This is a genomic window from Nocardiopsis oceani, from assembly GCF_054777395.1.
This window is the reverse complement of record NZ_BAAHAR010000048.1, coordinates 1-56,941: the sequence shown is the minus strand read 5'-3', so window position 1 is coordinate 56,941 and position 56,941 is coordinate 1. Positions and strand designations below refer to the sequence as shown.

General features: G+C 68.6%; 53 protein-coding genes and 2 pseudogenes. 19 read left to right on the top strand and 36 right to left on the bottom strand.

What is annotated here, in order from left to right; genetic code table 11:
- Positions 1-16: 16 nt before the first annotated feature.
- The 8 genes and pseudogenes from ACYVDG_RS26075 to ACYVDG_RS26040 form a co-directional block, all read right to left on the bottom strand.
- Positions 17-292: pseudogene (locus ACYVDG_RS26075) on the bottom strand (helix-turn-helix domain-containing protein); the annotation flags it as partial.
- A gap of 119 nt (positions 293-411) precedes the next feature.
- On the bottom strand, positions 412-1,317 hold the full coding sequence (locus ACYVDG_RS26070) for a thiopeptide-type bacteriocin biosynthesis protein (protein WP_460759045.1): 906 nt from the start codon (positions 1,315-1,317) through the stop codon (positions 412-414).
- Positions 1,318-1,385: 68 nt separating this feature from the next.
- A complete protein-coding gene (locus ACYVDG_RS26065) occupies positions 1,386-2,621 on the bottom strand; it encodes a lanthionine synthetase C family protein (protein ID WP_460759041.1) in 1,236 nt (411 codons plus the stop codon).
- Positions 2,618-5,647 (bottom strand): lantibiotic dehydratase, encoded by a 3,030-nt coding sequence (locus tag ACYVDG_RS26060; protein ID WP_460759036.1) that lies wholly within the window; start codon positions 5,645-5,647, stop codon positions 2,618-2,620. Before ACYVDG_RS26060 ends, ACYVDG_RS26065 begins: the two co-directional genes overlap by 4 nt.
- Positions 5,648-5,739: 92 nt before the next feature.
- Positions 5,740-5,940, bottom strand: coding sequence for an FxLD family lanthipeptide (locus ACYVDG_RS26055; protein WP_460759033.1), 201 nt, complete (start codon positions 5,938-5,940; stop codon positions 5,740-5,742).
- Positions 5,941-5,945: 5 nt separating this feature from the next.
- Positions 5,946-7,235, bottom strand: a complete 1,290-nt coding sequence (gene fxlM, locus ACYVDG_RS26050; protein ID WP_460759029.1) for a methyltransferase, FxLD system — start codon at positions 7,233-7,235, stop codon at positions 5,946-5,948.
- A 265-nt stretch (positions 7,236-7,500) separates the two neighbouring features.
- On the bottom strand, positions 7,501-8,055 hold the full coding sequence (locus ACYVDG_RS26045) for a flavoprotein (RefSeq protein ID WP_460759119.1): 555 nt from the start codon (positions 8,053-8,055) through the stop codon (positions 7,501-7,503).
- Entirely contained in the window at positions 8,049-8,636 is a 588-nt protein-coding gene (locus tag ACYVDG_RS26040) for a hypothetical protein (protein WP_460759026.1), read from the bottom strand. The genes ACYVDG_RS26045 and ACYVDG_RS26040 overlap by 7 nt, the downstream gene beginning before the upstream one ends.
- A gap of 177 nt (positions 8,637-8,813) precedes the next feature.
- Between ACYVDG_RS26040 and ACYVDG_RS26035 the strand changes: the two genes are divergently transcribed.
- Positions 8,814-9,167: a transposase gene (locus ACYVDG_RS26035; protein ID WP_460759022.1), complete on the top strand. Its 354-nt coding sequence runs from the start codon at positions 8,814-8,816 to the stop codon at positions 9,165-9,167.
- A gap of 165 nt (positions 9,168-9,332) precedes the next feature.
- Here ACYVDG_RS26035 and ACYVDG_RS26030 read toward each other — a convergent pair whose 3' ends face one another.
- Genes ACYVDG_RS26030 through ACYVDG_RS26000 form a run of 7 tightly spaced genes read right to left on the bottom strand, consistent with a single transcriptional unit; the run spans position 9,333 to position 15,791 of the window.
- Positions 9,333-10,097: a pyrimidine reductase family protein gene (locus ACYVDG_RS26030; protein ID WP_460759019.1), complete on the bottom strand. Its 765-nt coding sequence runs from the start codon at positions 10,095-10,097 to the stop codon at positions 9,333-9,335.
- Positions 10,082-10,777, bottom strand: a complete 696-nt coding sequence (locus ACYVDG_RS26025) for a class III extradiol ring-cleavage dioxygenase family protein (RefSeq protein ID WP_460759015.1) — start codon at positions 10,775-10,777, stop codon at positions 10,082-10,084. The genes ACYVDG_RS26030 and ACYVDG_RS26025 overlap by 16 nt, the downstream gene beginning before the upstream one ends.
- A gap of 10 nt (positions 10,778-10,787) precedes the next feature.
- Positions 10,788-11,648 carry a dihydropteroate synthase gene (gene folP, locus ACYVDG_RS26020; protein ID WP_460759012.1) on the bottom strand — a complete coding sequence of 287 codons (861 nt, stop codon included), beginning with the start codon at positions 11,646-11,648 and terminating at the stop codon, positions 10,788-10,790.
- Positions 11,642-12,610: a glucosyl-3-phosphoglycerate synthase gene (locus ACYVDG_RS26015; protein WP_460759007.1), complete on the bottom strand. Its 969-nt coding sequence runs from the start codon at positions 12,608-12,610 to the stop codon at positions 11,642-11,644. The genes folP and ACYVDG_RS26015 overlap by 7 nt, the downstream gene beginning before the upstream one ends.
- A 54-nt stretch (positions 12,611-12,664) precedes the next feature.
- Positions 12,665-13,501, bottom strand: coding sequence for an enoyl-CoA hydratase/isomerase family protein (locus ACYVDG_RS26010; RefSeq protein WP_460759003.1), 837 nt, complete (start codon positions 13,499-13,501; stop codon positions 12,665-12,667).
- 28 nt (positions 13,502-13,529) lie between these two features.
- A complete protein-coding gene (locus ACYVDG_RS26005) occupies positions 13,530-14,648 on the bottom strand; it encodes an acyl-CoA dehydrogenase family protein (protein WP_460758999.1) in 1,119 nt (372 codons plus the stop codon).
- Positions 14,649-14,675: 27 nt separating this feature from the next.
- Complete coding sequence (locus tag ACYVDG_RS26000) at positions 14,676-15,791, bottom strand: acyl-CoA dehydrogenase family protein (RefSeq protein WP_460758995.1); 1,116 nt, start codon at positions 15,789-15,791, stop codon at positions 14,676-14,678.
- A 105-nt stretch (positions 15,792-15,896) separates the two neighbouring features.
- Here ACYVDG_RS26000 and ACYVDG_RS25995 point away from each other — a divergent pair, with 105 nt between their 5' ends.
- Genes ACYVDG_RS25995 through ACYVDG_RS25980 form a run of 4 tightly spaced genes read left to right on the top strand, consistent with a single transcriptional unit; the run spans position 15,897 to position 20,760 of the window.
- Entirely contained in the window at positions 15,897-16,790 is an 894-nt protein-coding gene (locus ACYVDG_RS25995; protein ID WP_460758991.1) for an alpha/beta fold hydrolase, read from the top strand.
- A 34-nt stretch (positions 16,791-16,824) separates the two neighbouring features.
- Positions 16,825-17,880: an enoyl-CoA hydratase/isomerase family protein gene (locus ACYVDG_RS25990; protein ID WP_460758986.1), complete on the top strand. Its 1,056-nt coding sequence runs from the start codon at positions 16,825-16,827 to the stop codon at positions 17,878-17,880.
- Positions 17,867-19,330, top strand: a complete 1,464-nt coding sequence (locus tag ACYVDG_RS25985) for a CoA transferase (protein WP_460758982.1) — start codon at positions 17,867-17,869, stop codon at positions 19,328-19,330. The genes ACYVDG_RS25990 and ACYVDG_RS25985 overlap by 14 nt, the downstream gene beginning before the upstream one ends.
- Complete coding sequence (locus ACYVDG_RS25980) at positions 19,327-20,760, top strand: amidohydrolase family protein (RefSeq protein WP_460758978.1); 1,434 nt, start codon at positions 19,327-19,329, stop codon at positions 20,758-20,760. The genes ACYVDG_RS25985 and ACYVDG_RS25980 overlap by 4 nt, the downstream gene beginning before the upstream one ends.
- A 5-nt stretch (positions 20,761-20,765) precedes the next feature.
- Here the strand turns inward: ACYVDG_RS25980 and ACYVDG_RS25975 are convergent, their stop codons facing one another.
- The 6 genes from ACYVDG_RS25975 to ACYVDG_RS25950 all read right to left on the bottom strand — a co-directional run bounded on the left by ACYVDG_RS25975 (position 20,766) and on the right by ACYVDG_RS25950 (position 26,340).
- Entirely contained in the window at positions 20,766-22,259 is a 1,494-nt protein-coding gene (locus ACYVDG_RS25975) for a class I adenylate-forming enzyme family protein (protein WP_460758973.1), read from the bottom strand.
- A 28-nt stretch (positions 22,260-22,287) separates the two neighbouring features.
- Positions 22,288-22,599, bottom strand: coding sequence for a hypothetical protein (locus ACYVDG_RS25970; RefSeq protein WP_460758969.1), 312 nt, complete (start codon positions 22,597-22,599; stop codon positions 22,288-22,290).
- A 105-nt stretch (positions 22,600-22,704) separates the two neighbouring features.
- Positions 22,705-23,469 carry a crotonase/enoyl-CoA hydratase family protein gene (locus ACYVDG_RS25965; protein WP_460758965.1) on the bottom strand — a complete coding sequence of 255 codons (765 nt, stop codon included), beginning with the start codon at positions 23,467-23,469 and terminating at the stop codon, positions 22,705-22,707.
- Positions 23,470-23,668: 199 nt separating this feature from the next.
- The gene (locus ACYVDG_RS25960; protein ID WP_460758961.1) at positions 23,669-24,430 is read right to left on the bottom strand and encodes a FadR/GntR family transcriptional regulator; all 762 of its coding nucleotides are present in this window, start codon (positions 24,428-24,430) and stop codon (positions 23,669-23,671) included.
- A gap of 111 nt (positions 24,431-24,541) precedes the next feature.
- The gene (locus ACYVDG_RS25955) at positions 24,542-24,874 is read right to left on the bottom strand and encodes a hypothetical protein (protein WP_460758957.1); all 333 of its coding nucleotides are present in this window, start codon (positions 24,872-24,874) and stop codon (positions 24,542-24,544) included.
- A 17-nt stretch (positions 24,875-24,891) separates the two neighbouring features.
- Complete coding sequence (locus tag ACYVDG_RS25950; protein ID WP_460758952.1) at positions 24,892-26,340, bottom strand: carboxyl transferase domain-containing protein; 1,449 nt, start codon at positions 26,338-26,340, stop codon at positions 24,892-24,894.
- A 297-nt stretch (positions 26,341-26,637) separates the two neighbouring features.
- Here ACYVDG_RS25950 and ACYVDG_RS25945 point away from each other — a divergent pair, with 297 nt between their 5' ends.
- The 8 genes from ACYVDG_RS25945 (at position 26,638) to ACYVDG_RS25910 (ending at position 34,589) form a co-directional block, all read left to right on the top strand.
- A complete protein-coding gene (locus ACYVDG_RS25945; protein ID WP_460758945.1) occupies positions 26,638-27,792 on the top strand; it encodes an amidohydrolase family protein in 1,155 nt (384 codons plus the stop codon).
- A gap of 37 nt (positions 27,793-27,829) precedes the next feature.
- Positions 27,830-28,057: a hypothetical protein gene (locus tag ACYVDG_RS25940; protein WP_460758942.1), complete on the top strand. Its 228-nt coding sequence runs from the start codon at positions 27,830-27,832 to the stop codon at positions 28,055-28,057.
- Between the two features lie 93 nt (positions 28,058-28,150).
- Positions 28,151-29,197 (top strand): phosphotransferase family protein, encoded by a 1,047-nt coding sequence (locus tag ACYVDG_RS25935; RefSeq protein ID WP_460758937.1) that lies wholly within the window; start codon positions 28,151-28,153, stop codon positions 29,195-29,197.
- A gap of 1 nt (position 29,198) precedes the next feature.
- Complete coding sequence (locus ACYVDG_RS25930; protein ID WP_460758934.1) at positions 29,199-29,960, top strand: SDR family NAD(P)-dependent oxidoreductase; 762 nt, start codon at positions 29,199-29,201, stop codon at positions 29,958-29,960.
- A 43-nt stretch (positions 29,961-30,003) separates the two neighbouring features.
- A complete protein-coding gene (locus ACYVDG_RS25925) occupies positions 30,004-31,290 on the top strand; it encodes an acyl-CoA dehydrogenase family protein (RefSeq protein WP_460758931.1) in 1,287 nt (428 codons plus the stop codon).
- Positions 31,291-31,316: 26 nt separating this feature from the next.
- Complete coding sequence (locus tag ACYVDG_RS25920) at positions 31,317-32,129, top strand: alpha/beta fold hydrolase (protein ID WP_460758927.1); 813 nt, start codon at positions 31,317-31,319, stop codon at positions 32,127-32,129.
- An 82-nt stretch (positions 32,130-32,211) separates the two neighbouring features.
- Positions 32,212-33,645 (top strand): NAD-dependent succinate-semialdehyde dehydrogenase, encoded by a 1,434-nt coding sequence (locus tag ACYVDG_RS25915; protein ID WP_460758922.1) that lies wholly within the window; start codon positions 32,212-32,214, stop codon positions 33,643-33,645.
- Positions 33,646-33,659: 14 nt separating this feature from the next.
- Positions 33,660-34,589, top strand: coding sequence for an AAA family ATPase (locus ACYVDG_RS25910; protein WP_460758919.1), 930 nt, complete (start codon positions 33,660-33,662; stop codon positions 34,587-34,589).
- A 19-nt stretch (positions 34,590-34,608) separates the two neighbouring features.
- Here the strand turns inward: ACYVDG_RS25910 and ACYVDG_RS25905 are convergent, their stop codons facing one another.
- Positions 34,609-35,292 (bottom strand): alpha/beta fold hydrolase, encoded by a 684-nt coding sequence (locus ACYVDG_RS25905; protein WP_460758917.1) that lies wholly within the window; start codon positions 35,290-35,292, stop codon positions 34,609-34,611.
- 31 nt (positions 35,293-35,323) lie between these two features.
- Between ACYVDG_RS25905 and ACYVDG_RS25900 the strand changes: the two genes are divergently transcribed.
- The gene (locus ACYVDG_RS25900) at positions 35,324-36,691 is read left to right on the top strand and encodes a VWA domain-containing protein (protein WP_460758915.1); all 1,368 of its coding nucleotides are present in this window, start codon (positions 35,324-35,326) and stop codon (positions 36,689-36,691) included.
- A 23-nt stretch (positions 36,692-36,714) separates the two neighbouring features.
- Here the strand turns inward: ACYVDG_RS25900 and ACYVDG_RS25895 are convergent, their stop codons facing one another.
- On the bottom strand, positions 36,715-37,473 hold the full coding sequence (locus ACYVDG_RS25895) for a FadR/GntR family transcriptional regulator (protein ID WP_460758913.1): 759 nt from the start codon (positions 37,471-37,473) through the stop codon (positions 36,715-36,717).
- Positions 37,474-37,637: 164 nt separating this feature from the next.
- On the opposite strand from ACYVDG_RS25895, the pseudogene ACYVDG_RS25890 reads away from it, so the two are divergent.
- Positions 37,638-37,850 (top strand): annotated as a pseudogene (locus ACYVDG_RS25890) (zinc ribbon domain-containing protein); the annotation flags it as partial.
- A gap of 9 nt (positions 37,851-37,859) precedes the next feature.
- The gene (locus ACYVDG_RS25885; RefSeq protein WP_460759115.1) at positions 37,860-39,371 is read left to right on the top strand and encodes a thiolase C-terminal domain-containing protein; all 1,512 of its coding nucleotides are present in this window, start codon (positions 37,860-37,862) and stop codon (positions 39,369-39,371) included.
- A gap of 55 nt (positions 39,372-39,426) precedes the next feature.
- On the opposite strand, the gene ACYVDG_RS25880 is transcribed toward ACYVDG_RS25885, so the two are convergent.
- The 9 genes from ACYVDG_RS25880 to ACYVDG_RS25840 form a co-directional block, all read right to left on the bottom strand.
- Positions 39,427-39,924, bottom strand: coding sequence for a DoxX family protein (locus ACYVDG_RS25880; RefSeq protein ID WP_460758911.1), 498 nt, complete (start codon positions 39,922-39,924; stop codon positions 39,427-39,429).
- On the bottom strand, positions 39,911-41,089 hold the full coding sequence (locus ACYVDG_RS25875) for an acyl-CoA dehydrogenase family protein (protein ID WP_460758908.1): 1,179 nt from the start codon (positions 41,087-41,089) through the stop codon (positions 39,911-39,913). The genes ACYVDG_RS25880 and ACYVDG_RS25875 overlap by 14 nt, the downstream gene beginning before the upstream one ends.
- Before the next feature lie 12 nt (positions 41,090-41,101).
- On the bottom strand, positions 41,102-42,211 hold the full coding sequence (locus tag ACYVDG_RS25870) for an acyl-CoA dehydrogenase family protein (RefSeq protein WP_460758906.1): 1,110 nt from the start codon (positions 42,209-42,211) through the stop codon (positions 41,102-41,104).
- 35 nt (positions 42,212-42,246) lie between these two features.
- Positions 42,247-43,512: an acyl-CoA dehydrogenase family protein gene (locus tag ACYVDG_RS25865; protein WP_460758904.1), complete on the bottom strand. Its 1,266-nt coding sequence runs from the start codon at positions 43,510-43,512 to the stop codon at positions 42,247-42,249.
- 10 nt (positions 43,513-43,522) lie between these two features.
- Positions 43,523-44,644, bottom strand: coding sequence for an acyl-CoA dehydrogenase family protein (locus ACYVDG_RS25860; protein WP_460759112.1), 1,122 nt, complete (start codon positions 44,642-44,644; stop codon positions 43,523-43,525).
- A gap of 39 nt (positions 44,645-44,683) precedes the next feature.
- Positions 44,684-45,109 (bottom strand): hotdog family protein, encoded by a 426-nt coding sequence (locus ACYVDG_RS25855; RefSeq protein ID WP_460758900.1) that lies wholly within the window; start codon positions 45,107-45,109, stop codon positions 44,684-44,686.
- A 16-nt stretch (positions 45,110-45,125) separates the two neighbouring features.
- Entirely contained in the window at positions 45,126-45,647 is a 522-nt protein-coding gene (locus ACYVDG_RS25850; RefSeq protein ID WP_460758897.1) for an FAS1-like dehydratase domain-containing protein, read from the bottom strand.
- A gap of 172 nt (positions 45,648-45,819) precedes the next feature.
- Positions 45,820-47,037, bottom strand: a complete 1,218-nt coding sequence (locus ACYVDG_RS25845) for a CaiB/BaiF CoA transferase family protein (protein ID WP_460758894.1) — start codon at positions 47,035-47,037, stop codon at positions 45,820-45,822.
- Positions 47,038-47,213: 176 nt separating this feature from the next.
- Positions 47,214-48,395 carry a thiolase family protein gene (locus ACYVDG_RS25840; protein ID WP_460758892.1) on the bottom strand — a complete coding sequence of 394 codons (1,182 nt, stop codon included), beginning with the start codon at positions 48,393-48,395 and terminating at the stop codon, positions 47,214-47,216.
- 181 nt (positions 48,396-48,576) lie between these two features.
- Here ACYVDG_RS25840 and ACYVDG_RS25835 point away from each other — a divergent pair, with 181 nt between their 5' ends.
- Entirely contained in the window at positions 48,577-49,347 is a 771-nt protein-coding gene (locus ACYVDG_RS25835) for an SDR family NAD(P)-dependent oxidoreductase (protein ID WP_460758890.1), read from the top strand.
- Positions 49,348-49,419: 72 nt separating this feature from the next.
- Here the strand turns inward: ACYVDG_RS25835 and ACYVDG_RS25830 are convergent, their stop codons facing one another.
- The 4 genes from ACYVDG_RS25830 to ACYVDG_RS25815 form a co-directional block, all read right to left on the bottom strand.
- Positions 49,420-50,784: a TRAP transporter large permease gene (locus ACYVDG_RS25830; RefSeq protein WP_460758888.1), complete on the bottom strand. Its 1,365-nt coding sequence runs from the start codon at positions 50,782-50,784 to the stop codon at positions 49,420-49,422.
- Between the two features lie 131 nt (positions 50,785-50,915).
- Complete coding sequence (locus ACYVDG_RS25825) at positions 50,916-51,449, bottom strand: TRAP transporter small permease (RefSeq protein ID WP_460758886.1); 534 nt, start codon at positions 51,447-51,449, stop codon at positions 50,916-50,918.
- Positions 51,450-51,502: 53 nt separating this feature from the next.
- A complete protein-coding gene (dctP, locus tag ACYVDG_RS25820) occupies positions 51,503-52,651 on the bottom strand; it encodes a TRAP transporter substrate-binding protein DctP (RefSeq protein ID WP_460758884.1) in 1,149 nt (382 codons plus the stop codon).
- 487 nt (positions 52,652-53,138) lie between these two features.
- The gene (locus ACYVDG_RS25815; protein WP_460758881.1) at positions 53,139-54,623 is read right to left on the bottom strand and encodes an MFS transporter; all 1,485 of its coding nucleotides are present in this window, start codon (positions 54,621-54,623) and stop codon (positions 53,139-53,141) included.
- Positions 54,624-54,844: 221 nt separating this feature from the next.
- Here ACYVDG_RS25815 and ACYVDG_RS25810 point away from each other — a divergent pair, with 221 nt between their 5' ends.
- Together ACYVDG_RS25810 and ACYVDG_RS25805 are read left to right on the top strand one after the other, a co-directional pair.
- Positions 54,845-55,753 (top strand): VOC family protein, encoded by a 909-nt coding sequence (locus tag ACYVDG_RS25810; protein ID WP_460758879.1) that lies wholly within the window; start codon positions 54,845-54,847, stop codon positions 55,751-55,753.
- Between the two features lie 50 nt (positions 55,754-55,803).
- Positions 55,804-56,637 carry an SDR family NAD(P)-dependent oxidoreductase gene (locus tag ACYVDG_RS25805; RefSeq protein ID WP_460758875.1) on the top strand — a complete coding sequence of 278 codons (834 nt, stop codon included), beginning with the start codon at positions 55,804-55,806 and terminating at the stop codon, positions 56,635-56,637.
- Positions 56,638-56,941 lie beyond the last annotated feature (304 nt).

Sequence of the window (56,941 nt, the reverse complement as noted above, 5' to 3'; positions counted from 1 at the left end):
CTCGGTCCAGGGGTGCGCCGAGTCCGCGGAGGGCCTCGACCGCCTTTCGGCGATCCGTCAGCCCACGACCGGCCTCCGCGCGGTTGATCGTGCTCTGAGCCACCCCGCACATGCGGGCCAGGGCTTCCTGCGACAGGGGTTCCGCTAGGTGCCTCAGAAACCGGATCACCGCTTGAGCGTCCCGTTCGCGCACCGCGGCGACCACCTCCGGGGCAAGCCACACCCAGGCTGGTACGCACTCGCAGGCGGCGCGGGTCCCGTCACGTGAGCGTCCGCAGTTGCCGCAGCGCATCGGGAGCCCTTTCGTCACCTGGGGGTGCAACGAGAAGTCTCCAGAGTAGCCGCGTATCCGCTTCACGCCGTGGGCTTTTCGTAAGCCCACGGACCCGAGCAACTCCTGGGCTGGCATGTTCAGTCCGTCTCCAGAACGGCCTCCTTGGCCGCATGGGCCAGCACACTCTGTGTAGCGGAGGTCAGGCCCATCCGGTTCCAGTGGAAGATCACGTGGTAGCAGACCAGGGCGCGCAGCCCTCGTTCAAGATTCCCTGAACGCCAGGACGTCCACAGGTCCTCGCCCGCAGAACGGAATTCCTGCGCCCATGCGCTGACGTGTTCCGCGGGGCCGCCGGACCCGAACATGCTCCCCTCGCGAACCGTGTCGGCGAGGAGGAGCACCCGAACGGTTCCGGCCAGTTCGCGCAGCCGCTCGGTGGACACACCCTCCGGCAGCGGGCGTTCTCGACAGACCCGGTCCCAGACATCGGCCTGTTCGAACCATTCCAGCCCGGCAGCGCGCATGAGCGTGACGCACAGGAGGATGGAGAGCTCCCGGCGCCCCAAGGCCCCGCGTTCACGGGAGACGTGCTCGAGAACGGACCGGCTGTCAGCGGGGAAGAGCCGGTGGGCGATTTCCATGCCCACCGGCCCTCCGAAGGCGGGCACCTCGGGTTCGTAGATCCCGGTCGTCCACGTGCGCAGGTGACCGCCTCGGGTGAGTTCCTCCAAGGTGCGGCCCACGGCTGCTCTCGTAGCCGTGGAGTCGGCCCGCAGGCGAATGCGCCAGCAGGGGTACTTGCGGATGAACCACCACTCGGCACCGCTGTCGTCCAGCGACGGGACAAGGCGCTGAGCGGCGGTCTGGTCTGCGTCCTCCCAGGCGGTGAACTCGACGTTGGCCTGCCACCAGCCGGACTGTTCGGCCAGGGCCTGCTGTCCTGCCCGGTGGTACACCTCCACTGCCGCTTCCAAGTCCGCCGGGGTCATCCCGGACCGCTCGGCCGCCCGCCTGAGGTCGGCGCCACGCAGTGCCTCGAGCACGGCTCGGTGTACGGCGGCGTGACCACGGGGTGCTTGCTGTTGGGCGGCAGGCCGGGGCGGAGAGGGTTTCAGTCGATCAGCAGGCATGAGTCCCACCTCGATCGCGGGCGTCGGTCGGTCTGCACGGTCATCAGGGCCAGGGCGGTGCCCGCGCCCCCTTCCAGGAACCCGGCGTCGTCGACGGCAGCATGTGCGTGCCGCCTCAACTGCCGGGCCAGGTTCGGCAGGTGGGAGACCAGCGCTGGAGTAACCGCGTCCTGGGCGGCGCGCCAGGTGGTCTGGTACAGGCCAGCCCAGCCGTGGCACAGGCTGGTGTCAGTGATTCGGCCCAGCTGGACGGAGTCGGACAGGCAGCGGCTCAAGGCATCCTCGAAAGCGCTCTGACGTGCCGGATCCCCGGTGGCGATGGCGGCGAGTTGTCCGGCTCGGGCGATGCCGGGGGTTCCGTAGCACCAGGAAGGGCGGCCCGGGCCCTGCTGGTGCGGGATCCCTGAGTCGAGGGTGTCCGCGGTGAGGTGTTCGGGCCACCAGGGTCCGTACTCGGTGTCCTGACGCCAGGTGTCCAGGTGGGTACCGATGGTGGCGATGGCTTCGTGGTGACCGTCCACGGTGGCGCCGCGTCGGGCGGCCTGGCTCAGGAGTGCCAGGACTCCGGTGATGCCGTGTGCGGTACCGAGGTTGGCGTGCCCACCGGGGAAGTGGGCGGAGTGGCCTCGGTGGGGGTCATGTGAGACCCACCAGCCCGGAAGGGCACGTCCGTCCACGGTCTGAGGCCGTGTGAGCGCGACCAGGTAGGTCAGGACCCGTTCCAGGGCGTCACTGCGTGCGTCGTAGGCCAGCAGGTGGGCGCCGAGTCCGGTGAGACCGTAGAAGGTGTCGTACTCGGCGAAGGTCGCCAGGTCGCCGCGGTGGATGCGTTCCATGGCCGATTCCGCTCGCCGGTGGGCGAGCTCGCGCACGTGTGTGCGTAGGGCCTCGCGAGGTTCTCGGTAGCGGCCGTCTCCCCGCGCGGCCGCTTCCAGGGTGAACGCGATCGCGGGTGCTCCGAGGTAGAGGCCGGCGGTGTCGGCGGCGCTGACGGGGTGGGCCGTAGCGGTACGGATCCACCGATGGGCCTGCTGCCAGCTCCCCAACCCCGTGTGAGCGCGCTCCACGTGCAGCAGGGCGGTCCCGGCGGCTCCCTGGGCAAGGGACTGTCCCTGCCAGGGTTCCTCCGCAGGTACGGGGGTGGCCAGGTTCGCGGCGAAGTGGTCTGCGAGGGCGCCCGGGGAGTCGTGGGGCGCTGCTGTAACCAGGGGGGTCATCGCGGGCTCCGTGCCCGCTGGGCCAGGGCCAGGCTGCGCGCGGTGCGGATCGTGGCGGCTTCCTGGTCGGGGCTGACTCCGAGGGTGCGCACGTGGTGGAGGTGGAGTAGGGAGCGGAGCACGGCTTCCGGGGCTCGCTGGGTTGCGAGGTGCTCGCGGTAACGGGCCAGGGCCAGTGCACGCTCGTCCCAGGCCCGGGCGAGGATCCGGCCGCCCGGGTCCGAGCCGGGGATATGTGTCTGATCAACCAGTTCCATGGCTTGGCGGCGGTGGGTTCGATCGACGGGCCCGGGGGTGTGCTGCAGAGCGATCAGCCAATTGCGTCCTTCCCGCGGGGTGGAGGCGAAGTCGCTGGCCAGTCGGAGCATGCTGGCTGCGGCCAGGGCCGCGGAGGGGAGGCCGAACGTGCGAGTCGACCGGATCTGTGCCAGGGCGGCGGTGGTGTCCGCGGCGAAGACGGTCTGTGCCGCGTCCATGGCGGGTCCGTGTCCGTAGCGGCCGGTCTGGGATGTGGCGGTGGTCAGCGAAAGGTGCCCGAGCAGTCGCTGCTCTCGGAGCCCTTGGGCCCAGGTGTGCAGCCTGTTCACGGTCCCGGTGCCGGTGTCGGTCGGGGTGAGCAGGTGGATCCGCAGGTAGGGGTCGGAGTCGGGGTGCAGCAGGTCGCGGTGGCGGGTGAACCACCACCGGGACTCCTCAGGCAGGGCTTCGACCAGCTCCGGAAGGTGGTCGGTGAGGATCTCGTCGAACCGGTCCGGGTGAGCGAACAGGTCGACGGTGAGGACTCCGCTACCGGGGAGCTGGGGTACGGGGCGGGCAGCCGGCTTCGCGATGAACGGAGGCGTTGGGGTCTCCTCGCGGCGGTGCAGGGCGAAGACGAGTTCGTGTGGCCGTCCGGGCCACGAAGCTCCCTGTGGTGTCAGGTCTTCGCGCAGCTCTAGGTGGCCGTGGTGGGTGCGGCGCTGTTGCAGGAATTGCCGGTGGACCCGGTCGTCCAAATCCAGCGGGAGGCGTCGGTCCTGCTCGACCAGGACCACCCGCTCCGGGACCCGCCAGCGTTTGCACCAAGCGAGGAGTGCCCTGTCCCATTCCCCCTTGTCGACGGTTCGAAGGTCGGGGAGGCGCCACCGGGCCGGCGCCAGGACGGTGTTCCGGTAGCGGACACGAGGCAGGTAGGTGAGCCGGCTGGCGGCTCCGAAGTCGAAGGCACCGTAGAGGGCGTGGCGGGCGGTGGTGATCTCGGACAGGAACCGGGCCAGCGGAGGGGTCTGCGTTCCGGTCTCCAGGGCATGCGCGGTCTGGAGGTGCAGGCGTTGGCCTGTGGAGATGCGCAGCAGATAGAGGTGCTCGGCATCGGCGGTGACGCCCAGGTCGGCCGGATCGATCACGCCAGCATCGGAGCCCGGGTGCTGGGCCAAAGGCACCACGTGGGGCAGGAAGCGGGGAGTCCGGGTGATGTTGTCGTTGCGCCGTTTGCGGGGTGGGAAGGTCAGCTGTGCAGTGAGCACGTCCGGATCCGGATGGGTGTAGCTGTCAGCGACGAGCTGCTGTTCGTGCTCGGGCAACAGGTGGGCGAAGCGCCCCAGCAGGCTGCTGCCCGGGCGCGGGAGGCCGCCGACTTCGAGGGTGAAGTCGCCCTCGGCCAGGGCTCGTGCGGTGGGGGTGTGCAGGCGTACGCACATCTCGACCTGCGGAGGAAGGGTGGTCCTCTCCCCTACTGCTGGTCCCAGGCGGGCGATGAGGTCCTCGTCCAGAATGATCTCCCCGCTGCCCTGCACCGTGGCGTGCTGGACCAGGTCCAGGAGGAGGGCGTCGCGATCGGTGCTCAAGCGGGGTGAGCGTTTGCGGGCGGCACCGAGGTATCCAGCAGGCCAGCCCAGTCCGCTGTCTGCGACCAGCTCCAGCACCGGGACCACCGCACCTGGGCCGTAACTGCTGCGGAAGCGGTGGTGGTAGTCGCGCCAGTGCGGAGCTCCGAAGGGGTTGGGGGTGGCTCGGATAAGCGCATCGGCTGCTTTTTCGACGGCTCTCGGCACAGCCGGAGGAACCTGGAGGTGAGCATCCAGTCCCGTGTCAGCGATCACGGGAGTCGGGGTGACGTCGGTGAAGGAGCGCATCTGTACGGCCACTGGGGCGAGAGTCGGCCAGGAAGTGCTGGGCAGGGGGCCGGTCAGTTCCTTGTGTGCCGTGCGCAGGAAGTCGACCAGGTGGGCGATCTCTTCGATGTCGTGGGCGCCGACTCGGTCGAGTTCCCGACAGAGCTGGCTTAGAGCATCGGTGTGGGTCATGGGCGCCCACAGGCTGGTGTGCAGCAGGTGGCGGTCGATGAGTTGGTCCAGCAGTCCGGTGATGCGTTCGGGCCCTGCGGTGGGGAAGCCCGTGTTCAGGTGTTCGTGCAGACAGCTGTGGCGGATGGGGGTCCGTGCGGTGTCCAGTGCGTGGGCCACCGGTGCGCTGTAGCGGACGGAGACCTCGATGGGTGCGGCGAGGGGGGTGTGTCCGTCCGCGGACTGGCCCGGCACCACCAGTCGACCGCCGCGCACGTGGCCGGTGTTGTTGGCAACGACGTCCAGCCGTTCCACGAGAGCGGGGAACCGGTGGAGGTGGCCGATGATGTCGGCGACCCATTCGGCGTCGGCTCGCGCGACCATCCGGTGGTCGTCGCCCCACCGAACCGCAGGGACCTCGCCGACCGTGGCCGGTGCGACGCCGGCGAACAGACCGAACGGGGTGGGTCGCCGCCAGCGCAGGACGTAGGCCACCACGGAAAGGACCGTCGACCGAACTCGTTTGGGCCCAGTGACATCACCGGCCAGGACCTTGTCGATCTGAGTGCGCAGACCGGGGTTGGCCTGGTCTACAGCGTTGCGCACCTCAGTCCGCTCCCAGACGCGGGCAAGCCAACCTGTGGCCGAGGTGGAGTCCGGACCGTCGAACAGGTCCGTGGGGATGTCCAAGCCAGCGGGTGAAGTGCTCGCCCGCAGCAGGACCGGGCCCCGCCATCGGTAGGCGGGTGGCCTACCGGCCATCGTGTCCTCCCTCCGTGTCGTTGATGAGCCCAGAGTGCAGACGGCGGGTGCGCGGGCAGGGTCCCGTCACACCCGCCGTCTCCGGGCACGGGTCAGAGCGGGTCGCCGACGTAGCTGTTGCAGGCCGAGGCGGTGCCCTGGCAGGTGTTGCCGCACCCGTCGTTGGTGTTGCAGGTCAGCTTGCCGTTGGGGTGGGACGTCACCACGACCCGCACGTCCAGCGAGAACTCATCGTCCAGCACCGGGGACGGTGGCTCGGCCAGAGCCGTACCGCCGCTGGGGGAAGTCATCATGTGGATCACTCTCCTTCGTTTTCAGGGGGTGGAACCTGCCCCGAAGCGCCGTTGGACGGCTCGGGCCAGGAGAACGTCAGGCGGGTGTGCCGCTTGGTGACCACCAGCTCGTCGGGAAGTTCGCCGACAGGCGTCGAAGCCGGGTAGACGTCGATGCGGGGCCCCGGGCCGTGACGCTGACCGTGCGCCCATTCACGGATCCGCGCCGCGGCCTGCTCAGCGAGGGCCTGTGCAGTTGGCCCGAAGGCGTGCACCCCGTACTCCACGGATGCGTTGTCGCAGGTACGGCGTGTGACCAGGTAGGCGAAGTCGCCGCCGTCGACCGCGGCCATCGAGAAGCGGTGGTTGTCGGGCGCGACCAGGCCGGTGTCCAGGTCCGGGTCGAGGGCCATGGTGCAAAAGCCCGGCAATGTGGTCGCCAGATACAGCTGCAGACCGCCGATCAGCTCCCGAAGCGCGACCGTGGCCCCGGTCCACAGCTCGACCCTCGGCGTGCGCACCGCGTTGTCCAACAGGTGCGGGTCAGCGGGCACCTCGTCGTCGAAGCGCAGGGCGATCTCCTCGGTGCCGTTGACCAGTACCAAGGTCTCCCGGTGCTCCTCCTCGCCCTGTATGGGCACGAACCCGCACATCAGGACCGAGGTGGACGTCAGGTAGTCACCAGCCCTGACGAAGCCGATGGAGCGAGTCAGATTGCGCATCCGCAGCGGTACCACCAGCCGGCCGCCCTCGACCAACTGCTCGACCCACGCGCGCGGAATGTCCCAGGCCCCGGCCGTGACGATGACGGCGTCGAAGGGCGCGTGCTCGGCCAGCCCGTGCGCGGCGTCAGCGGTCACCACCCCCACCTGCGGGTAACCGTTGTCCTGGAGCAGCGCCCGGGCGCGGCCGCTGATCTGCGGGTCGATGTCGACGGTGGTGACCTCGCCGGAGGGGCCGACCAGTTCGGCGATCAGGGCGGCGTTGTAGCCTCCGCTGCCGATCTCCAGTACCCGGTGCCCGGGCTCGAGCTGGGCCTGTTGGAGCATCATCGCCTGAACCTGCGGGGCCGAGACCGAGCTGGTGGCCACGCCGTGCTCGTCGTGTTTGGTGACCACCGCGGTGAAGGGGTCGTAGGCCTCCTCCAGGCTGGCCTCGGGCGCGAAGCGGTGGCGCTGGACCGACCTCAACGCCAATTCCACCCCGGGTGCAAGGCTCTCGCCGCCCAGGGCCCCGGGTTCGCTGAGGGCGTCCACCATGGCGGTGCGTAGCTCGTCCGGAGACTTGACCGTCTCTCCGGTCGCGTCTGTTGTCACTGGGCCTCTCCCCGTTGGTTACTCGGCGAGAGCAGTTTCCCGTGGCAGCGTCCGCAGACCTATGCGCACGCGCATAATCTCCGTGTTCGATGTATGCGCAGTGTTCGATTCAGTGGGTTTCAACTGCGAATATCGATACATCCCGCGGTGGAGAACAAGTGCGGTGACGCGAGGGACAGCGGGAGTGGAACCCCCACATGCGACGAGGCGACGGGCGCGAGGTCTCGCAAGAAGGCGCACGTCACGCGCCAGCGCCGCACAGCCGTTAGTCCGTGCCTCCGGTGACCTGCTCCGCCACCGCGCTGAGTGCCTGCTGCCAAGGGAAGCTGTCGAAGACATCCCCGCCCTGCCCCGGGGGATGAGGCACGAACTCCCCCTCCCCCAACAGCACCCGGACCCCCTCCTCACGCAGGGAAGCAATACTGCGCCGGAACGGGAGTCGTTGAGCGTAGGCCGAGTTCACGAACGGCAGGACGACCAACGGGAGCCCGAGCCCGATCCCCTCGTTGAGGACGTCCAGGGCGTAGTTGTCAGCGGTGCCGTTGGCGAGCTTGTTGATCGTGTTGAAGCTCGCGGGGGCGACGATGACCGCGTCCGCCTTCGGGGAGCGCGGCATGCCCGGAGCCCGGTACTGGCTGCGTACCGGTCGGCCCGTGAGTTCCTTGACGGAACGAGGATCGAAGAAGTCCAGGGCAGTGGGGGTGGCGATCGCCTGGACTTTCCATCCCTGTTCCAGAGCTGGAGTGATGAGCCTGTCCACCTGCTCAGCCGGTCCAGCCGCGCAGACGACGACATAGAGGGTCTTGGGCTCGCTCACCAGGCAACACCCACGCGATCAGCCATGCTGGTGAGATCCCGCTTGAGGTGACCGGTGGAGCGTGCGCGCAGCTCTCGGATGAGTGAGTGGACCATCGGGCGTTCAGCCACTTCCTCCGGTGCCAGGTTCTCGGCGGCCATCAGGGCGGTGTGAGCCTGGCGTAGCTTGCCCCACTGCGTGAACGCCCGGGCCGTGTCCACGTGCAGGACCACCTTCCGTTCGGTCAACGCGACGTGTGACGGGTCGATGCCGCGCGCCTGGTGAATGGCCTGACCCGCATCGCCCAACTCCACCGCTGTGCTCACCCGGTGCAGGAGCACGTTGGTAGGGCCGAAAGCGGTCCATCGGTGGTTGTGGTCTCCGCCGAGCCGATTCGCAGTCTCCTGTGCTTCGTCCAAGAGGGACAGCGACTGGTCACGGCCCTCGTGCTTGGCTGCGGCGACGGCTCCGCTCAGCAGGAGAGAGCCGTACACCGACCGTGCGGCCGGAGCCGAGGACGCCTCGGCGCGTTCGACACCCTCTGCGGAGGCCACGGCGAGATCAGCGGCGGCCCGGTAGCGGCGTTCGCGCATGAATGCGCGCACGTACACCCTGCTACTGGAGCCGATCAGCACTGGATTCCGCGTGGCTTGCGCCGCCCTGAAGCTCCGGTCGGCGGCCAACCAGGCCAGCCCTCGTTCGTCGCACTTGAGCAACACACTCGCGCTGACGTGGTAAGTGGTTCGTACCGGGTCTGATGGAGGCTCTCAATCCTGGGAAGGATGAGAGACCTGGCAGCACCGAGGAAGTACCCCGATGAGCTGCGTGAACGCGCAACCAGGATGACCCTGGAAGCCCGCCGAGACCCAGCCACACGCGACGGGGCCATCGCCCGCACCGCCGACCAGCTCGGCATCAACCGCGAGACCCTGCGCAACTGGGTCAGCCAGGCCGAGATCGACACTGGAGACAGGCCCGGCACCACACGAATCGCAAAACGACTTGCGTCTTTGGAGCATCAGCAACTTCACGTTAATCGTTGCCGGGGAATATGTGTCCTGGTCGGTGGTCGTTGGTGGCCACCAGTCACTGACCGGGGCAGCGGCCCACCCTTTTTGCTACATCATGGCGGTTGAGCGCCAGACCCCCCGCTCCCGAGAGAAGTAAGGCCTGCTTCTCGGCCCACTCGTGCTCGGCAACGGCATTCCGGAGGGATCCATCCCTGGGACAGATCCATTTCCCGAGCACCCGGGCGAATCCTCGGCGGACCGATCACGAGGACGGGTAGGCGTGGGGCGCCGTCAGAGACGCGTCCAGCGTTGGAGCAGGGTCCCCTCGGACTCGATTAGCAGGCGCGGTACCAGCGACCGGTCCACGTCAGCACCAGCGGTGATGCGCTGTTGCGGACCGCCGGCCAGCATCGGGACGACGGTCAGGCAGAGTTCGTCGAGCAGGTCTGCCGCCACCACGTCGCGCAGCAGGTGGGGGCCGCCCTCGCACAGGATCCGCGACAGGCCGCGTTCGTGCAGTGCGGCCACCGCAGCAGGCAGATCCACCTCGGAATCTCCTGCGACGATCACCTGGTCCGGCCCAAGGGTCTCCTGGGCATGATCCAGTCCCTGGGCCCCGGCGCACGTCACCATGAGGAGCTGGCCCCGGTTGGGGTGGTCGGCGGCTAGAAGCGGCGGCACCTGGGCGCTGCGGCTGACCACAGCCAGGGCGGGCCAAGGGCCCCTCCCCTCGGCCAGGGCCTGCTCCCGGTGTGTGCCGGTGCGTGGCGAGACGCGCCGATAGCTCTCGGTCCGCGCGGTCCCCGCGCCGACCAGCACCAAGTCAGCGAGGTCGCGCAGAAGCGTGTAGACCACATGGTCAGCGTCCGTGTTGATCGACCCGCTCCGACCATCGGCGCCCGCCGCCGCGCCGTCCAGAGTCGTGACCATGTTGCCGCGCACCCAGGGACGGTCGGTGGTGTCGGGCCAGGCGTAGAGCCGCGCCAGCTCCTCCGCACCCAAGGTGTCGCCCGGCGCGGCAGCACCGGGGGCGACGTCGTTCAGGAGGAGCCGCACGACCACACCGCCACCAGGTACATGACCCCAAAGGGGTCGTCAGCGTACAGCAGCTTGGCCCGGACCGGTTCTGCAGTCTGGGCCGCTGCCGAGGCCATGACCTGCCAGGCGGCTCTCCCGGCCGCCATCAGTTCCGCAGCGAGGCCGGGGGGCAGGTGGAGCAGTGCCGCCGCGTCGCCCCTGGCCAGCGCGCGGCGCACGCCCTCGTCGAAGCCGAAGGAGCGCTCGTCCAGGTGGCCGGGGGCTTTCGCCCCTCGCCGGGCGCTGCCGTCGCCCATGACGAGCAGGGCGACCCGTTCGGGACGCGCTGCGATCCAGACGGCCAGGTCCTCCACCTGCCCGAGCGTGGCGTCCCAGGCCACCGTGACCGTCTCGACGGGGACCGCAGTACCATTGTCGTCGAGCAGGCGTCGAGCTACCCCCAGGCTGAGCGGCAGCGTCTCGTCCTGGCGTACCCGCTCACCGGTGCCACCGTAGGCGCGGACCGGCACGGGTCCGAGCCGGTGGCCGGATCTCACCTCGGCCCCGCCGACGACGAGCACCACGTCCGGGGAGTGTGCCAGCAGCGCGGACAGGGCCGACCCGCAGGCCTCGCGCAGCTCGGCGGCGACGTCCTGTCCGCCGGTCAGCTCCCGCAGGAGCAGCGGCGGGTGCGGGCACACCGCGGCACCCACGATCATGTAGTGCTCCTCACGCCAGCCCCCGAACCGTTCGAGCCGGTGGCCGCACACCCCTGATAGTGGCGACCATGTCCAGTACCTGCCGGGTCTCCACGACCTCGTGGACGCGGAAGACTTGAGCCCCGTGCCATGCCGACACAGCGGTCGCCGCGAGTGTGCCGGTTAGGCGCTCGGTGAGCGGGAGATCGAGAGTCTCGCCGACGAAGTCCTTGTTGGACAGGGACACCAGGACCGGCCACCGGGTCGCCACCATCTCGTCGAGTCGACGGGTCAGCTCCAGCGAGTGCCAGGTGTTCTTTCCGAAGTCGTGCGCGGGGTCGATGAGAACGGACCCGGGATCGACCCCCAGCGCGACCGCTCTCCGCGCCTGGGCCACGGTGGAGTCGATGGCATCGCGCACCACGTCCTCGTAGGCTATCCGGTGCGGCCGGGTGCGGGGCGTGACCCCGCCGGTGTGGGTGCACACCATGGCCATGTCGTACTTGGCGGCGACCTCGGCCAGCCCCGGGTCGTGCCCACCCCAGGCGTCGTTGAGCAGGTCGGCCCCAGCTTGGCAGACAGCCTCCCCCACCGAGGCCCGCCAGGTGTCCACGCTGATGACCAGATCGGGGAACTCGGCCCGGACCGCGGCGACGAAGTCGACGACGCGGCGCTTCTCCTCGTCTGCGTCGATCTCGTGGCCTGGAGCCGCCTTGATACCGCCGATGTCGACGATGTCGGCGCCCTCGTCCACCACCCGGCGCACACGCTCGAAGGCAGGACCGTCGTCCCAAGTGGCGCCCTTGTCGTAGAAGGAGTCAGGGGTGCGGTTGACGATCGCCATGACCAGCGCGGTGTCAGCGGCGTACTCCCTGCCGCGCAGCCTCAGCACCGGCCCACCGCCTCCTGGACTCCGTGGACCCGCGGCCCAGGATCGACCTTGCCCGCAGGCATGCGCTCGACGACGCTGACACTATTGGTGATCACGGCTCCTCCAGACCCGTACTGGCGTATCTCGACGTCGTCTCGGCCGTGTTCCAACCCGATCCGCCGGTCGGCGACGGCGAGCAGTTCGGTCGCCATGGAGCCGAGTCCGCGCAGGCCCTGGTGCCGGTGGGCCCGCCGCCCCATATCGACCTGGGCGATCGCGTCCACGCCACTGCGCAGGTGCGTGTCGACCAGGACGGCCAGCTCAACGCCGTAGCCGGTTGGGATCGGCAGGCTCTCGATGAGGTCACGCCGGATCGCCCACTCCCCGGACAGGGGCTGGATGACGCCCGCGAGCTCCGGCCAGCGCAGGGCGATGGTGGGCCGGGCGACCAGCTCGGTGGCCCTACCGCCCTCGGGCTCCGCGGTGGCCGGCGCTCCCGGCAGGTCGAGCACCCGGTCGTAGAAAGCCTTCACAAGCGAAACCTCGGGATCCGTGAGCACGGGGCCTAGCAGGCCGGACACGAAATGGGTGTCCCACTCGACCAAGTCGGCGTCCAGGAAGGCAACGATGTCACCGGAGGTGACGAAGAGGGACTTCCACACGGCCTCCCCTTTGCCCCGATGGTGACCGAGGTCGGGTCGCACGTCGAGGGTGCGGTGCACGGCGGCCCCGGCCTCCCGAGCCCGTGCACCGGTGCCGTCGGTGGAATCAGAGTCCATCACGACGATCTCGTCGACCAGGGGGTGCCTCTCCACGAGGTCTGCCCGGATCCGGGCGACGACGCCGCCCACGGTGGCCTCCTCGTCGCGGGCCGGTATCACCAGGCTGACCGTCACCCCCAGACGTGCCTTCAGCGCGACCAGGTCCTCCACGGACCAGTCCCACCACCGGTAGGTACGGTTTTCGAAGGACGTGATGCTCACAAAACCTCCCAGCGGCAAGCCTAGAGCACGCTCTCTTCCCCGACCCGGCAAGGTTCAACTGCCGGTGAAACGGGGTTCCCGCTTTTCCACGAAGGACCTCATTGCCTCCGTCGAGTCGGTGTCGCCGGGTCCGATCCCCAGGAACGTGGCCTCTTCGCGCCAAGTCTGCTGGATGCTCATGTCGAAGGCGTTGTTGATCTGCGACTTGATGTGCGAGATTCCGATCGTCGGACCGGACGCCAGGCGTTCCGCCCACTCCGTGGCGGTCGGGAGCACCTCGTCGTCGGGCACGCAGCGGTTCACCAGCCCCCACTCCTCGGCGCGTTCAGCGGACAGCGCGTCCCCGAACAGGGCGAGCTCCTTCGCCCGGACGGCGCTAAGGCTGCGTGTCAGCAGGTAGGCGCCACCCGCCTCCAGCGGCAGTCCGCGCCGGACGAACACCTCACAGAAGCGCGCGCTCCGACCCGCGATGACCGCGTCGCAGGCGAACGCGAAGTTGGCCCCGAACCCGTAGGCGGGGCCGGACACCGCGGCGACGATCGGCTTGGTGTTGGTCCACACCTTCTCGATGACGCGCCACCACCCGAACCTGAGTCCGTCCTCGCGTCTGACGTGCACTCCGTTACCGCGCCGGTACTCGGGGGGTGTATCGTGCACGTCCTCCTGACCAAGGTCAGCACCTGAGGAGAAGGCCCCGTCCGCCCCCGTGACGAGGCCGGCCCGGATGCCCGGGTCGAGGGATACCATGTCGAGAGCGTCGAGGAGAGCTCTGCGGAGGGGCCGGTCGACGGCGTTGCGCACGTGTGGCCGGTTCAGGATCAACAGGGCCACGCCGTTCTGGACCCCGAAGTCCAGCCCGAGTTCCTTCCACTCTTCCCTCTTGTGTTGCATGGGCGTCCTTTCGTAGATCCGACCCGACTCAGCTTCCGGCCCTGAGGAGCGCGGCAAGGCGCTGTCTGTGTCGGCGGGCGTCACCGAACTGGAACTGGAGCGTCTTGACCCTGCGCAGGTACAGGTGCGCCGGGTGTTCCCACGTGAACCCGATCCCGCCGAGGACCTGGATGGCGGTCTCGACGACCGCGGTGGCCGCCGTGGAGCTGTAGGCCTTGGCCACGGAGGCGGCTTCGTGCGCCTCCTCCCGCGACGTGTTCAGAGCGAGGCTAGCCGCCCGGACGGCGGCGCGTTGGGACTCGACCTGGACGAGCATCTCGGCGCACAGGTGCTTGACCGCCTGGAAGGAGCCGATGGGCCTGCCGAACTGCTCGCGGTTCCTGGCATGGTCCACGGCGAGTTCGAAGGCTCGCTCGCAGGCGCCCAGAGCCTCGGCGGCCGCGGAGACGGCACCGACGTCGAGCAGCCGCTCGGCACCGTCCCGGAAGTCGCCGCCCAGACGTTGGGCCGGGACTGCGCGAAACGTGACGCGGGCCTGTCGGCGCGTGCGGTCCAGGACGTCGAGGGCGACGGTCTCCACGCCCGGCCCGTCGGCCCCGACCTCGAAAAGCCCGATCCCGCCCGGGCTGTCCTCGGCCGTCACGAGCAGAGTGTCAGCTGACTGCGCGTTGATCACCGCGGTCTTCACCCCGGTGATCTCCCACCCTCGAGGCCCGTGCACGGCTCCGGCCCTCTTAGCCTCCGGAACGTCGTCTATGGCGAGCGCCAACCCGCCATCACCTCTGGCGACGGCGGGCAGGTGGCGCTCGCACGCGTCCCGGTCACCACTCGCAAGGAGTGCCGTCGGCACGAGCACGGCGGCGGAGAGCACCGGACCGTCGTAGAGGGCCCGGGCCGCTTCCTCCAACACGACGGCGCTCTCCACGTGGGTCAGACCCAAGCCGCCGTGGTGGTCCGGGACGAGCAGACCACCCACGCCCAGGCCGCCAGCCAACTTCCGCCAGACCCCGGGGTCGAACCCGGTACCGGCGTCGTCCGCCCCGGCGTGCGCTTCGAGGAAGGCGCGGACGCTGGAGCGGAACTCCGCTCGCTCGTCCCCTGAGAGGGTCGTCGGTGTCACGAGCGAGTCCGCGGGCTGCTGGACCATACGGTTCTCTCCTTGAGTCCGGCGCCGTCAGCGCGGCAGGCTGAGCACGCGCTCGGCGAGCAGGTTCTTGACGATCTGCGTGGTACCGGCGGCTATGGTCGTCGCGGGGGCGGTCAGGTAGACGTGAGCCGTTTCCCGGTCCGCGCCTAGGACCGCGTCGGCCCCCGAGATGTCGGTGAGGGTTCGGTCGAGTCGCTGGCTGGTCTCGCTCCAGACGAGCTTGATGATCGACTGTTCCGCGCCCGGCGCCTGGCCCACGTCGAGACGGTCGAGGAGGTCGCGACCGAGCATTCCGACCACTCGGGCCTCCACGTAGCGGGTGAGCATCTCGTCCCACTCCAGCGGTGACAGCTCTCTGCCGTCGCCGCCCGCGCTGTGAGTGAGCACGGCCTTCCTGGCGCGTTTCTCCACTCGACCCGCGAAGGCGGCCACGCCCGCGCGTTCGTGCCCCAGCGTCGTCATGGTCACGCGCCAGCCCTCGTTCACAGGGCCGAGCAATCTGTCCGCTGGGACTCGGACGTCGGTGAAGAAGACCTCGGCGAAGCCGGCATCCCCGTTGATCTGCCGGATGGGACGCACCTCGATGCCGGGTGAGTCCATGTCGACCAACAGAACCGAGATGCCCTTGTGCTTGGGGGCGTCCGGATCGGTCCGCGCCAGGAGCTGCATGTGGGTGGCCTGGAGCCCGTTGGAGGTCCACGTCTTCTGCCCGTTGACGACGAAATCCGCTCCGTCGCGGACTGCCCGGGTACGGAGAGAGGCCAGGTCGGAACCGGCCACGGGTTCGCTGAACCCCTGGCACCAGATCTCGTCGGTGGTGAGAATGCCTCGCAGGTGCTCCCGTTGCCGCTCGTCGCCCCACGCCCGCAGTGTGGGCCCGACGTTCTTCACCCCGAGCATGCCGGGAAGACGGGGCGCCCCGGCGTCCGCCAGGACGTCTTCGGCCGCGAGCGTGTCGCGTGTGCCCAGGCCCCGGCCGCCGTGTTCCTCGGGCCAGCCCGGCGCCGTCCACCGTCCCTGGGTCAAGATGCGCTGCCAAGCCAGGGCGGCTTCCCAGGAGTCGGTACGCCCAACCCACTCGACACGCCACCGAGGCAGGTGTTCGTCGACGAACACCTTCAGCTCGTCGATCGGTTCGCTCATGTGGACTCTCGCTTCAACGAAGGGGACCCGCGTGACAAAAATATATACCTGTTTATATTCTATGACACAATAGTTTCACTTCAGCGGACCAGGGAGCATCGGCACATGGGTCAAACGGACTTGGATCGCACAGCACCTGCCACTGTGCGGTTGAACGGGGCCGACGGCCTCCGGCTGACAGCGGATGTCTGGGGGCACAAGGGTGCCCCGAAGGTCCTCATGCTGCACGGCGGCGGACAGACACGGCACTCGTGGAAGGCCACGGGCGGCCTCCTCGCTCAGCAGGGCTTCCAAGTGGTCGCTCTGGACAGCCGGGGCCATGGCGACAGCGACTGGTCACCCCAAAAGCACTATGGGTTCGAGCGCAACCGCGACGACGTCCTGGCCGTCCTCGACCAGGTCGGCGGGCCCGTGATCATCATCGGGGCGAGCATGGGCGGCCTCACAGGCATCCTGGTCGCCGAGGAGGCGGGGCCGGAGCGCGTACGAGGACTCGCACTCGTCGACATCGTGCCCAGGTTCGAGACGCGGGGCGGCGACCGCGTCGGCGAGTTCATGCGCGGAGCACCCGAGGGGTTCTCTTCCCTCCAAGAGGCGGCCGACGCGATCGCGGCCTACCTCCCCCACCGGCCGCGCCCCAAGAGCACCGAGGGACTGCGCCGTAACCTGCGTCTTCGGGAGGACGGCCGGTGGCACTGGCACTGGGACCCGGCGATGATGGCCAACCCTCCCAAGGGCGATCCCATCGCGTACATGGCGTCGCTAGAGAAGAAGGCCAGTTCCCTGACGATCCCCGTCATGCTTCTCCACGGGAAGCTCTCGGACGTCGTGACCGACGAGGGCGTGGGGCGGTTCCGCGCAGCGGTGCCGGGCTTGGAGGTCGTCAGTCTGCCCGGAGTCGCGCACACAGCCGCGGGGGACGACAACGACGCCTTCACCAGAGCCGTGGAGGACTTCTGCGCCCGCCTGCTCGGCACCGACCGCACCCGCCCGTCCTAGGGTTGGACCACGAACTTACGGAAGGGGCGGTTCCTTGACCCGGTTGCCGTATCTGAGCCCCGCGGACCTGGCCGACGGCGCGCTCGGCGCGGAGCTCACGCCTCACGGCGGTGTCGAAAGACCCGTGGCCGTCGTTGACCTGGACCGTGTCCAAGGCTGGGGCGTCGCGGTGATCGAGGCCGCACGTGAAGCAGCCGCCACCAGTGACTGTCTCCTCGTGGGCCTCACCCGACGAGCCACCGCGTGGGCACCCGAGCTCACCGACGCGCTGGCCCTCACGCTCACCGCGCCCAACGCAACGGGTGGTCCGGATCCACGCCCCCTCGTGGCCGTCCCCGACCCCGAGGAGGCTCTCGACGTGCTGGCCCGGTCGGTCGCGGGATCCCCCGTCGCCGCGCTCACGGTGGCCGGACTGCTGCGCCTGACTGCCCGGCTACCGGTGCGCGAGGGCCTCGTGGCGGAGTCTCTGGCCTACTCGACCCTGCTGGCCGGACCCGAGTTCCGGAGCTGGCGGGCACGCACACCGAGTCGGCCCCCCATACCAGTCGACGATCCCGTCCTGCTGTCCAGGGACCGAGACACCCTGCGTGTGGCGTTGAACCATCCCCAACGGCACAACGCCTTCGGCCGGGACATGCGCGACGGCATCGTCGAGGCGATGCGCCTGCCCGCGCTGGATCCGACGATCACGCGGGTCGAGCTCACCGGCAACGGAAGGTCGTTCTGCAGCGGAGGGGACCTCGACGAGTTCGGCACGGCTCCGGACACCGCGTCGGCACACCTGGTCCGGCTCCACCGGAACGCGGGAGCGGCGATCCACCGGTGCGCCGACCGAGTCACGGCCACCGTGCACGGGGCGTGCATCGGCGCAGGGATCGAGGTCCCCGCATTCGCTGGCCGGATCGAAGCCAGGCCAGACGCCTACTTCCAACTTCCCGAGCTGCGCATGGGCCTGCTCCCCGGTGCTGGCGGCACAGTGAGCATCACTCGCCGGATCGGCCGCTGGCGCGCCGCCTACCTCGCGCTCAGCGGCGCGCGGTTGGACGCCGACACGGCCCTGAGGTGGGGGCTGGTCGATGCCAAGGTCTGACCGAAGCACCCCCGTGAACGGCAGCGGGCCCCCAGCGGTCACCGTGCTCGGCGACGGCCCGACCGCCGACCATGCCCGTGACCTGCTGGCCGGTCTGGGCGCGGAAAACCTCCCGGATCCGGGCGCAAGCCGTTCCCGGGCGACGAGCCTGGACCTCTCGCGGGCACCGAGCGCGCTCCGGGACTGGGCGGACTCCGGGGCCATGGCGCTGAGCGGCCCCCGGGAAGGACCGCCCGTGGCCGCCCCCGGATGTCCGGCCAGCGCGTTCCGGGCGGCCCTGGCACTCTTCTCCCTGCTGACCGAGATGCGTACCGGTGCCCGGATCGGTCTGTCCGGTGCCCGGTTGCTCGGCGAACGGGCCTCGCTGGTCGGACTCGCCCGACGCGGCCCATGGTCCTGCGGCGGTGCATTCCGCGCACTGCCCACCGCCGACGGTTGGTGGGCGATCTCCCTTCCTCGTGCCCACGACCTCGAGCTCATCCCGGCGCTAGTCGAACGACGGGTGCACGGGGACTGGGACACTCTGGCGAACTGGTCCCGGGAGCGCACCGCGGCCGAAGCCTCCGAACGCGCGCAGACACTCGGACTGGCCGCCGCTGTGGTCCCCGCCGAGCCCGGCGCCGCCGACGACGAACAGGCCCGGCACCGACGCGCGCACTCTGGAGCCGCGTCCCCGCTAAGCCTCGGCGCTCCCGGTGGCCCACGGCCCCTTGGCCGGCACGCGCCGGTGGTCGTGGACCTGACCTCCCTGTGGGCGGGGCCGCTCTGCGCCCACCTACTGGGGCTGGCCGGAGCCGACATCGTCAAGGTCGAGAGCACTCGGCGCCCGGACGGAGCCCGTGGCGGCTCACGCGACTTCTACGACCTCCTGCACCGCGGTCACGCGTCCGTGGCCCTCGACCTGGCCTCGGAGGAGGGCAGGTCAGCGCTCCGGCGGCTCGTCGCTGCGGCCGACGTCGTCCTGGAGGCGTCCCGGCCCCGCGCGCTGCGGCAGATGGGGATCGTGGCCGAGGAAGCCGTCGAGCGGGGGACCATTTGGACGAGCATCACCGCGTATGGGCGTTCCGGCCCGTGGTCCAACCGCGTGGGGTTCGGTGACGACGTGGCCGCCGCCGCGGGCCTGGTGTCCCGCGACGGTCCGGTCCCCCTCCCCTGCGGTGACGCGCTCACCGATCCTCTGACCGGTGCGCACGCCGCGGTGGCCACGGCCACCGCGCTGCTCGGAGACCGGGGGAGGCTGATCGACGTCTCCATGCGCGAGGTCGCCGTCAGCGCGGCTCGCGGCGCCGCCGAACCGCACGACGTCCGCCGGAGCCGGGACGGCTGGACGGTGGAGACGGCGGAGGCCACCTTCCCCGTGGAGCGGCCGCGGCACCGCCCACCGGGCCCGCCAGCCGCCCCGCTCGGCGCGGACACTGCGGCCACGCTCACGCGGCTCGGTGCGGCGTGAGTCTGCTGATCCTCGGCGCCGAGGTCGAGGGCCGCCCTTGCGACGTCCGGGTCCAGGACGGCAGGGTGGCCGAGATCGCCAGCGGCCTGCGCCCCGGAAAAGGCGAGGAGGTGATCACCGCTCGCGGTGGCGCACTGCTGCCCGGGCTACACGATCACCACATCCACCTGCTCGCGCTCGCCGCGGCGGCGGGTTCAGTGGACTGCGGGCCGCCACGGGTCACCGGCCGGGAACAGCTGCGCGAGGCCCTGCGCTCCGCCGCCGCTGCCTCCCCCGCCGACACCTGGCTGCGCGGCACCGGTTACCACGAGTCCGTGGCCGGTCTGCTCGACCGAGACGCCTTGGACGCGATGGTGCCCGAGCGGCCCGTCCGCGTCCAGCACCGCGGCGGCGCCGTGTGGATGCTCAACTCCCGCGCGCTCGACGAGCTCGGCTCGGAACTGAGCTACTCGGCCGACGTCGAACGGGACGCACGCGGCGCTCCGACCGGGAGGCTGTTCCGCTACGACACACGCTTGCGCGCCGCGGTCGGTGGCACCTCCCCCGACCTCGGCGCGGTCGGGACCCGGCTGAACGGCTTGGGGATCACCGGGGTGACCGACGCGACCCCTGACCTCGGCACGATGGGGCTGGGGCTCCTCGCCGCGGCCGTGGCCGACCGGCGTCTGGCGCTCCGCGTCCTGTCGCTGGGGGCGGACGTCGGCGTCCGGCTTCCCCCTGGGCTCGTCCTGGGGCCCCGCAAACTCCTGTTGCGCGATCACGACCTGCCGGGGTTGGACGAGCTCACGGGCGAGGTCGAGGCAGCGCACCGCGTGGGGCGCCCGGTGGCCGTGCACTGCGTGACCCGGGAATCCCTCCTGCTCACGCTGGCGGCGATCGATGCTGTGGGCGCCCTGCGGGGCGACCGGGTGGAGCACGCGGCGGTGGTCCCGCCGGAGGTCGGCGACCGGATCCGCCGGATAGGACTGCGGGTGGTGACCCAGCCCAGTTTCGTCACCGACCGCGGCGAAGACTACCTGAGGGAGGTCGATCCCTACGACCACGACCACCTGTACCCGTACGCCACGCTGCTCGCCTCGGGCGTACGGGTGGCGCCCTCCGGTGACGCCCCGTTCGGGGACCCCGACCCCTGGCGGAACATGGCGTGCGCGGCGTCCCGCACAACCACTGCGGGGACCGTGGTGGGTCCGCACGAACGCGTCCCGGCCCGCACCGTCCTCGACGGTTACCTGAGTCCTCTGGAAACCCCCGGATCGGCGCCCCGACGGGTCGCCGTGGGTGCCCCCGCCGACCTCTGCCTGCTGGGCGCGCCCTTGGCCGAGGTCCTGGCCGAGCCCACGGCGGAGCACGTCCGCGCGGTCGTCAGCTCCGGAGTGGTTACACGACCGCGGGAGCGGACCCGCCCAGGGTCGGATCCGCTTCCGCGGTGACGCCGTCAGACCGCCTGGTGCTCCGCGGTCAGCTGGGTGAGCACCCGGCGGCGCACCAGCTTGCCCGTCTCTGTCCGGGGCAGCTCGTCCCAGTAGGCGATGCGGTCCGGGGTCTTGCTCCCTCGAAGCGCGGCCCGGACGAAGGCGCGCAACTCCTCGCTGTCCACCTCGTGCCGGGGCCGGGTGACCACCACAGCCTCGATCCGCTGACCCCACTCCTCGTCGGGCACACCCACTACGGCGACGTCCAGAACCGCCACGTGCCGCAGCAAAACGTCCTCGATCTCCGCCGGGGCGATGTTCTCCCCGCCCCGGATGATGGTGTCGTCGAGGCGCCCACCGATGAAGAGGTAGCCTTCGTCATCGACGAAACCCATGTCCCGGGTGTCGAAGAATCCGTCCTCGTCGACGGCCCGGCCCTTCCCCGCGTACTCGGCAGAGACCTGCTCCCCGCGCACGCAGATGCGGCCCGGAACGCCGGGGACCACGACCTTTCCCTGGTCGTCCCGGATCTGCAGCTCCACGCTCGGCAGAGGCCTGCCCACGGAAGAGAGCCTGGCGCGCACGACGGGGTCCTCACTCTCCAGGGACCTGCGGTGGTCCTCGGGCCCCAGGACCGCGATCGTGGAGCTGGTCTCGGTGAGCCCGTAGGCGTTGACGAAGTCGACGTCGGGCCACATCCGCAGTGCTCGTTCGATGACGGAGGCCGCCATAGGAGCACCTCCGTAGGCCAGGGAGCCCAGGTCGGGGAGTTCCTTGTCCGCGTCGGACTCGACGATGCGCGAAAGCATGGTCGGAACGACGAGAGCGTTGGTGACGCCCTCCCGGCGGGCCAGGTCGAGCCACTCCTCCGGAGTGAACCGCTCCAACACCATGAAGCGGCGGCCCGCGTAGAGGTTGGTGATCACGTTGGCGACCGCGGCGATGTGGTACGGGGGAACGCTCACCAGTGCCGCGTCCTCGGGCGCGGCGGCGGCGAACTCGACCGAACTGAGCACGTAGGACACGAGATTCTCGTGGCGCAGCAGCACGCCCTTGGGCGCCGACGTGGTGCCGCTCGTGTAGATAACGACCGCGGGGGCGTCGGTGTCGGTCTGTTCCGCGCGCGGGGCGGGGCTCCGGGTGTTCTCGACCCACTGCTCGGGGGTCTGGGTCGACAGACCGGCGCGTTCCAGGATCGCCGTCTTGCCCGCTTCGGCGATACCGAGCGCTCCGGAATGGTTGGCCAGCAGGGCGTCGAGTTGTTCGGCGCCGAGCCGGTAGTTCAACGGTACCAAGGGGACGCCGGCGTAAGCCGCGGCGAACATGGCGACGGGAAAGGCGGGACCGTTGACCGCGAGGTAGACCACCGCGTCCGCCTTGGCCTCGCGGATCGCGGCGGCACCCTCCATCGCCATCTCCCGCAGCCGGGCCGCGGTGAGACCGCCCTCCCGAGTGCCGATGAGGACACGGTCACCGAAACCCTCCGCAGCCATGTCGAGCAACATCGTCAGCTTCATGAGCACACTCCTGTCCGCACAGGTACCCCTAGTCCGACGCAGGCAGAGGCTTGGTGTCCTTGACCGAGAGCGGCGTACCCTCCACGGCCAGGGACGCCTCTCCTGGCTTGGTGCAGAGCAACTCGATACTGTCGGCCTCGTTCACGTAGCGCTTACCCAGCTGCGTTCCACCCAGATGTTCCGGGTGAGCTTCGGCCGAGGCGACCGCGCCCGCCTCCTTGGCGTCGACCATGGCCACTCCGCCGCACGTCACGGAAACGTCCGTGTCAAGCGCTCGCACCACGATGACGGCTGTCTGGTCGACGGCACTGGTCAGGGCCTGTCCGACACCCAGCTTCACAATGACCCCCTTCTCGTCGCCACCTGCACGACGACTCGAACACACTGGCAGCTCATGGTTGAAATCTACCAACATAGCGCTTTAAAAGATAGATGATTGATCTGTTTAGCGACCTCGCCAGACTGGCGGCCGCTTCTCTGCGAAGGCTGCTGCACCTTCCTTGGCGTCCTCGGATTCAAAGACGGGCCGCATGACCTCCGATTGCTCCCGCCATCCCTCTTCGAGACTCCAGTCCGCGCTGGCACGGGAGATCTGTTTGGTCGCGACCATCGCCAACGGACCGTTGGCCTCCAGGGTCGCGGCGAGTTCGAGTGCCCCCTCGATCGCACCGCCTTCGGGGGTAAGCCGGTTGACCAGGCCGACATCGGCGGCGCGCCGGGCGCCGATCGGGTCACCGGTGAGCAGGAGTTCCAGCGCGACCGCGTACGGCACCCGACGGGGCAGCAGCAGCGCGGCGCCACCGCCCGCCACCAGCGAACGCTTCACCTCCGGGACACCGAACATGGCCGTTTCGGCCGCCACCACCAGGTCACAAGCGAGCAGGAGCTCGAACCCCCCGGCCAGCGCCCAGCCCTCGACCGCACCGATGAGCGGCTTGCGCGGCGGCGTGATGGTGATGCCCGCCAGGCCCCTGCCCTCGATCGCGGGACTCTCACCCTTCAGGAACGCCTTCAAGTCCATCCCGGAGGAGAAGGTTCCCCCGGCACCGGTCAACACACCCACACGCAGGTGGTCCGAGGCGTCCAACTCGTCCGCGGCCTCGGCGATCCGGCGCCCGGCGGCGGCGTTCAGCGCATTCCGGGATTCAGGCCTGTTGATCATGATGACCTGGACACCGTTGCGCTGTTCAACCAGAACCTCGTCTGCCACTTACCTCTCCCTTGATCAGCGGGCGACCAGGAGGACCACCCTTGCGAGAGAGTAACACAATGAGTTTAATAATTAAATTCCCATCCTGGCTTTACCCGAACACGGACGGCAAAAGCCCTCGGCGCCTTCTCCTCGCATCACGTGATGCGAGGAGAAGGCGCCGAGGGCTCCGTTAGCAGGGACCTCCGAGAACGGAGGGTCAGTGGCCGCCGTAGATGTCAACGAGCGTCTTGGCGCGGTGCGTGCGCAGCGTCCGCTTCTGGATCGCCTGCATGCGCTCACCCCAGAACTCGGCCGCCTCGTCGCTCTTTCCCTCGCGCACCAGACCCATGGCCTTGTCGATCACCTTGAGGGTCGCTTCGAGATCGCCGTTGTCCTCGGTGAGCGCGTCGACGAGCTCCTTGTGCACGACCTCGGTCAGAGTGCCGTACAGCAGTGCCAGGGTCTTGTTGCCGGCGCACTCGAACAACGTGACATAGAACCTCGTCCAGATCTGCGCGCGAACCTCCGGCTCGGCCTCCAGCCCCTCGAGCTCCCGCAGGATGGACATCAGCTTGCGGGTGGCTGTGGCCCTGTTCCGCCGCTGGGCGAGCAGGCGAATGGCGAGCGGCTCGATCAGCGCGCGGGCCTCGTACACATCCTTGAGCATGACACCGTCGAACTGCATCATCAGTCCCAGGTACCGAGCCGCCACCGTCACGTCCGGACGCGAGGCCCGCGCGCCTCCGCGCGAACCGCGCCTGACCGTGATGAGGCGTTCCGACTCCAGGACACGGAAGGCCTCACGCAACGAGGGCCGGGACACCCCGAACTGGGCCATCAGCTCGGACTCGGAGGGCAGTGCGCCACCCTCGGGGATCTCGCCGCTGACGATCTGGCCTCGAATCACCTGAGCGACGACCTCGGCCGTCTTCGGAACACGGACGTGCTCCGTGGCGACCATGCTTGACGTCTGTGGCACGGGGCCACCCCTTCACCGTGGATTCAGTCAATCCTCTACTGTTTATCAATCCTACTGTACAGTACAATGATTGAATGAACTGATCCCCGCATGAGGTGCCCGTCGTCATACTCACCCCGGCTCAGAGCACAGCATGAGCACCGGCGCCGGGTCCATCCGTAGCACCTCGGAGAGCTCCACCCGGCGGTCCTGGGTCGCGGCCCCGAGTTCGGCCATCACCGCACCCACGTCGTCGGCCTCCACCTGGTAGGCATTGACGAAGCGGGCCTTGCTGGGCGCCAGTTCCACTTGTTCCTCGGGAATCGCGAAACGCGCCCCGCTCACCACCCCTTTCACGTGTTCGACGACCTGCGGAATGTGCACTTCGTCGCACCAGCGACCGAACTCCGCGTCGTCCGTTGTAGCCGACGGACTGGAGAACGCAAGTAGCAGCGCACGAGCCATGGTGTTTCCCTTCGTTTTCAACGGGTGCCGGAGCGCGCCCGTAGGTTGGTCTGCCCTCTGCCGGCGAGATCTTCGACAAGAGCCGGCAGCATAGCCTCGTCCAAGCGCCGAGAACGATCTCCCGGCACCGCCTGCCGCAGCGCCGCCCCCAGCGTCGCCCGCACGGAACCGACCGCCGACGCCCCGTACTCGCCGAGCACCCCGTCGACGAGCCTCAGCCTTTCCAGCTCCGGAGCGGTCACCCGCAGGGACCGGGCCGCCTCCGCCGCCCGGTCCGGGGTCCGCCACAGGATCACCGAGGCGGCCTCCGGCGCGATGACCGAGAAGACAGCCCCCTCCAGCATGTAGAGGCGGTCGGTGTAGGCCAGTGCTACGGCACCGCCACTGCCGCCTTCCCCCACGACGAGGGATACGCTGGATGTCGAGAGGTCCGCGAGATCCCGCAGCGTCCGGGCGATCTCACCCGCCACCCCTCCGGCCTCCGCCTCGGGTCCCGGCTCGGCACCGGGCGTGTCCACAAGTGTCAGGACAGGCAGCCCGAGCCTGTCGGCCATGCGGATGGCGCGCTGAGCCAGGCGGAACGCCTCCGGCCCCTGCCTTCCGACCGCCCCCTCGGAGTGCCGGTCCATCGCCACCACCACAGCGCGGACACCGTCGACGACCGCCAGGCCAGCGCGCACGGTGCGGTCGGCCCCGCCCAGGTCCAGCCAGGACGAGCACAGCGCCGCCGCCCACTCCAGGCCGGAGGGTCGACGCCGGGCTCGCGCTCGGAGCACGGTCCGGTACGCCCTGCCGGGCACACTCCGGTTCCTGGACTCGGCGGACGCCGGGGGCCGCCCCGGCGGGAGCAGGAGTCCGCGTTCAGCCGCCCCCAAGGCGACAGCAACCCAGGACTCGTGCTTCTCGGCGTCCTCGACATGGTCGACGAGCCCGGCGGCCAGAGCGCTCTCGGCGGTGTTGCTCCCCGGCGGGGGCGCCGCCCCGGTCACGTGTTCGACCACTCTGGGGCCGCCGAAGCCGATCGTGGCTCCGGACTCGGCGATCCGCAGATCCGTCAACGATGCGTAGGAGGCGTACACTCCGCCCGTCGTCGGCGAACGGAAGCTGGCCACCGAGAGGAGTCCCGCCCTGGAGTGGGCGGAGGCGGCGGCCGCGGTGCGGCCCATCTGGACGAGGGAGAGCATCCCCTCCTGCATGCGGGCGCCACCGGTCCGAACGACCGCCAGGAGCGGCAGCCGGGCGTCAATCGCGCGGTGGTACGCCCGTGCGACCTTCTCCCCCGCCACGACACCCATCGACCCCCCGAAGACGTCGAACTGGCTCTCGACGATCGCACAGGGAACCCCGCCTATCCGAATGAGGCCCGTACGCACGGACTCGCGGTCCAAAGGGGGAACGTAGGAGGGAAAGTCGAGCGGGTCGGCCGAGACCAGTCCCGTGTCCCACTCCCTCAACGGGGTGCCCATGGAGAAACCTGGCGCCACAGCTACCACCTGTCCGAGCCTGCCCGGGAGACACTCCGGTCATCCTGGGGCGCGTGTCCAATCTGGCGCTCAGGAAATCAGATCATTTTACTGATTGCAATCTTTTCTCTCTCATAGAGGCATCACTCCAGGGTGCACCCCCGCGCACCTACCATCCTGCCCCGCCCCGGACCTGGCGCTCGTCAAACGATGTTGGACCGACCCCTTGTGCTGTCCGTGTGACAAAGTTAACCTCTCTTTCATCTAACTCTTTCAGCTAAAGGTCGACAGGGAGTTGTCATGCCGCTGCAACCATGGATGAATATGTTCTCCACGGACGACCACCTCATCGAGCACCCCCGGGTGTGGCAGGACCGACTGCCCAAGCGGTTCCAGGAGGCGGGCCCCCGCATTGTGGAAGACCCCCGTGAGGACGGCCCGCCCGCCCAGGTCTGGCAGTACGAGGGTGGCCGGTACCCCAACATCGGATTGAACGCAGTCGCCGGTAAGAAGCCCGAGGAGTACGGCGTCGACCCCATCCGGTTCGACGAGATGATCCCGGGCTGCTATGACCCCAAAGCGCGCCTCAAGGACATGGACCTCGACGGGGTCTACGGTGCGCTGTGTTTCCCCAGCTTCGCCCGGTTCAGCGGGACTATGTTCATGGGCGGGGAGGACAAGGAGCTCGCGCTCCTGTGCACCCAGGCCTACAACGACTTCGTCATCGACGAGTGGAGTGCGGCCGACCCAGACAGGCTGCCCCCGGTGATCATCCTGCCGATGTGGGACGCCGAGGCCTCCGTCGCCGAGATCCACCGGACCGCCGCCAAGGGCGCCAAGGCGATCTCGTTTCCCGAGAACACCGTCCCGCTAGGCCTTCCGTCCTTCCACACCGACCACTGGGACGGGGTCTTCGCGGCGGCGTCCGAGACTGGCATGCCGCTCGCGATGCACTTCGGCAGCTCCGGTAAGCCGCCAGAAATCGCTCCCGAGGCGCCCTTCGCTGTGATGATCACCCTGTACGGGTGCAACTCCATGTCCGCGGTGACGGAGTTGATGTTCTCACCCGTCTTCCACAAGTTCCCCGACCTCAAGGTCGGCCTCTCCGAGGGCGGCATCGGCTGGGTCCCCTACATCACCGAGCGCGCGGACTTCGTCTGGGAGCGGCACCGCCACTACCAGAACGTCAACCAGACGGTCCCCCCGTCGGAGCTGTTCCGCAAGCACGTCCACGGCTGCTTCATCTCCGACGAATACGGCGTGAAGAACCGGCACGATATCGGAATCGACAACATCACCTGGGAGTGCGACTACCCGCACTCCGACTCGAACTGGCCGCACAGCCGCAAGATCGCCGAGGACGTCTTCCGTGACGTACCGGACGACGAGGTGCACAAGATGGTCGAGCTGAACACGCGTCGGCTCTACAACCTCCCCGACCGCACTCACGTATGAGCGTCGACGGCACGAGAGAGCCAGAGAGGAGACCACGATGGCCGAGCAGCCGATCGACGCCGATGACTGGACCGAACAGGACCTCCTGACCCGTTCCGAGGCCTCGGGACGCTTGAAGGAGGCCGTAGCCGAAGCGGAGGCCGAGCTGGCGGAGGCCAGGAAGCAGTCTGCGCCGGACCCCGCGGTCGTCGACGCACTCCAGGGGCGCCTCGACGACCTGCGTGAGGCCCTGCCCCTCCACAGCGAGAGCGCGGCCACTGCCTGATCCCACCGGGGGAGCCGGATACCCGGGTCTGGCCAGCGGAGCCCTTGAGCCCAGCTGGCCAGACCCGTCAACCCCGGCAGAAGAGAGAGCCTCATGAGCACGAATCCGATATCCGCTTCGGTGGACACAGCGCGCCTCGCGCGTTGGATGGACGAACAAGGGCTACCCGGCCGGAACCAGGAGCCGGGGCTGGATCGTCTGGACGGCGGATCCCAGAACGAGCTGTTCGTGGTCTCCCGCGGCGGCTCCCAGAGCGTGCTGCGCATGCCGCCCCAGGGGGCCTCCTCCGGGCGCCGCAAGGAACTGCTGCGGGAACTGAGGGTCCTACGCGCCCTCAAGGGAACCGACGCCCCGCACGCGGAACTGGTCGCCGGGTGCGAGGACCCCGACGTCCTGGGCGTCCCCTTCTACCTCATGGAGAGGATCGACGGCTGGTCCCCCATGGGCGGCTGGCCCGAACCGTACGCGAGCGACCCCGAGATACGCGGGAAGCTGGCCTTCGCCCTGGTCGACGGTGCCGCCCGACTCGCCAGCGTGGACTGGCGCGCCCGAGGGCTCGAGGGGTTCGGGCGACCCGAGAGGTTCCACGAACGACAGGTTGACCGCTGGCTGTCCCACCTGGAGCGGTTCCGCTTCCGGGACCTGCCCGGACTGGATGAGGCCTCCGCGTGGCTGCGCCGCAACCGGCCGCGGAACTGGGAGCCCGGCATCATGCACGGCGACTTCCAGTTCGCCAACGTCATGTTCACCCACGACGTGCCCGCGCGGCTCGCGGCGATCATCGACTGGGAGATGACCACCGTCGGCGACCCGCTCCTCGACCTGGGTTGGGCCCTCATCGCCTGGCCCCCCGAAGGCGCCGACATGGAGCACGCTCAGTACCTCGACCTCACCGGCATGCCACAGCGCGAGGAGTTGCTGGCTCACTACGAGAAGGTGAGCGGCCGGTCCACCGAGGACATCGACTACTACGTGGTGCTCGCCCGGTGGAAGCTCGCGATCGTTCTGGAGGGCGGGTACGCGCGCTTCGTCGCGGGCGACCCCGTCGACCCCAAGGTCGAGAACTTCGGCCCCCTCGTCCTGGAACTGATGCGCAAGGCAGCCGAGCTGGGCACCGCGCTGGATTCGGTGGGGAAGTGACATGGGCTACGCCGAAGAAATGTTCGACCTCACCGACCGGGTCGTGCTGGTCACCGGGGGCAGCCGCGGGCTCGGTCGGGAGATGGTCCTGGCCTGTGCCCGCATGGGCGCCGACGTCGTGGTGGCCAGCCGAAACCTGGAGTCCTGCGAGATCGTGGCCAAGGAGGTGGAGGAGACCACCGGACGCGCGGCCCTTCCCCACGCGGTCCACGTCGGACGCTGGGACGAACTTCCCGGCTTGGTCGAGGCCGTGTACGAGCGCTTCGGACGACTCGACGTCCTCATCAACAACGCGGGCATGTCACCCCTCTACGAGAGCCTCACGGACGTTCCGGAAAAGCTCTTCGACTCCGTCGTCAACCTCAACCTCAAGGGGCCGTTCCGGCTGAGTGCGCTCGCGGGTGAACGCATGGTCGCCGCCAAGGGCGGGTCGATCATCAACGTCAGCTCCACCGGTTCCCTGCGTTCCGTGGAGAGCATCATCCCCTATGCCGCCGCGAAGGCGGGCCTCAACTCGCTCACCGACGGGTTCGCCCAAGCCCTCGGCCCCACCGTCCGGGTCAACACCCTGATGTCGGGGACCATGTTCACCGACGTGTCGAAATCGTGGGACATGCGGAGCTTCAACCACAGCATCAAGCGCATCGCCCTGGAACGGGGCGGGGAGCCCCACGAGGTCGTCGGGGCCGCGCTCTATCTCGCCTCCGACGCCTCTTCCTACACCACCGGGGCCACGATCCGGGTCGACGGAGGTATCCCCTGACCCGGACCCCATCCCCGCCCGACACATCACAGGAGCCGCTCCCATGCCGTGGGATTTCAGTACTGACCCCGAATTCCAGGAACTACTCGACTGGGCCGACGCGTTCGTCCGCGAGGAGGTCTCCCGTCTGGACCTGTTGTGGCCACACGACGTCTACAAGCCTCTCACTGAACAGCAGCGCTCCGTCGTCGCGCCGCTGAAGCAGGAGGTGCGCGACCGGGGCCTGTGGGCCTGCCACCTCAGCCCCGAGCTGGGTGGCAAGGGCTACGGTCAAGTCAAGTTGGCCCAGCTCAACGAGATCCTCGGCCGGTCACTGTGGGCGCCGCGGATCTTCGGCACCCAGGCGCCCGACACGGGCAACGCGGAGATCATCGCGCATTACGGGACCCAGGACCAGCAGGACGCCTACCTCACTCCCCTGTTGGAAGGGGAAATCGTCTCCTGTTTCTCCATGACCGAGCCCCAGGGAGGCGCGGACCCCGGTGTCTTCACCACAAGAGCCGAGAGGGACGGCGCCGACTGGGTGATCAACGGGGAGAAACTCTTCTCTTCCAACGCCCGATGGGCCGAGTTCCTCATCGTCATGGCCGTCACCGATCCCGAGGCCGACACCCGTCGGCGCATGTCGATGTTCCTGGTGCCGGCTGACACCCCCGGGATCGAGATCGTGCGGAACATGGCCACCTGGGGGGAACCGGAGGAGGAGGCCTCGCACGCGCTGGTGGCCTACAAGGACGTGCGGGTGTCGGCGGACGCGCTCCTGGGCGCCGAGGGTGACGCCTTCGGTGTCGCACAGACCAGGTTGGGGGGCGGGCGCGTCCACCACGCCATGCGCAGTGTCGGTCTGGCGCAGTACGGGCTGGACATGATGGCCGAGCGTGCCCTGTCGCGCCGCACCAAGGAGGGTCGGCTGGCGGACAAGCAGTTGGTCCAAGGCTTCCTCGCCGACTCCTATTCCGAGATCCAGCAGTTCCGGCTGCTGGTCATGTACACAGCCTGGCAGATCGACCGTCACAACGACTACCAGCGGGTACGCAAGGACATCGCTGCCATCAAGGCCCGGACGCCGCGGGTGCTGCACGAGGTGGCCCAGCGGGCGGTCCAGGTCCACGGAGCGCTGGGCGTCACCACCGAGATGCCACTGATGCGGATGATCGGGACGGCCCAGTCGTTGGCGCTGGCCGACGGCCCCACGGAGGTGCACCAGCTGACGGTCGCGCGGCAACTGCTGCGGGACTACAAGCCCGCGGACGGCGCATGGCCCTCCGCACACCTGCCGACCCGCCGGGAGGAGGCGCGCATGGCCCTGTTCGGGGACTCCGCTCCGTGATCCCCTCCCCGACAGGGAGTCCGTTGATGGAGTCGGTCACCGTGCGCGGCTCCGAGATCCGGTACGGGGTCAGTGGGCGGGGTGAACGGCACCTGCTGCTGGTCCACGGAAGCGCGGCCCACCACCAGTGGTGGCACGCGGTGCTCCCCGCCCTAGAGGCGCGGTGGCGGGTGGTCCGGATGGATCTGAGCGGACACGGCGACAGCGCGCACCGGGACCGCTACGACCTGGCCACCTGGGTGGCGGACGTCCGTGGCGTGCTCGCCGCCGTGGGCGCGCGCGACACGGTCCTGGTGGGCCACAGTCTGGGTGGACGCGTCGCTTTGGCCGCGGCGGCCGAACGGCCAGCAGAGCTGGGCGGTCTCCTGCTCCTGGACGTCGGCGTGTTCACCCCTAGTCATCTGGCGCGGCGGCGGAACACCGCCCGCCGCCGGGGCCGGCGGGAATACGCCACCTACGAAGAGGCGACGGGGCGCTTCCGGCTCGTGCCGGACCAACCGGCCCCGCCCTCGGAGATCCTTGAGCCGGTCGCACGGTCCTCCGTGCGCCCCACCTCGGCCGGTTGGACCTGGAAGTACGACCAACAGGGGTTTCCTCCGCTGTACGGCCCCTTCGTTACCGAGAGCGCAGCCGCCCTGAAGGTGCCCGTGGGGTTCGTTTACGGCGAGCTGAGCCCGCTCGTGGACGCCGCCGCGGCACGACACCTCCGGGCTGCGGCGGCCACGGAGGTCGAGATCAGAGTGGTGCAGGGCGCCCACCACCATCTGATGCTCGACTCCCCCGACGCGTGTGCCGCCCTGATCGACGAGCTGGCTTCGGGGATGCGCACGGAGGCATGACCTGCCGCACTCCTTAGAGTTTAATCAGTGATATAGATTAGATCTACTAGCCAAATAGATGCGATCCGCCTAGAGTCGAGTCATGCTCTACATCGATGGAACATGGGGCCCCGCGGAGGGCGGTCGTGAGTTCGAGTCAGCCGATCCGGCGACGGGCGAGATCCTGGGAAAGGTGGCAGACGCCGGGTACCCGGACGCCGTCCGGGCCGTGGAGGCCGCCGACCGAGCCTTCTCTGAGTGGTCGAGGCGTACCGCGCACGAGCGCTCAGCAATCCTCTACCGGGCTTGGGAACTCATGACGGCGCGTGGCAACGAGCTCGCGGAGCTGATGACCCGGGAACAGGGCAAACCGATTCGCATGGCCCGTGCGGAGGTGACCTACGCCGCCGACTTCCTGCTGTGGTTCGCTGAGGAGGCGAAGCGCGTCTACGGCGAGATGATCCCCTCCGCGCGGGCCGACCAGCGCTTCCTGGTCATGCACCAGGCGGTGGGGGTCGCCGCGGCCATCACGCCATGGAACTACCCGATCTCGATGCTCACCCGCAAGATCGCACCCGCGCTCGCCGCCGGGTGCACCATCGTCGTCAAGCCGGCCGAGCAGACCCCACTGTGCGCCATCGAGACCGTGCGCCTCTTGGAGGAGGCCGGGGTCCCGGCCGGGGTGGTCAACCTCGTCCCCTCGTCCGACCCGGTCGAGGTCGGCGACGTGCTCGTACGGCACCCGAAGGTGCGCAAAATCAGCTTCACCGGCTCCACCGAGGTCGGCAAGCTCATCGCGACCAACGCCGCGGACCAGATCAAGCGGGTGTCCATGGAGTTGGGCGGCCACGCTCCGTTCATCGTCTTCGACGACGCCGACCCCGTCCACGCGGCCAAAGGCGCGGCAGCGGTGAAACTCCTGAACACCGGGCAGGCCTGCATCTGCCCGAACCGGCTCTTCGTGCACTCCACCATCGCGGAGCGGTTCACCCAGACCCTGGTCGAGCGCATGGGGCGGATGACCGCGGGACACGGACTCACCAAGGGTGTCTCGGTGGGCCCGCTGATCGACGCCGAGGCGCTCGAGAAGATGCGCGCCCAGGTCACGGACGCTGTGGCCCACGGGGCCAGAGTGGCCCTGGGAGGGGAGCGGTTGACCGGCCCCGACCACGACAACGGGCACTTCTGGGCGCCGACCGTGCTCACCGGGGTGACGCCGACGATGCGCATCTACCGGGAGGAGACCTTCGGGCCGATCCTGCCGATCGTGGAGTTCGACGACCCCGAGACCGTCGTCGGCATGGCCAACGACACCTCCTACGGCCTCGCGTCGTACGTGTACACGCAGAACATCGGCCGGGCACTGCGCACGGCCGAGGCCCTGGACTTCGGGATCATCGGGATCAACGACATCAACCCGACCTCGGCTTCCGTGCCCTTCGGAGGTGTGAAAGAGAGCGGGCTCGGGCGTGAGGGGGCGAAGGAGGGCATCCACGAGTACCTGGACGCGAAGGTCTGCGGGATCTCCCTGCGATGACGGAGGTAACGAGCATGCCCACGTTCGCGCACCGAGGTGTCGCCGAGGCCCTGGTCCTGGGCGGGTCGGCCTCCGATGTCAGCGAGAAGCTCGCTGAGGTCGGCTACCTCGCGGACAGCACGACCGCACACGTCTGCCACCTGGCCCAGCAGCTCGGAAAGCCGATCCTGGTCGAAGGACCCGCGGGCACGGGAAAGACCCAACTGGCGAAGTCCCTAGCCGACGCAGCTGGGGTACGCCTGGTCCGCCTGCAGTGCTACGAGGGCCTCGACGAGGCCAAGGCGCTGTACGAGTGGAACTACCGCAGACAGCTCCTGCGCATCCAGGCCGTGAGTACCGGGGACGGAATCGGCGAAAGCGCCGACTCGGACGTGTTCGGCGAGGAGTTCCTCCTGACCCGGCCGCTGTTGGAGGCGATCCGCTCGCCCGAACCCGTGGTTCTGCTCGTCGACGAGGTCGACCGAGTGGAGGTCGAGACCGAGGCGCTGCTCCTGGAAGTTCTGTCCGACTTCCAGGTGTCCATCCCCGAGCTGGGCACCGTGACAGCGCACCACGTCCCGCTGGTCGTCCTCACCTCCAACCGCACCCGAGACCTCTCCGAGGCCCTGCGCCGCAGGTGCCTGTACCTGCACCTGGACTACCCCTCGGCGGAGCGGGAGCGCGGGATCATCCTCAGCCAGGTCCCCGGAATCGAGGAGGGACTCGCGAGGGAGATCGCCCTGGCCGTGCGATCGCTCCGCGAGATCGACCTGCGCAAACGACCGTCCGTGTCGGAAACCCTGGACTGGGCGCGGACACTGACCCGGCTCGGCCGCGGGAGCGTGACCGAACAGGACCTGGAGGAAGGACTCTCCACTCTGCTCAAGCACCAGTCCGACATCGAACAGGTTCGCGGGAAGCTCACCGAGAGCGTGTCGACGGCCGGCGCCGCGGAGCGGCCGTGAGGGACGACCCCGGCCGGGCTCAGGTGCCGACGAACGCAAGCGCGGCGTCCAGGCACCTAAGGTCCGTCGGGGTCCCGAAGTGGTCCAGCCCGGAGAGGGATTTCGGGGTCCCCTCGGGAAGAGCCGCGGCGAGATCGGCGGCGGGCCCGGCGGGGTCGTTCTCACCGACCACGACCAGCGTCGGGGTCTCGATCCGTGCCAGCCGTTCCCGGTCCAGCGAGGGCTGCGGCCGATCCAGGAACCGTGCCAGCCGGTGGACGTCGTTGCCCGACGAGGCGGCAAGCCTGTGCCAGAACCTCGCGGCGACGTCCTCTCGGTCCGCAGCGCCGGTGAGCGCACTGGCCAGCGTTCCGGTCTCCTGCTCGGCTAGGGACGGGAGCCCTACCCCCAGCAGCACCAGGCGCCGGAACCGACTCGGGCGTGCCGCGGCCATGCCGAGCAGGACGAGCGCTCCCGCGGAGAAGCCCACCGCATCCACGGATACGTCCGAGCCCAGGGTGCGACCCAATTGGGCTGCGACCTCGTCGGACCACACCTCGTGCTGGGGCTCCGTGGCGTCGCCGTGGAACGGGAGGTCGGGAGCGAGCACGCTGCGCCCGCCGTTTTCCAGGGTGTCGATCCATCCGGTCCGGCCCCAGCCGTGTTCGGCGGTCGAGGCGAAGCCGTGCAACAGCAGTACGGGGGGAGACTGTTCTGAATTCACTTAATAAATTATACAGAAAGTGGAGAATTTCGTGAGTGTTCTTCTGAATCGGCTGCGGGCCGTCGTCACCGAGCTCCGCGGTGTCGGGCTGCCGATCTCCCTGGTCGAGGAGATCGACGCGGTACGGGCGGCGGGGTGCTGTGACCTCACCGACCGCGAATCCCTGAAGGAGGCGCTGGCCTGCTCACTGGTCAAGGCGGCCGAGCACAGGGCGGTCTTCGACACGGTGTTCGAGATCTACTTCGCGTCAGTCCCTGCCGACGAGCACGAAGAAGAGCACGACGAGACGCACCGGAAGCCGGTCCCCGACGACCTCACCGAGACCGTGCGGCGCGTACTCGCTGAGGACGAGGAACCACTGGCCCTCGTCCTGGCCAAGGAGGCCGTGACCCGGTTCGCGGGGATGGTGCCCGGACGCCCGGCGGGGGTCAACCTGTACGCGTTGCGCGCCGTACGACCGCTGCACCTGGAGGAGAACGCCCGCCTGGTGGGCGACGATCTGGTGCGCGGCGCCGAGGCAGGCATGGCCTTCGCAGCGGACATCGCCCGCCGACGGGTCGAGGAGCGCCGACGGCGCCTGGTCCAGGAGATCGAGGCGGAGGTGCGCAGACGGCTGGTGGCCGACCGGGGCGCGGCCGCGGTCACCCGGACGCTGCGCCTGTCCCTTCCCGAGGACGTCGACTTCGCCAGAGCCACGCAGGGGCAACTGGAGGCGATGGGCCGTGCGGTGGAACCACTGACCCGGAGGTTGGCCCGGAAACTGGCCCGCGACCGCATCCGCCACCGGGGTCCGGTGGACATGCGCGCCACGCTCCGACACTCCATGGCCACCGGAGGAGTGCCCGTCGACCTGCGGTACCGGCCGCCCCGGCCCCGTAGGCCCGAGGTGGTCCTGGTCGCCGACGTGTCCGGATCCGTGGCCTCATTCGCCGACTTCACGCTCCAGCTCGTGTACTCCATGAGCCAACACTTCACCCGGATCCGCGCCTTCGTCTTCGTTGACGGGGTCAGCGAGGTCACTGAGACCCTGCGGGAGTCGAGAGGGCTGTCCGAGGCGCTGGAACGGGTGAGCGAGAGTACCGAAGCGGTCTGGGGGGACGGACGCAGCGACTACGGCAACGCTCTCTCCCTGTTCTCGGAGCGCTGGGGAGGTGAGATCGGTTCCCGCACGACCGTCCTGGTGCTGGGAGACGCGCGGAACAACTTTCGCGCACCGCAGGAGCGGGCGCTACGCTCCATCGCCCGGCGGGCAGATCACTTGTATTGGCTCAATCCGGAACCGGTGCGCTACTGGAACTCGGGGGACTCCCTCGCCGACGAGTACGGGCGCCACTGCGCGGCCATGGTGGAGTGCCGTAACCTCCGCCAGCTGGAGGAGTTCATCGAGTCGGTGCTCTGAGCGGCGGTGCGGTCGGCCGCCTCTCAGGAGAACAGGTCCACCAGGGGTTTGCTCTTCGCGTCATTCTTGTAGAGGGGCATGACCGCGGCCTTCATGTGGTTCTCCCAGTGCTTCCTGGCCCCCTCCGCGTCGCGTGCCTCGACGAGGTTGGCCAGGCGGGTGTAGGAGCGCAGGGTACGCCGGAAGTACTTCGTGGCCTTCTCACCCTCCAGTTCGCTCTCGCTGTCGTCCGGGAGGTGGGACGCCATGATGTCCTGAAGCACGACGCACTGAACCGCGAGGGTCTTGTTGCCTGAGCGCTGCGCGACCAACCTGTGGAACTGGCGGGCTAGATCCAACCACCCCACCTGGTCGGGTCCCGCCTCCTCACCCGCCTGGACCGCCTCGCGCAGGGCTTCCGCCTGGTGGCGCAGGTCGGCGAGATCCTGTTTCGTGCGTCGCTGGGCGAGGAACGCGGCGCAGGCCGGCTCGGAGACCATGCGCGCCTCGTAAACGTCTTCAAGTGTCGTCCCCTGGATCTGGAGCAGCAGACCGACGTACCTGGCGACCACGGACGGGTCCGGGACGGTGACCTGTGCACCCCCGCGTGCCCCGCGGCGCACGCTGATCAGCGTCTCCGTCTCCAGGATGCGGAACGCCTCTCGCAGGGTGGGCCGGGAGACCCCGTATTTCTCCATCAGCTGGACCTCAGGGGGCAGTGCCTCCCCCTCCTTGAGCCCTCCCTGGATGATCTGCCTGCGCAGTTGGGTGGCGATCAGCTCCGCGGTCTTCGGAACCCGCACAGTCCTGCCAACGCGCTGAACCCCGTTCGACCCAACCGACTCCTTTGGTACGCCCATACCAACACCCCATCCGTCACCGTGGCCGGTCGGTCCGGCCACACCTTCGTCCACGCGGTCTCGGCTCCCGATCCTATCGACCCACTACCCCTTCCCTTCCACCTCAGATGATTAAGTTATATTATTTATCTCACTTGCCGGTATCGACGGAAAAGGACCCCCAGATGGAATCACGTCCGGCTGTCCGCCCACTCCCACAGCCCACGCTGGGCAGCGCCGAGTTCTGGTCCTCGGGAAAAGACGGTGTCTTGCGCGTGGCACGGTGTGAGGAGTGCTTCGCCCTTACCCATCCACCCTTGCCCATGTGCCGCTCATGCCGTGGACGCAAGATGTCGCTGTCGCCGGTGTCGGGCGGAGCCACCGTCGTCGGGTTCACCGTGAACGTCCAGCAGTGGCTGCCTGACTTCCCACCGCCCTACGTCATCGCGATCGTCGCCCTGGACGAGGACCGGGCAGCCCGGCTGACCACCAACATTGTCAACTGCGATCCCGACGAGGTCCGCGTGGGGATGCGCGTACGGGTGCTATTCGAGGAGGCCCAAGGAACCGGGGAGGGCGAGGAGATCCACTTCCCGCTCTTCGAACCGGACCCGGAACGGGCCGGTGAGGCCGGGCTGTTCCCCGAGCCCGAGGACCACCGGGTGTACCCACGCCCAATGGTCTCCTCCGACAAGTACGAGGACAAGGTCGCGCTCACCGGCGTCGGACAGTCCACAGTGGGCCGGCGCTTGATGGTCGACCCGCTGTCGCTGACCGTGGACGCGTGCACCCAGGCCGTAGAGGACGCGGGGTTGAGCTTCGACGAGATCGACGGCCTCTCCACCTACCCGGGCCCCGGACTCGGCGGCGGGATGAGCGAAGGCGGCGTGATGGCGCTGGAGGAGGCCCTTAACCTCCATCCCACCTGGGTGAACGGCGGCAGCGACGTTCCCGGGCAGATCGGCTCCATCACCGCCGCCATGCTCGCCGTGGCCGCGGGGCTGTGCCGTCACGTCCTCTGTTTCAGGACCGTCTGGCAGTCCTCGCACGCGACGCTCAGCCGTACGGGCCACTGGGCGCCCGAGGAGGGCCGAGCCACCGGAATGGTGGAGTGGCGGGCGCCGTTCGGGGCCGTCTCCGCGGCTAACTGGATCGCGATGCACGCCTCGAACTACTTCCACCGCTACGGAGGCGACCGGGAAACGCTCGGCTGGATCGCGCTCAACGCCCGCGCGAACGCGGCGCGCAACCCCGAGGCGGTCTACCGGGAGCCGCTCACTATGGAGGACTACCTCCAGGCGCGCATGATCTCCACTCCGTTCAGTCTCTACGACTGCGACGTGCCCGTCGACGGCGCCGTCGCCGTGATCGTTTCCGCGGCCGAGACCGCCGCGGACCGGCCCAGGGCGCCCGTGTTCGTGGAGTCCGTGGGCACCCAGATCACGGAGCGCCTGAGCTGGGACCAGGGCACCCTTTCACATCTGCCGCAGTCCCTGGGACCCTCCGCGCACCTCTGGAGCCGTACGTCTCTGCGACCCGAGGACGTGGACGTGGCCGAGCTCTACGACGGGTTCTCGTTCAACGCCCTGTCCTGGTTGGAGGGTCTGGGGTTCTGTGAGCCCGGCGGGGCCCGGGACTTCGTGGACGAGGGGCGCGGGATCGCGCTCGACGGTCGTCTACCGCTCAACACCCACGGCGGTCAGCTTTCCGCGGGGAGGCTGCACGGCTACGGGTTCGTGCGTGAAGCGGTCCTGCAGCTTCGCGGTGAGGCGACCGGCCGCCAGGTGGGGGACGCCCGAGTGGCCGTGGTCTCCGCCGGGGGCGGCGTACCCTCCGGGGCCATGCTGCTGCGCAGGGGATGACGAAGTTCGGTGCCGCGCCGGGCGTCCCGGCGCGGCACCGAACGGTGTGTACGGATCAGTCGGATCGGGAGGGCCGCCACGTCATGGCCAGGAGCAGGGCGGTGCCCGCCGCTCCCAGACCGACCGCCACGGCTCCGCCGGTCCAGCCGGCGACCCCGGTCCAGAGCGCCCCGTCAAGGGCGAGGGCTCCGGGCCCCGTCACCGCCAGGACCGCGGCCACCACTCCGAGGACCAGGACGTACTCGTAGCCATCCTTGAAGACGAAGAATCCGTTGCCTTTGTGGGCGGTGATTCCCGCGACGAGCATCACGCTGATGATCACCGCGGACGCCAGCGGGGTGAACAGCCCGAGGACGAGCGCCGCGCCGGCGCCGATCTCGGTCACCACGCTGGCCCAAGCCTGGACCCGGCCCGGTCGCAGACCCAGGCTCTCGAACCATCCGGCGGTGCCCTCGATCCGGCCACCGCCCAGCCAGTGGTTCAGGCCGTGGAGGATCATGGTCGCACCGACCACCACCCGAAGCACAAGGAGTGCGGCGTCAACCGGTTCCACGTGCGCTCCTCCAGTCTCCCTCGACGTCCGGAGAGGTCACCGGCCCGTGGATGTCCTTCGCCAGGCCCAGCACCATGGCGAGCTCGTCACGATGGTACGACGCGCCGCCGAAGAGGAACTCGGCCGCCTTGACTCGGCGGAGGTAGAGGTGTGCCGGATGCTCCCACGAGTACCCGATCCCACCGTGGACCTGGATGTTCTTCTCCGCCGCCGCCACACAGGCCTCACTGGTGTAGGCCTTGGCCAGGCTCGCGGCCTCCCGAAGGTGCTCGGGGCTCTCCACCGAGACCCGTGCCGCGTACCGGGCGACGGACAGGGCCGACTCCGCGGCGACGAAGATGTCGACGCACAGGTGTTTGACCGCTTGGAACGCACCGATCGGCTGACCGAACTGCTCACGCACCTTGGCGTAGTCCACCGCCATCTCCAGGACGCGGCCGGTCGCCCCGGCCAGGTCCGCAGCGACAGCCGTCGCCCCTAGGGCCAGGAGCTGGCGCTGGGCCACCGTGAAATCGCCGCCGACCCGGTGTGCGGCCACGCGAACGAGCTGGAGGCGGCCCATCGGCCGGGTCTGGTCCAGGGTCGTGAGCGGTGCCCGTTCGCACCCGTCGGCGTCGCCGTCGACGGCGAACAGACCCAGCCCCTCGCCGGTGGGTGCCACCACGAGGATGAGGTCGGCCCCACAACCGTCGAGAACGGAGTCGACCTGTCCGGACAGAACCCAGTCCTCGCCCTCCTGGGAGGCGGTCACCGTCGACTCGCCCTCACGTCCGGAGAAGCCCTCGGAGAAGGCCACGGTGGCGGTCGTCGTTCCCTCGCTCACCCCCGGCAGGTGGTTCTTCATGGCGTCGGTGTCCCCGGAGAGCAGAAGCGCACCGGCGCCCAGGACCGAGGTCGACAGGAAGGGGCCACCGAGCAGCGCCCGCCCCGTCTCCTCCAATACCGCGGCCATCTCCACGAACGTGGTCCCCTGGCCGCCGAACTCCTCGGGCACCATCAGCCCTTGAAGGCCGAGCTGCTCAGCCATCTGCCGCCAGAGCCCGGAATCGCGGCCCATCCCCCGGTCGGCGATGTCGCGTACGACGCTCTCCGGGGCCTTGTTCTCCAGGAAGGCGCGCGCCGTCAGGCGGAGTTCCTCCACCTCGGAACGGAGTTCCTCATCCATCACTTCTCCTCATCAGGCCGGAAGCCCCAGCACGCGCCGGGCGAGAATGTTCTTCATGACCTCGGTCGTGCCACCGGCGATGGTGGACGCGCGGGCGGCCAGGTAGTCACGCATTACCGTGTCCCCCTCACCGGCCACGGAGTCCAGGCCGTCCAACGCCATCCGGGTCTCCGCCAGCCGTTGGCCGAACTGGCTCCACTCGAGCTTGATGATCGACTGCTCGGCCCCGGGCTGTCCGGTCGCCCGGATCTCCGCCAGCGACCGCTGCCCGAGCACACCCACGATCCGGCCCTCGACGTATCGGCGCACGAGCTCCTCACGCAGGAGAGGGGACAGTTCCTCCCCGGTCCGGTCGAAGCGGTGGGCGTCCACGACCTCCTCCACCTGGCGTTGGATGCGCGAGGCCTGGGTGACGACACCGCTCCGCTCGTGGCTCAGCGTGGTCATGGTGACCCGCCATCCCTCGTTGAGAGGGCCCAACAGGCTGCTGCGCGGCACCCGGACCCCGGAGAAGAAGACCTCGGCGAACTCGGACTCCCCCGTGATCTGCCGGATCGGTCTGCGCTCCACCCCCGGGGTGTCCAGGCGGATCAGCAGGGTGGAGATCCCCCCGTGTTTGGGGGCGTCGGGGTCGGTCCGCACCAACACCTGCATGTGCGTGGCCCGCATACCGTCCGAGGTCCAGATCTTCTGCCCGTCGATGACGAACTCGTCGCCCTCCAGGACCGCCCGTGTGGTCAGCCCGGCGAGGTCCGAGCCGGTACCGGGTTCACTGAACCCCTGGCACCAGATCTCCTCGCCGGCCAGGATCGCCGGGAGGTGGCGGCGCTGTCCCTCGTCACCCCATTCGGCGATGGTTGGGCCAACGTTGGCCACGCCGTAGATTCCGGCAGTGTCCGGCGCACTGTATTCGGCCAGGATCTCGCTGCACTCCAAGGCCGCCACCACGTCGAGCCCGCGCCCGCCGTGCTCCTCGGCCCACTGCGGTGCCACCCACCGGCCCCGTTGAAGCGTGCGCTGCCACTCCAGCCTGCCCTCGAAGGATGGGGAGTCCCCCCAACGCTCACGGAACGCGGGGAGGTGTTCGTCCAGGAACCCGCGCAACTCCGCCACTACACTCACGTCGTCTCCTCAACTTCCGGTTGTGCCGCCGGCTGTCAGCCGGTGGTCACCGACCTGCCTTGGCGGACCTGACGGAACGGAATCTCCCGGTCCGCCGCGGCCTCCCGGGGCATCCCCAGGACGCGTTCACTGATGATGTTGCGCTGCATCTCGCTGCTGCCGCCGCCGAGCGAACCCGCCTGGCGCATGAGGAAGTCCTCGCCCGGCCCACCCCAGCTCGGGTCGCCGCTGTGCCACACGACACCGGAGCGCCCGGCGACTTCGAGACCGATGTCGGCGAGGCGCTCCCCGGACGAGGCGGCGAAGAGCCGGAGCAGCGCACCCGCCGGCTCGGGCAGGGTCCCCCGCGCGACGGCCGCGCCCACCCGTTCGATGAGCTGTTCCCTGACTGTCCCCAGCACGTGTGCCTCCGCGACCAGACCCCGCACGTGCGGGTCGTCCCGCTGGTCGGTGCGCGCGGCGATCTCGGGCAGGGTCGGCGTCCCGCTCCCCCGGGCCGAGCCCGGCCACTGGCCGCTCTCGTAGGGGGAGCCGCCGCCGACGGCGTTGCGTTCGTGGACCAGCAGGCGCGAGGCCACCGACCATCCGGCGTTCTCCTCGCCCACCAGGTCCTCGGCGGGGATGGAGACGTCGTCGAAGAACTCCTCGCAGAACTCGTCGGAGCCGTTGAGCTGCCGGATCTGGTTGATGGTGATGCCCGGCTGGTGGATCTTCAGGATGAACATCGACAGGCCGCGGTGTTTGGTCGCGTCCCAGTCGGTGCGGGTCAGACACAGCGCGTAGTCGGCGAAGTTGGCGCTGGTGCTCCATGTCTTGGCGCCGTTGAGCACGTACAGGTCTCCGTCGGGCGTGGCACGCGTGGTGACCCCGGCCAGGTCGGAGCCACCGCGCGGTTCCGACAGGAACTGGACCCAGACCTCGTCCCCCCGGAGGATGGCGGGCAGGTGCCGCCGCTTCTGCTCCTCCGTGCCGAAGTCCAGGATCGTCGGCGCCAGGATCGTCAGCGTCGGGACGTTGAGCAGCAGGGGCATCTGGTAGGGCCGGGACTCCACGGTGAACGCCTGCTGATGCTCCGGGGAGAGCCCTTGGCCGCCGTACTCGCGGGGGTAACAGATCCCGGCGAAGCCGCCGTCGTACAGCAGGCGCTGGAGACGGCGGGCCTCGAGCCAGGTCTCCTCCCGGTCCCGTTCGGCCACGGTCTCGTCGTAGGCGCGGTCCCGGAGCGGCATGTTCTCGCTCAGCCACGCGCGTGCCCGGCGCCGGAAGGACTGCACGTCCTCGTCAAGGATGTCGTTGCTCATGTGGGGCCTCTCAGACGTTGAGCAGGTCGGCGAGCTCCAGACCCGCCTCGGTGGGGGACAGGAACCGCTTCCGGTTCACGGTGGCTCGGCGCAGGTACAGGTGGATGTCGTGCTCGTGGGTGACCCCGATGCCGCCGTGCATCTGCACGCAGTCCTGGATGATGGCGGTACTCCGGTCCCCCACGTAGCGGGCGGCGACCCGGACCAGTTCCGCCGCGTCGTTGCGCCCCTCCTGGACGGCCCGTGCGGCGGCGTCGGTGGTGGCCGCGCAGGCCTCGGACCACATCGTCATGTCCGCGAACCGGTGCTTGAGAGCCTGGTAGGAGGCGAGCGGACGACCGAAGGAGTACCGGTCGAACGCCCATTCGACGGTGAACTCCATGACCCGCTCGACCAGGCCGACGGTCTCGGCGCACTGCAGGACCAGCGCCCACTGGGTCTGCTGCTCCACGGCCTCGGCCACGTCAGCCGAACCGACCACGAGAGCTTCGGAGCCGACCTCGACCTCGTCGAAGGACACCGAGCCGAAGCGGCGCACCATGTCGAGGCTGGACATCGGCGTGCGCACGCAGCGCGGGGAGCCCGTGGGCACGAGCAGCTGCACGTCACCGCCCGGGGTCCGCGCCGTCACCAGGAACAGGTCCGCCTGGGCCGCCGCCTCCACGCCGTCGAGTGTCCCGGTCAGCGTGAATCCGCCGTTGCAGTGCGGTTTGGCCTCGACCGCTCCGCCCCGACCGTGACACCACGCGGCGACGGTCTCACCGGACAGCAGGCCCTCCAGGTGCGCCTCGGCCTGTGCCGCGGTCCCGTACCGGGCGACGGTGGCGGTCACCACGTTGGTCGGCACGAAGGGGCCCGGGGAGACGAACCGTCCCAGCTCCTCAGCGACGATCACCAAGTCCATCAACCCCTCGCCCGAGAGGGAGCCGCCTCCCTGGTCCTCGGACACCAGCATCGAGGTGAACCCGAGCTGTGCCCCCTGGCTCCACCACGTCCGGTCGAAGCCGTCCGGGTGCTCCGCCAACTCCCGGTGGTGTTCCAGTGAGGTCTCCTTAGACACGAACTTGCGTACCGTGTCGCGGAACATCTCCTGTTCCGAGGTCAGATCCACCTGCATGGGGGTCCTCTCCATCACGGCCGTGACTATCGGCCGGCTCTGTGTTCGACGTTGTCAAGCGCGCCGGGGAAGGGCGACCGTAGCGGTGCCGGGGGCCAGGTCGCCTCCGGGTTCGGCGCTGGTCCACACCGCCAGGTCGAGCAGGATCTCGTCGTCCTCCTCGCGGACGCGCTCGACGCGCGCGCCCGCGGAGACCCGTTGGTCCTTGAGGTTGGCTCCGCGGAACTGGCAGCTCAGGCTGACGACCCGGCCCTCGTCCCCCACGATCGAACGCAGCACGTTGTGCAAGTAGGACCACTGGAGGTTGCCCATCCCGAAGGCGGTCTCGTAACCCGCGGAGCGCCCCGCCCCGTCGTCCATGTGGATGGGCACGAACTCGTCGTTGACCGCCGCGTACCGGTTCCAGTTCGCGAACCCGGTGACCCGGGTGAAAAGGGGGAGATCGTCCCCCGGTGACCATGTTTCAGCCGAGACGGCCATGTGGTCCGCCTTCCGTCTAGTAGCGAATGAGGGTCTGCTGCGTCGCCTTGACCCGTTCCTGGCGCTGGTTCGTCCACACGTCCTGAGTGACGCTGAACAACATGACGCCCAGGCGTCCGGACTTCTCCCAGTACCGCCCCATACGGGTGACGGAGGTGATGACGTCACCCGGCCGTATCCGGACGCCGTACTCCACCGCCATGCCGCCGTTGAGCTGGTTGCCGAGGCCGAGAGCGGGCAGACCGAGCCTCTTCTCCAGAGCGTCGGGGTCGTTCGAGTCGACCTCGTCGCCGACCGTGCGCCGCTCCGCGACCATCCAGGCGAAGGGGTTGAACTCCTCGGGCGCCACGATGCCTCCGTGCACCGTCTTGCCCGCGTACTCGCCGTCCCAGAACAGACGGGAGGGCTCCCCCGGGTAGTAGACCGCCACCGCCCAACGACGGATGTCGGACTCCGAGACCGGGAACGAGGTGACGCGCTCGATCTCCCTTCCCTCGGCGGAACTCATCTCGTCTGTCACGTACGTCGTGCCCGACATCAACCCGACCGCCAAACCAAGTGAGAATTAAACGAAGATCTATTAGATAGATAATTGCACCACTACATTTGATTGTCAATCCTCCCGTCACAGGTGGAGCCGGGCACGAGGAAGGGGTGGCCCGAGCCCCACACTCGGACCACCCCCGCTTCACAACGGGTCGATCACGCCCTCACGCGACAGCCCCCGACTTCCTCACCTCGGCGATGTCGTCCCTGCTCAGCCCCGATTCCAACAGCACCTCGTCGGTGTGCTGACCGTGTTCCGGGGACAGGCGAGGCTCCGGCGGACGCTCGTCGATCTGGATCGGGTTGGCGACGAAGCGGAAGGGGACCCTGTCCACGCCCTCCGCCTCCACGACGTACTCGTTGGCCACCGCCTGCGGGTCGGTGAGGAGCTCCAGGGGGGACTGCACGACCTCCCACACACCCGACTGCCGCGACAGGACCTCCTTCCAGTGCTCCAGGTCGTGTTCAGCGAAGATTTCCTCAAGGATCGCGACGGCCTCGGCCGAGTTCTGGACGAGTGAGGCGGCATCCGCGAACCGGGGGTCCACCGCCAGATCGGGACGGTCCAGCTCCACGCACAGCGGTGCCCAGAAGCGGTCCGGCTGGAGCATGACCAGCTGGATCCAGCGACCGTCCTTGGTCTGGTAGGCGTACGTGATCGGGTTGAACACCTGGCCGCCCGTGGGGATGCGGTCGGAGCCGAAGAAGTCGGCGGCCATGATGTCGGGGGCCAGCGTCCACAGCGCCTGGCTGAAGAGGGAGACGTCCACGACCGACGGCTCACCCGTGCGCTCCCGCCGGAAGAGCGCCGCGGCCACGGCACCGGCCAGGGTCAGTCCGCTGGGCAGGTCACCGTAGGCGGCGCGCTGGGCGATGGGACGACCCCCCAGGTCCTCGGTCATGGCGTAGGCGACACCGCCCCGGGCCATGTAGGACGCCGAGTCGAACCCCCCGTTCTCGGACTCCGGCCCACGCGGGCCCAGACCCGAGCCCCGGGCGTAGATGAGCTTGGGGTTGACCTCCCGCAGCGACTCGACGTCGATACCGAGCTTGCGACGGGCAGCGGGCAACAGGTTGGTCAGGAAGACGTCCGCGTCTTTGACCAGACGCAGCAGCAGTTCCCTCCCCTGTTCGGTGCGCAGATCCAGGGCGACACTGCGTTTGCCCCGGTTGCCGAGCTCCACCATGTAACTGTGCGTGGACTTACCCTCGCCCGGGCGCTGGCCTCCGACCACCAGCTGCCTGGCCGGGTCCCCTCCCCCCGCGGGGTTCTCGATCTTGATGACATCGGCGCCCCAGTCGGAGAGAGCCACCCCCGCGGACGGCACGAAAGCCCACGTCGCGATCTCCACCACCCGGATACCGTCGAGCACACCTGACATGCGAAACCTCCTTGTTACGGGCCATGCCCACGGGTGCCCCTGGCCTGGCAGCAGTGACGACCCACCAACCTACAAACAGCTAAAATATTCATCGATTTCAGCCGACGTGAAAATAATGTAATGGGACTCACGGGCCCACACAAGGGCCTGCGACCCCGTCTGTACTGGTCAAACCTTCAGGCGCCCTCGACCTCGATTAGGACCGCGCCCCCCTGGCCTCCGCCGGCGCACATGGCGGCCACCCCGAGACCGCCGCCCCGGCGGCGCAGTTCGTGCGTCAGCGTCGTCAGCATCCGGGCACCGGAGGCGGCGACCGGGTGACCCAGGCTGCACCCGCTACCGGCTGGGTTGACCAGCGACTCGTCAAGGCCCCACCGTCGGCAGGCCGCGATGGGCGTGGTCGCGAAGGCCTCGTTGATCTCCCACAGGTCCACCTCGTCCGCGCGCAGGGCGGCACGCTCCAAGAGACGTTCGATGACCTCAACCGCGGCCATCCCCGTACGCCGGGGGTCCACTCCCTTCGCCGTCCAGGCCCGCACGGTGGCCAGGGGGGTGAGCCCTTCCGAACGCACGAGGTCCGCATCGGCGAGCGTGAGGGCGGCGGCGCCGTCGTTGACCCCGCTCGCATTGCCGGCCGTGATCGAGAAGCCCGGGATCTCCGGGTGCAGCGGCTTCAGGCTCGCCAGCTTCTCCGGACTACTGTTGCGCCGGGGGTGCTCGTCGACGGAGAACTCGACGACCCAGCCGTCCGGGCGCTGAACCTTCACCGGGACGACCTCGTCGGCGAACCGGCCCGCGTCGATGGCCTCTACAGCCCGCTGATGGGAGCGGAACGACCACGCGTCCATCTCCTCTCGGGTGATACCGACTTCCCGCGCGGTGTTCCAACCGACGGTGATCGAAACGTCGTCGTTGGGCCCTTCATCGGTGTAGGGGTAGGTCGGCGGCATCCGCTCGATGAACTCGTCCGTGGTGCCGGGCACCCGCCAGGTCAGCTGCGGGGACAGTGAGGACGACTGCACCCCGCCCGCGACGACGACCTGCCCCATTCCGGCCGCGATCGTCCCCGCAGCGTTGCCAACCGCGGTGAGACTGCCCGCGCAGTGGCGGTTGACGGCCTGGCCGGGTACGTCCAGCATGCCGGCCGCGACGGCCGCGTGTCGCGCGAGGTCCCCGCCGCCGTACATCTCCTCGGCGAGGATCACGTCGTCCACCTGCTCGGACTCCAGTCCCGAGCGGCGCACGCTCTCCGACAACACGAGCTCGGCGAGCTCCTCCGCCGGAGTCTGCGACAAAAACCCCTTGAACGCGGTCCCGATGGCTGTGCGCACGGCACTCACGATGACGGCCTCTGACACGGAAACCTCCCGGTGGTAGGGGATCGCGGGCCACCCCGTGGGCGACCTACGCGCTCCCAGCTCTGGGGACCACCTTAGGACAAATCCATTTAATCGTATACCCTATTAGAAGAATTAAGCGATATACTTCTCTGCCCGGACGACCCCCGGAGCACCCGAAAACGTCACCCAAGGAGGACCAGTGGAGCTTGCCAACGCATCCGTGATCGTGACCGGAGGAGCCGGCGGCTTTGGTGAGGCGACTGTCCGGCGCCTGGCCGCGGCGGGCATGAAGGTCGTCATCGCCGACCTGGCCGAAGATCGAGGCAAGGCTCTCGCCGACGATCTCGGCGAAGGTGTGCGGTTCATGTCGACCGATGTGACCAGCGAGGAGTCAGTGAACGCCGCCGTCGCCGCGGCGTCCGAGCTTGGACCGCTGCGTGTGGCCGTCATCGTGCACGGGGGCCCCGCCGCGGGCGCTCGCGTCATCAACCGAAAGGGCGAGCCCTACCCGGTGGAGACCTTCCGCCGCACGCAGGAGATCTTCCTGACCGGCACGTTCAACGTGCTGAGCAAGGCCGCGGCGGCCATGGCCAAGACCGAGGAGCTGGACTCCGGGCAGCGGGGCGTGGTCATCACGACCGCCAGCATCGCCGGTTTCGAGGGGCAGGTGGGTCAGTCCGACTACTCCGCCGCCAAGGGCGGGGTCATCGGCCTGAACCTGACCGCTGCGCGGGACCTCTCTCCGCTAGGCATCCGGGTCATGTCAATCGCGCCCGGCACGTTCTTCACCCCCGCATACGGCATGAGCCAGGAGGAGGCGGAGGCCCGCTTCGCCTCTGGTATCCCCAACCCCAAGCGGATGGGGCGCACCGACGAGTACGCTCGCCTGGCCGAGCACATCGCCGAGAATGATTACCTGAACGGGGAGGTCATCAGGATCGACGCGGCGCTGCGCTTCAACCTGCGCTGAGGCGGTCCACACAGACGGACGCCCTCGCGTGCACGGTGAACCCGTGGACGCGAAGGCGTCGTCTCCTACCGGCTACATGTTGTCGGGAATCCACAGCGCGATCTCGGGGAACGCGATCAGCAACAGCAGAACGACGACACTGACCGGGATCAGCCACAGGACCCCGGTGAACACGTCCTTGAGTGAGATCTTGGTCCCCAGGTTGACCCGGGGGTCCTGAACGATCGAGTGCAGGACGAAGGTCAGCACACCCACAGGCGGGGTGATCATGCCCAGCTCCGCCAAGAGAACGATGAACACACCGAACCACAGGGGCGAGATCCCCAAGTCCGCGAAGAGCGGCATGAGGATCGGCACGGTCAGCATGATCAGTGCCAGGGTGTCCATGAACATGCCGAGGATGATGAAGGCGACCATGACGATCAGCAGGAAGGTGACCCGGGAGAGCTCCATGCCCGCCACCAGGTCGATGAGGCCAGCGCTGATGCCGCTGTCCGCCAAGACCAAGGACAGGAACTCGGCTCCCATGAGCAGAAAGAAGATCGCCGCCGTCGTAACCGCGGTGTCCACCAGGGCACTGCGGATGTCACGGAGCGCGCCACCCTCCTTTCGCCGTGCCCACAGGGTCAGGAGCAGGGCCATGAAGGCGCCCATGGCCCCGGCCTCTGTCTCGGTGAGCACTCCGGTGAACATGCCGCCGAGGACGACCCCGACGATGACGGGCACAGGCCAGACGGCGACCACCGCACGCCACTTCTCGGCCGCGCTCGCGGTAGGGGGCCGGACCGCGCCTTTTGCGCCGCGCCCGGCGAGTTGGGGCCAGGCCATCGCGATGGCCATGAGCGCCAGAGCCTGGCAGGCCACCAGGACGATCCCTGGACCGACACCCGCGAGGAGCTGCGGCCCGACCGGCACTGCGGCGACACCCGCGTAGATGACGAGCAGCACACTGGGCGGAATCAGCTGCCCGCTGAGACCGGCCATGAGGACCGACGAGGTCGCCAGCCGCCGATCGTAACCCGCGCGGAGCATCTCCGGGACACCGATCTTGGCCAGGGCGTAGGTCGTGCCGATCGTGGAACCGCTGATCGTGGCGAGCCCTCCCCCGGCCACGTTCGTCCCCACCGCGAGCGAACCCGGCACCCGGTTCAGAAGGAGCCTGATCGCGTAGAAGAGCTTGGTGGTGATACCCGAGCGCCAGAGCAGCATGCTCATCAGCACGAACATCGGGATGACGCTCAGCGACCAAGAGGCCACACTCCCGTAGGGGAACTCCCCCATCAGTGCGCCCACGACCACCCAGTCGTAGATTATGGACAGCCCGAGGAGACCGGGCACGATCATCGACACGGCGATGGGCAGCTTCATGGACATCATCGTGAGCATCATGACCAGAGCCGCGATACCGACGATCTCCGAGGAGAAGTCGAGCCACATCACCGTACCGCTGCCGACTAACAGAAGGAGGGGGACGAGCCGCCATGCCGCGCTGCGTTGGGGGGAGTGTTTGACTCGTACGGGTCTGATGACGGGGGCCGCCGTCGCACCGGCCAATTCTGACAGTTCCTTCACTGGGGAACACCGTCCTCTGACTCCTGGCGGACCGTGCCCCCGGAGATTCTGGAAACGAGCAACTGCGCGGCGTCTACGCCGATCTGGAAGGCGAACAGGAGAAATCCGATGGGTACGGCGAAGGTCGCGGGCCAGACGGTAACGCCGATGACTCCGGCGGTCAGTCCGATCTCCATGTTTCGTACCGCTTCGACGTATCCGTACCAGGCCAGTCCCAGGGCCACCAAGAAGGTGACGAAGTAGCTGAACATCTGGAACTCGAACCGGACCCTCTCGGGAGCCCGGTCGAACAGCAACCGCGCCTCGATGTGCTGGCCTTTCTGCTGCGTGGCGACGAAGGCGAGCAGGACGATGAGCGGCATGTACCAGTTGCCGACGTACTCGATGGTGCCCTCGATGGGCTGGTTCGAGAAGGAGCGCATGAGCGCCCCTGCGATGGTGTGCAGCATCAGGACGACGATGGCGCCCGCTGCGATGATCATCCCCGCCTTCCCCGTGTACACGGAGACGGCGGTAACCCAACGGTTCACGGTATTGATCGCCTTTCTCGGCCGGTCTGGGAGTCCCATACGACCGAAGGGGACTACTCGGGCCGAGCGGGGACGAGCACTTCCTCGTAGAAGCGCTCGAGATAGGGGTCCAGGTCGACTTCGGGCATGCCCGGGGAGAAGTCGTCGTCGTAGGTGGCCCAGGCGGTGTCGTCCGGGTAGCCGAGCTCTTCGGTGACGATGTCCCACCACTTGTCGTGCAGGTCGGCGTACTCGCGGACCACGGAGGAACCGTCCTCGGCGAGTTCGCTCTCTTCGATGCGCTGCGCGGTGAGGTCCTCGGTCTCGGCATAGCTCTCGCGCATGGCGGCCACAACCTCGTCGTCGTACTCCCCGAAACCCATGTCCATATCGTGGGAGACCTGGATCGCCTCGCGCATGGTGTCTATCGAGGCCATCAAGACAGACTCGAGCATCTGCGGCTGGGTGTCCCACAACAGCTGCTGCGCCGCCAGGGGTAGTTCGTTCCAGCGCCGTTGGCTGACCCCCCAACCCTGAGGGGTCTCGCCCCAGTCCGCTCCCTGTCCCACTCCGAAGGTCCAGCTGTCGGTCACCTCGTAGTAGCCCGCCGATAAGTGGGAGGAGACGGAGTTGACCGCGCAGTCGACCACCCCGCGCTGAAGGCCCTGGAAGAGTTCGTTGGTGGTCAGGGAGACCGGGGTCATCCCGAGGGACTGGGCCACGCGCAGGTGCGCCTGGTCCACGACCCGTACCTGGGTGCCCCTCAGGTCCTCCAGGGTCTCTCGGGGCTCGTCTCCGACACATTGCATCTTGATGTCGAAACCGGCCGAGTAGAGGGGGTACATCGCCACGATCGCGTGGTCCCCGGCCTCTTCTTGTAGGGGGGCCCAGGTCTGTCCGAACTCTGACTGCGCCGCGAAGGTCGCCAAGCTGCCGGAGACCGGGTTGTTGTGGCCGAAGTGCGACATTGAAGTCACGATGTTGCTGGTCGGCCACTCGTCTGGCTGGTACGAGGGGATGTACGTGCCCATGTCGACACGGCCCTGACTAAGGCCGTCCGCCATGCCGTCCAGCGGAACCCGCGCCCCGGCGTAGTCGAACTCGAAGCTGATCTTGCCGCCGGACCACTCCTCTACCAGGGCGCCGTAGTCCACGAACGCGTCTGTGTTCGGTTCCCCGGGGCCCGTAGTGAGACCGCCGAAGTTCAACGTGATGGGTTCCATGTCCGCCAACGCCTCGGCGTAAGCCTCCGGTGGACTACCCACTGGAACGCTCGGCCCTCCTGCGGACGTGGTGGCGCTGGCTCCTTCGACACCGGGCACACAGGCTGTCAGGAGCAACACCCCCACCGCTGTCGGGGCCATCACACGTGTGCTCAGACTTCGTCCTGCTCCCACGACCATGCCGCTGCCTCTCCTCACGCGTTCCGGCCGTAACACCCAGGGATGGAGGCGGACACCTCGCTGCCACTGCGCACACCGGTGAAGCGTTCAGGTCTAATTGGGTCTTTTATATGACTCTTTCACCTCTTAAGCGGCAAGTGTGATGCGGGACACAAACCCTGTCAAGGGAGGTTCAGGAGAGAACATCAACCAACACGCTCCGCTACCAGCCGATTCGTCGGGGCATGGACGTGGGAGGGCGCCCCGGGCACCATCCCGAGCGGGCCGATGGATTAACGGACATTCATTAAAATGATTAATCTTTTAACTAACGAAGAGTATCTTCAGGGCGCATCACTCCCACAGTGCCGCGGCCCACTCCTCCAGCACTTCCTCCCAGGTCACCGTGCGGGTTGGCCTGGGACGGGATTTCGCCCCGAGTGGCCCCGGCCTCGCGTACCGACCGCCATGCCAGGGGAAGCACGACAACAGCCGCGAGAGCCGCCGCTGCCCCCGCAGCCCAGAAGACGACGAGGAAAGCGGTCATACTCGGATGGGCGGCGGCACCGGAACCCACCGTGAACACCGTCGTCACCGCGGCGATGGCGGAGCTCGCCAGCGAGGTCCCAAAGGACCGGAAGAGCGTGTTGACCCCGTTGGCCGACGCCGTCTGCGTGGCGGGCACGGCCCCCATGATCAGCGTGGGCATCGCCGCGAAACTGAGCGCCGTCCCCACCGCCACGACCGTCGATCCCACCACGATCCCCATCAGATCATCGGACGTGTACACGCGGGCGACATAGCCGAACGCCATGACCAAGGATCCCGAGACCAAGGAAGTGAGCGCCCCGAAGCGGCGGGTGATCGCGGCCGTCAACGGGGCAAGCACCGCCATGCACAGCGCCATAGGCAGCATCCACAGCCCCGCATCGATCACGCTGAGCCCCAATCCGTAGCCCGTCTCGGGTGGGAGCTGGAGCAGCTGAGTGGTGACGAGCATGTTCGCGAACATGGCGAAGCCCGTCAGTACCGAGGCGATGTTGACCAGGAGGACGGCGGGTCGGGCGGCCAAACGCACGTCCACCACCGGGTGGGAAACCCGCAGCTCCACGAACAGCCAGACCAGAAGCAGGAGCAGACCGCCCACGGCGCACCCCAGGGTCAGCGGAGAGGCCCATCCCCACTGTCCTCCCTTGGATAGCGCGAGCAACAACGGCAGGAGACCGCCGCACAGCAGGACCGCACCGCCGAAATCAAACCTCCCGCCCGCGAGCACCCTCGACTCGGGCACCACCAGGGGCACTGCCACGAGCATGAGGCAGCCGGCGACCGCGGTGACCCAGAAGACCACCTGCCAGTCCAGGTGCTCGACGATCACACCCGCCAGGGGAAGGCCCACACCGGCCCCGATGGCCAGGGTCGCGCTCATCAGCGCGACCCCGACCGGCACCCGGTGCCGGGGCAGCTCGTCTCGCATGATCGAGATGCCCACGGGGATCAGCGCCATGCCAAAACCCTGGAGGGCGCGGGCCGTGACAGCCATCGCCAGGGTGTCGGTCAGGGCTCCCAGCACCGACCCCGCGATCATCACTGCGAGACAGACCAGCAGCATCAGCCGTTTACCGAACATGTCCGCCAGGCGCGTGACCACGGGGATTCCAACCGCCCCGGCCAGCAGGGTCGCCGTCACCATCCAGGAGGCGTTGTCGACCGTGGTGGACAACAGGCGGGGGAAGTCGGGCAGCAAGGGGACCACGATGGTCTGTTGGAGTGCGGCCACCGTGCCGCACAGGCACAGCACCGCGATAACCAATGCCGGGGGCGCCGACCACCGGCGAACATGCCTACCTCTTCGCCTTCGACGGGAGATAGCTGCAGACGAGCGCTTCCGCCGTGATGAACCCATATGCGAAATCCCCCAACACGTCGTGCCGTCAGTCAGCCGATGGTGACCTCGCCCCGGTTGCCACCGAGGCTCTCTTATAGTTAGATCATTATGCAGAGTCGATTGATAGACATCATAGAGAGGTTCGTATGACCATCGGCAAGCTCTTCCACATCATCCACATGACAGGGGACCTTCCCGCCCTGGAATCCTGGTACGACGACGTGTTCAGCGTTCGCCGCGGCTTTCTCGACCACCACTACATGGAGGGTGAGAAGCGCGACGCCTCCTTGGTGGTCCTGGGTGACTGCGTCATCGAACCACTCGCGCCCGCATTCCGCGTGGAGGGCTGGGACGCCATGCCCATTGGCCGCTTCTACAAGCGGTTCGGCAACCACTGGCACTCCATCGCCTGGTACGACGACGATCCCGGCGAAACGTGGCAACGATGCACTGACAACAACGTGCGGGTGTTCGTCGAGGGCGGCGTCAGGACCGCAGAACGGCCGCCTGCCTCCTCCGCGATAATGACCCACCCCAAGGACACCATCGCTCAACTGGAGTTCATGCGGGTCGAGGGGACACCCCTGGAGAAGGACGACCCACGCCTTCAGCCGGGTTGGGACAGCACCTGGTGGGTCGACAACCACCCGCTCTCCCTCCACGGCCTTGCCTACACCACCGTCCTCACTAAGGACCTGGACCGTGCCCGAGGCGTCTACGTCGACGTCCTCGGCGGCACCCTCCTGCACGAGGGCGAGTCCGCTCTCACCGGAACCAGCGACGTCCACGTACTGCTGGGTGACACGGTGGTCCAGCTGTCGAAGCCGGTGGCCGAAGGAACCCTTGCCGCCGCGGACATGGGGGCCAACGGCGAGATCCACCACGCCGCCGCCTTCAAGGTGAGCGACCTGGACAAGGCGGAGGCCTATCTGGAGTCCAAGGGCGTCAAGACCCTCGTCCGAGACGACGACACCATCCTGAGCGACCCCAAGACCACCCACGGAGCCCTGTTCCGCTGGACCACCTGGGACGTCCCCGGTGGCCCCTTCGCCTAACCAGCCCCCGCCCGCCCGCGCGGGCGGGCGCCCCGACCCCCGGGAGTGACGTGAAAGGCAGAGCACTGGTCACCGGTGCCAGCAGAGGCATCGGCAAGGCGATCGCCCTGAAGCTGGCCAACGACGGGTTCGACGTCGCCATCGGTGCGAGAACCCTCAACGCCGACAGTCCGACGCTCGACCACAGCATGAGTGTGCACCGCAGGAACGACCGTCCGCTCCCCGGCAGCCTGGAGGAGACAGCGGAGCTGATCGGCCAGACGGGCCGGGAGGCCTTTCCCGTGCGCATGGACCTCACCGATCCGGGCTCCGTGGAGGAGGCCGTCGACCTGGTCCTCAGACAGTGGGGTTCCGTCGACCTCGTCGTGAACAACGGCAGGCACATCGGTCCGGGACTCATGGACACCATCCTCGACACCCCGCTTGAGCAATACCGCCTGTTCGTCGAGGCGCACGCCGTCGCGCCGATCCGAATAGCCCAGCTCGTCCTGCCCGGCATGCTGAGCAAGGGCGCGGGCACGTTCGTGACCATCAGCTCGGGCTCGGGCACGGACTTCTACCCCCAGGGCAAGCCCGGAGCGGGCGGAGCCGGGCTCGGCTACCGGCTGGGGAAATCGGCCGGCCACACTCTGGTCGGCAGCCTGCTCGCCGAGTACGCGGACCAGGGGATCAGGGCCTTCAACGTCGACCCGGGCCTGGTCTCCACCGAACGCAACTCCATCGAACTCGCCGAACTCGGGTTCGATCCCGACATGGGAGCGCCACCCGCCGCCATCGGCGCCGCCGTCGCGTGGTTGGTCACCGTATCGGAGGCTGACGAGCTCATGCGGGGCGACATCTCGGGGCAGGATCTCGCACGGGAGAAGTCCCTGTACTACTGGTGACTCAGAGGCCGCCCCGAGGGGAAGCACGCACGCTGGATCTTGGAGAAGGCCCCGAGCCCGAGTGCACGGACCCGCGACCCTCACTAACGGGGTCCGCAGGCGCGATCGGGTATCGCTGTCGCGCGAACGATCAACCAACCACCACGGGGCGACCCTAAACTCGGGCGCCGCCTGTCAGGAGGCCTCCGGCGATGCATCCTCTGTATTTGACACTGGGCATCATCACCTCGGTCTTCGCCGTGGTCGCGCTCGCCTTGTTCGCTCTGGGTTCGTACCAGATCTGGCGGACCGTGAGTGTGGGCCG

Excerpts from the sequence above, each read along its gene's own strand:
- ACYVDG_RS26065 (WP_460759041.1), bottom strand. The coding sequence starts at position 2,621 with ATGACCCCCCTGGTTACAGCAGCGCCCCACGACTCCCCGGGCGCCCTC.
- ACYVDG_RS26060 (WP_460759036.1), bottom strand. The coding sequence starts at position 5,647 with ATGGCCGGTAGGCCACCCGCCTACCGATGGCGGGGCCCGGTCCTGCTG.
- ACYVDG_RS26055 (WP_460759033.1), bottom strand. The coding sequence starts at position 5,940 with ATGATGACTTCCCCCAGCGGCGGTACGGCTCTGGCCGAGCCACCGTCC.
- ACYVDG_RS26035 (WP_460759022.1), top strand. The coding sequence starts at position 8,814 with ATGAGAGACCTGGCAGCACCGAGGAAGTACCCCGATGAGCTGCGTGAA.
- ACYVDG_RS26025 (WP_460759015.1), bottom strand. The coding sequence starts at position 10,777 with ATGATCGTGGGTGCCGCGGTGTGCCCGCACCCGCCGCTGCTCCTGCGG.
- ACYVDG_RS26010 (WP_460759003.1), bottom strand. The coding sequence starts at position 13,501 with ATGCAACACAAGAGGGAAGAGTGGAAGGAACTCGGGCTGGACTTCGGG.
- ACYVDG_RS26005 (WP_460758999.1), bottom strand. The coding sequence starts at position 14,648 with ATGGTCCAGCAGCCCGCGGACTCGCTCGTGACACCGACGACCCTCTCA.
- ACYVDG_RS26000 (WP_460758995.1), bottom strand. The coding sequence starts at position 15,791 with ATGAGCGAACCGATCGACGAGCTGAAGGTGTTCGTCGACGAACACCTG.
- ACYVDG_RS25995 (WP_460758991.1), top strand. The coding sequence starts at position 15,897 with ATGGGTCAAACGGACTTGGATCGCACAGCACCTGCCACTGTGCGGTTG.
- ACYVDG_RS25985 (WP_460758982.1), top strand. The coding sequence starts at position 17,867 with ATGCCAAGGTCTGACCGAAGCACCCCCGTGAACGGCAGCGGGCCCCCA.
- ACYVDG_RS25975 (WP_460758973.1), bottom strand. The coding sequence starts at position 22,259 with ATGAAGCTGACGATGTTGCTCGACATGGCTGCGGAGGGTTTCGGTGAC.
- ACYVDG_RS25955 (WP_460758957.1), bottom strand. The coding sequence starts at position 24,874 with ATGGCTCGTGCGCTGCTACTTGCGTTCTCCAGTCCGTCGGCTACAACG.
- ACYVDG_RS25950 (WP_460758952.1), bottom strand. The coding sequence starts at position 26,340 with ATGGGCACCCCGTTGAGGGAGTGGGACACGGGACTGGTCTCGGCCGAC.
- ACYVDG_RS25945 (WP_460758945.1), top strand. The coding sequence starts at position 26,638 with ATGCCGCTGCAACCATGGATGAATATGTTCTCCACGGACGACCACCTC.
- ACYVDG_RS25940 (WP_460758942.1), top strand. The coding sequence starts at position 27,830 with ATGGCCGAGCAGCCGATCGACGCCGATGACTGGACCGAACAGGACCTC.
- ACYVDG_RS25935 (WP_460758937.1), top strand. The coding sequence starts at position 28,151 with ATGAGCACGAATCCGATATCCGCTTCGGTGGACACAGCGCGCCTCGCG.
- ACYVDG_RS25930 (WP_460758934.1), top strand. The coding sequence starts at position 29,199 with ATGGGCTACGCCGAAGAAATGTTCGACCTCACCGACCGGGTCGTGCTG.
- ACYVDG_RS25925 (WP_460758931.1), top strand. The coding sequence starts at position 30,004 with ATGCCGTGGGATTTCAGTACTGACCCCGAATTCCAGGAACTACTCGAC.
- ACYVDG_RS25920 (WP_460758927.1), top strand. The coding sequence starts at position 31,317 with ATGGAGTCGGTCACCGTGCGCGGCTCCGAGATCCGGTACGGGGTCAGT.
- ACYVDG_RS25915 (WP_460758922.1), top strand. The coding sequence starts at position 32,212 with ATGCTCTACATCGATGGAACATGGGGCCCCGCGGAGGGCGGTCGTGAG.
- ACYVDG_RS25910 (WP_460758919.1), top strand. The coding sequence starts at position 33,660 with ATGCCCACGTTCGCGCACCGAGGTGTCGCCGAGGCCCTGGTCCTGGGC.
- ACYVDG_RS25885 (WP_460759115.1), top strand. The coding sequence starts at position 37,860 with ATGTCGCTGTCGCCGGTGTCGGGCGGAGCCACCGTCGTCGGGTTCACC.
- ACYVDG_RS25875 (WP_460758908.1), bottom strand. The coding sequence starts at position 41,089 with ATGGATGAGGAACTCCGTTCCGAGGTGGAGGAACTCCGCCTGACGGCG.
- ACYVDG_RS25865 (WP_460758904.1), bottom strand. The coding sequence starts at position 43,512 with ATGAGCAACGACATCCTTGACGAGGACGTGCAGTCCTTCCGGCGCCGG.
- ACYVDG_RS25860 (WP_460759112.1), bottom strand. The coding sequence starts at position 44,644 with ATGGAGAGGACCCCCATGCAGGTGGATCTGACCTCGGAACAGGAGATG.
- ACYVDG_RS25855 (WP_460758900.1), bottom strand. The coding sequence starts at position 45,109 with ATGGCCGTCTCGGCTGAAACATGGTCACCGGGGGACGATCTCCCCCTT.
- ACYVDG_RS25850 (WP_460758897.1), bottom strand. The coding sequence starts at position 45,647 with ATGTCGGGCACGACGTACGTGACAGACGAGATGAGTTCCGCCGAGGGA.
- ACYVDG_RS25845 (WP_460758894.1), bottom strand. The coding sequence starts at position 47,037 with ATGTCAGGTGTGCTCGACGGTATCCGGGTGGTGGAGATCGCGACGTGG.
- ACYVDG_RS25830 (WP_460758888.1), bottom strand. The coding sequence starts at position 50,784 with ATGTGGCTCGACTTCTCCTCGGAGATCGTCGGTATCGCGGCTCTGGTC.
- dctP (WP_460758884.1), bottom strand. The coding sequence starts at position 52,651 with ATGGAACCCATCACGTTGAACTTCGGCGGTCTCACTACGGGCCCCGGG.
- ACYVDG_RS25810 (WP_460758879.1), top strand. The coding sequence starts at position 54,845 with ATGACCATCGGCAAGCTCTTCCACATCATCCACATGACAGGGGACCTT.